General features: G+C 35.3%; 59 protein-coding genes, 4 riboswitches and 2 other annotated features (1 of these 65 running past the window's edge). Of the genes, 37 read left to right on the forward strand and 22 right to left on the reverse strand.

Annotated features, from left to right (window positions below; all coding sequences use genetic code 11):
* Window positions 1-201: 201 nt before the first annotated feature.
* A complete protein-coding gene (locus DF281_RS04565; protein WP_109349068.1) occupies window positions 202-492 on the forward strand; it encodes a hypothetical protein in 291 nt (96 codons plus the stop codon).
* A 53-nt stretch (window positions 493-545) separates the two neighbouring features.
* On the opposite strand, the gene DF281_RS04570 is transcribed toward DF281_RS04565, so the two are convergent.
* The 6 genes from DF281_RS04570 to thiM all read right to left on the reverse strand — a co-directional run bounded on the left by DF281_RS04570 (window position 546) and on the right by thiM (window position 4,952).
* Window positions 546-1,223, reverse strand: coding sequence for an LrgB family protein (locus tag DF281_RS04570; protein ID WP_109349069.1), 678 nt, complete (start codon window positions 1,221-1,223; stop codon window positions 546-548).
* A complete protein-coding gene (locus DF281_RS04575) occupies window positions 1,204-1,587 on the reverse strand; it encodes a CidA/LrgA family protein (RefSeq protein WP_109349070.1) in 384 nt (127 codons plus the stop codon). Before DF281_RS04575 ends, DF281_RS04570 begins: the two co-directional genes overlap by 20 nt.
* Before the next feature lie 81 nt (window positions 1,588-1,668).
* Window positions 1,669-2,556: a LysR family transcriptional regulator gene (locus DF281_RS04580; protein WP_109349071.1), complete on the reverse strand. Its 888-nt coding sequence runs from the start codon at window positions 2,554-2,556 to the stop codon at window positions 1,669-1,671.
* A 194-nt stretch (window positions 2,557-2,750) separates the two neighbouring features.
* Window positions 2,751-3,386: a thiamine phosphate synthase gene (gene thiE, locus DF281_RS04585; protein ID WP_109349072.1), complete on the reverse strand. Its 636-nt coding sequence runs from the start codon at window positions 3,384-3,386 to the stop codon at window positions 2,751-2,753.
* A complete protein-coding gene (gene thiD, locus DF281_RS04590; protein ID WP_109349152.1) occupies window positions 3,379-4,197 on the reverse strand; it encodes a bifunctional hydroxymethylpyrimidine kinase/phosphomethylpyrimidine kinase in 819 nt (272 codons plus the stop codon). The genes thiE and thiD overlap by 8 nt, the downstream gene beginning before the upstream one ends.
* Window positions 4,197-4,952: a hydroxyethylthiazole kinase gene (thiM, locus tag DF281_RS04595; RefSeq protein WP_109349073.1), complete on the reverse strand. Its 756-nt coding sequence runs from the start codon at window positions 4,950-4,952 to the stop codon at window positions 4,197-4,199. Before thiM ends, thiD begins: the two co-directional genes overlap by 1 nt.
* A gap of 61 nt (window positions 4,953-5,013) precedes the next feature.
* Window positions 5,014-5,113, reverse strand: a riboswitch (TPP riboswitch).
* 50 nt (window positions 5,114-5,163) lie between these two features.
* Window positions 5,164-5,263, reverse strand: a riboswitch (TPP riboswitch).
* Window positions 5,264-5,365: 102 nt separating this feature from the next.
* On the opposite strand from thiM, the gene DF281_RS04600 reads away from it, so the two are divergent.
* Window positions 5,366-5,827 carry a hypothetical protein gene (locus tag DF281_RS04600; protein WP_109349074.1) on the forward strand — a complete coding sequence of 154 codons (462 nt, stop codon included), beginning with the start codon at window positions 5,366-5,368 and terminating at the stop codon, window positions 5,825-5,827.
* Window positions 5,828-6,015: 188 nt separating this feature from the next.
* Here the strand turns inward: DF281_RS04600 and DF281_RS04605 are convergent, their stop codons facing one another.
* Window positions 6,016-6,567 carry a PadR family transcriptional regulator gene (locus DF281_RS04605; RefSeq protein WP_109349075.1) on the reverse strand — a complete coding sequence of 184 codons (552 nt, stop codon included), beginning with the start codon at window positions 6,565-6,567 and terminating at the stop codon, window positions 6,016-6,018.
* Between the two features lie 228 nt (window positions 6,568-6,795).
* Between DF281_RS04605 and DF281_RS04610 the strand changes: the two genes are divergently transcribed.
* The 13 genes from DF281_RS04610 to DF281_RS04670 all read left to right on the forward strand — a co-directional run bounded on the left by DF281_RS04610 (window position 6,796) and on the right by DF281_RS04670 (window position 20,463).
* Window positions 6,796-7,920, forward strand: a complete 1,125-nt coding sequence (locus tag DF281_RS04610) for a sensor histidine kinase (RefSeq protein ID WP_109349076.1) — start codon at window positions 6,796-6,798, stop codon at window positions 7,918-7,920.
* A 163-nt stretch (window positions 7,921-8,083) separates the two neighbouring features.
* A complete protein-coding gene (locus DF281_RS04615) occupies window positions 8,084-8,593 on the forward strand; it encodes an RNA polymerase sigma factor (RefSeq protein WP_370447838.1) in 510 nt (169 codons plus the stop codon).
* Window positions 8,593-9,465: an anti-sigma-V factor RsiV gene (gene rsiV / locus DF281_RS04620; protein WP_109349077.1), complete on the forward strand. Its 873-nt coding sequence runs from the start codon at window positions 8,593-8,595 to the stop codon at window positions 9,463-9,465. The genes DF281_RS04615 and rsiV overlap by 1 nt, the downstream gene beginning before the upstream one ends.
* Window positions 9,466-9,590: 125 nt before the next feature.
* The gene (locus tag DF281_RS04625; protein WP_109349078.1) at window positions 9,591-10,172 is read left to right on the forward strand and encodes a TetR/AcrR family transcriptional regulator; all 582 of its coding nucleotides are present in this window, start codon (window positions 9,591-9,593) and stop codon (window positions 10,170-10,172) included.
* A 69-nt stretch (window positions 10,173-10,241) separates the two neighbouring features.
* Window positions 10,242-11,651, forward strand: a complete 1,410-nt coding sequence (locus tag DF281_RS04630; RefSeq protein ID WP_240605510.1) for a DHA2 family efflux MFS transporter permease subunit — start codon at window positions 10,242-10,244, stop codon at window positions 11,649-11,651.
* Between the two features lie 56 nt (window positions 11,652-11,707).
* The gene (locus tag DF281_RS04635; protein ID WP_109349079.1) at window positions 11,708-12,178 is read left to right on the forward strand and encodes a hypothetical protein; all 471 of its coding nucleotides are present in this window, start codon (window positions 11,708-11,710) and stop codon (window positions 12,176-12,178) included.
* Between the two features lie 189 nt (window positions 12,179-12,367).
* Complete coding sequence (locus DF281_RS04640) at window positions 12,368-13,990, forward strand: ABC-F family ATP-binding cassette domain-containing protein (protein WP_109349080.1); 1,623 nt, start codon at window positions 12,368-12,370, stop codon at window positions 13,988-13,990.
* A 91-nt stretch (window positions 13,991-14,081) separates the two neighbouring features.
* The gene (locus DF281_RS04645) at window positions 14,082-14,723 is read left to right on the forward strand and encodes an alpha/beta hydrolase (protein ID WP_109349081.1); all 642 of its coding nucleotides are present in this window, start codon (window positions 14,082-14,084) and stop codon (window positions 14,721-14,723) included.
* A gap of 143 nt (window positions 14,724-14,866) precedes the next feature.
* Window positions 14,867-15,079, forward strand: a binding site (T-box leader).
* Between the two features lie 63 nt (window positions 15,080-15,142).
* Window positions 15,143-16,924, forward strand: a complete 1,782-nt coding sequence (gene trpC, locus DF281_RS14885; RefSeq protein WP_109349082.1) for an indole-3-glycerol phosphate synthase TrpC — start codon at window positions 15,143-15,145, stop codon at window positions 16,922-16,924.
* The gene (locus tag DF281_RS04655; RefSeq protein WP_109349083.1) at window positions 16,911-17,546 is read left to right on the forward strand and encodes a phosphoribosylanthranilate isomerase; all 636 of its coding nucleotides are present in this window, start codon (window positions 16,911-16,913) and stop codon (window positions 17,544-17,546) included. The genes trpC and DF281_RS04655 overlap by 14 nt, the downstream gene beginning before the upstream one ends.
* Window positions 17,530-18,723: a tryptophan synthase subunit beta gene (gene trpB / locus DF281_RS04660; RefSeq protein WP_109349084.1), complete on the forward strand. Its 1,194-nt coding sequence runs from the start codon at window positions 17,530-17,532 to the stop codon at window positions 18,721-18,723. The genes DF281_RS04655 and trpB overlap by 17 nt, the downstream gene beginning before the upstream one ends.
* Entirely contained in the window at window positions 18,716-19,492 is a 777-nt protein-coding gene (gene trpA, locus DF281_RS04665) for a tryptophan synthase subunit alpha (RefSeq protein WP_109349085.1), read from the forward strand. Before trpB ends, trpA begins: the two co-directional genes overlap by 8 nt.
* Before the next feature lie 38 nt (window positions 19,493-19,530).
* A complete protein-coding gene (locus DF281_RS04670) occupies window positions 19,531-20,463 on the forward strand; it encodes a DUF4003 family protein (protein ID WP_166636076.1) in 933 nt (310 codons plus the stop codon).
* Between the two features lie 56 nt (window positions 20,464-20,519).
* On the opposite strand, the gene DF281_RS04675 is transcribed toward DF281_RS04670, so the two are convergent.
* The 6 genes from DF281_RS04675 to DF281_RS14700 all read right to left on the reverse strand — a co-directional run bounded on the left by DF281_RS04675 (window position 20,520) and on the right by DF281_RS14700 (window position 26,497).
* The gene (locus DF281_RS04675; RefSeq protein WP_109349155.1) at window positions 20,520-22,064 is read right to left on the reverse strand and encodes a solute symporter family protein; all 1,545 of its coding nucleotides are present in this window, start codon (window positions 22,062-22,064) and stop codon (window positions 20,520-20,522) included.
* 8 nt (window positions 22,065-22,072) lie between these two features.
* Window positions 22,073-22,453 carry a DUF485 domain-containing protein gene (locus DF281_RS04680; RefSeq protein ID WP_109349087.1) on the reverse strand — a complete coding sequence of 127 codons (381 nt, stop codon included), beginning with the start codon at window positions 22,451-22,453 and terminating at the stop codon, window positions 22,073-22,075.
* A 590-nt stretch (window positions 22,454-23,043) separates the two neighbouring features.
* On the reverse strand, window positions 23,044-24,168 hold the full coding sequence (locus DF281_RS04685) for a tyrosine-type recombinase/integrase (protein ID WP_109349088.1): 1,125 nt from the start codon (window positions 24,166-24,168) through the stop codon (window positions 23,044-23,046).
* 388 nt (window positions 24,169-24,556) lie between these two features.
* The gene (locus DF281_RS04690; RefSeq protein WP_109349089.1) at window positions 24,557-24,871 is read right to left on the reverse strand and encodes a DUF3139 domain-containing protein; all 315 of its coding nucleotides are present in this window, start codon (window positions 24,869-24,871) and stop codon (window positions 24,557-24,559) included.
* Between the two features lie 15 nt (window positions 24,872-24,886).
* Window positions 24,887-25,669, reverse strand: coding sequence for a protein rep (locus tag DF281_RS04695; protein ID WP_240605513.1), 783 nt, complete (start codon window positions 25,667-25,669; stop codon window positions 24,887-24,889).
* A gap of 690 nt (window positions 25,670-26,359) precedes the next feature.
* The gene (locus tag DF281_RS14700; protein ID WP_166636075.1) at window positions 26,360-26,497 is read right to left on the reverse strand and encodes a hypothetical protein; all 138 of its coding nucleotides are present in this window, start codon (window positions 26,495-26,497) and stop codon (window positions 26,360-26,362) included.
* Between the two features lie 139 nt (window positions 26,498-26,636).
* Here DF281_RS14700 and DF281_RS04700 point away from each other — a divergent pair, with 139 nt between their 5' ends.
* From DF281_RS04700 to DF281_RS04710, 3 genes are all read left to right on the forward strand, one after another.
* Window positions 26,637-27,020: a hypothetical protein gene (locus tag DF281_RS04700; RefSeq protein ID WP_109349090.1), complete on the forward strand. Its 384-nt coding sequence runs from the start codon at window positions 26,637-26,639 to the stop codon at window positions 27,018-27,020.
* Window positions 27,021-27,384: 364 nt separating this feature from the next.
* Window positions 27,385-29,088: a sensor domain-containing protein gene (locus DF281_RS04705; RefSeq protein ID WP_109349091.1), complete on the forward strand. Its 1,704-nt coding sequence runs from the start codon at window positions 27,385-27,387 to the stop codon at window positions 29,086-29,088.
* A gap of 206 nt (window positions 29,089-29,294) precedes the next feature.
* Window positions 29,295-30,143 (forward strand): MurR/RpiR family transcriptional regulator, encoded by an 849-nt coding sequence (locus DF281_RS04710; RefSeq protein WP_166636074.1) that lies wholly within the window; start codon window positions 29,295-29,297, stop codon window positions 30,141-30,143.
* 105 nt (window positions 30,144-30,248) lie between these two features.
* Here the strand turns inward: DF281_RS04710 and DF281_RS04715 are convergent, their stop codons facing one another.
* Window positions 30,249-31,286 carry a PTS sugar transporter subunit IIC gene (locus DF281_RS04715; protein ID WP_109349093.1) on the reverse strand — a complete coding sequence of 346 codons (1,038 nt, stop codon included), beginning with the start codon at window positions 31,284-31,286 and terminating at the stop codon, window positions 30,249-30,251.
* A gap of 242 nt (window positions 31,287-31,528) precedes the next feature.
* On the opposite strand from DF281_RS04715, the gene DF281_RS04720 reads away from it, so the two are divergent.
* The 13 genes from DF281_RS04720 (at window position 31,529) to DF281_RS04780 (ending at window position 46,243) form a co-directional block, all read left to right on the forward strand.
* A complete protein-coding gene (locus DF281_RS04720; protein WP_109349094.1) occupies window positions 31,529-32,356 on the forward strand; it encodes an MBL fold metallo-hydrolase in 828 nt (275 codons plus the stop codon).
* 550 nt (window positions 32,357-32,906) lie between these two features.
* Window positions 32,907-33,665, forward strand: a complete 759-nt coding sequence (locus tag DF281_RS04725) for a tyrosine-protein phosphatase (protein WP_109349095.1) — start codon at window positions 32,907-32,909, stop codon at window positions 33,663-33,665.
* The gene (locus DF281_RS04730) at window positions 33,666-34,619 is read left to right on the forward strand and encodes an NAD(P)H-dependent flavin oxidoreductase (protein ID WP_109349096.1); all 954 of its coding nucleotides are present in this window, start codon (window positions 33,666-33,668) and stop codon (window positions 34,617-34,619) included.
* A gap of 60 nt (window positions 34,620-34,679) precedes the next feature.
* A riboswitch (SAM riboswitch) is annotated at window positions 34,680-34,779 on the forward strand.
* A 284-nt stretch (window positions 34,780-35,063) separates the two neighbouring features.
* On the forward strand, window positions 35,064-35,225 hold the full coding sequence (locus DF281_RS04735; RefSeq protein WP_109349097.1) for a transcriptional regulator: 162 nt from the start codon (window positions 35,064-35,066) through the stop codon (window positions 35,223-35,225).
* Window positions 35,226-35,349: 124 nt separating this feature from the next.
* Window positions 35,350-35,534, forward strand: a riboswitch (cobalamin riboswitch).
* 115 nt (window positions 35,535-35,649) lie between these two features.
* Window positions 35,650-37,170 carry an Ig-like domain-containing protein gene (locus tag DF281_RS04740; RefSeq protein WP_109349098.1) on the forward strand — a complete coding sequence of 507 codons (1,521 nt, stop codon included), beginning with the start codon at window positions 35,650-35,652 and terminating at the stop codon, window positions 37,168-37,170.
* Between the two features lie 82 nt (window positions 37,171-37,252).
* Complete coding sequence (locus tag DF281_RS04745) at window positions 37,253-38,176, forward strand: DUF4430 domain-containing protein (protein WP_166636073.1); 924 nt, start codon at window positions 37,253-37,255, stop codon at window positions 38,174-38,176.
* A 4-nt stretch (window positions 38,177-38,180) separates the two neighbouring features.
* Window positions 38,181-39,062: an energy-coupling factor transporter transmembrane component T gene (locus DF281_RS04750; protein ID WP_109349100.1), complete on the forward strand. Its 882-nt coding sequence runs from the start codon at window positions 38,181-38,183 to the stop codon at window positions 39,060-39,062.
* Window positions 39,035-40,690 (forward strand): ABC transporter ATP-binding protein, encoded by a 1,656-nt coding sequence (locus DF281_RS04755; RefSeq protein ID WP_109349101.1) that lies wholly within the window; start codon window positions 39,035-39,037, stop codon window positions 40,688-40,690. Before DF281_RS04750 ends, DF281_RS04755 begins: the two co-directional genes overlap by 28 nt.
* Complete coding sequence (locus DF281_RS04760) at window positions 40,687-41,385, forward strand: ECF transporter S component (RefSeq protein ID WP_240605511.1); 699 nt, start codon at window positions 40,687-40,689, stop codon at window positions 41,383-41,385. The genes DF281_RS04755 and DF281_RS04760 overlap by 4 nt, the downstream gene beginning before the upstream one ends.
* Window positions 41,386-41,532: 147 nt before the next feature.
* Window positions 41,533-43,161: a S8 family serine peptidase gene (locus tag DF281_RS04765; RefSeq protein WP_109349103.1), complete on the forward strand. Its 1,629-nt coding sequence runs from the start codon at window positions 41,533-41,535 to the stop codon at window positions 43,159-43,161.
* Between the two features lie 64 nt (window positions 43,162-43,225).
* Complete coding sequence (locus DF281_RS04770) at window positions 43,226-43,978, forward strand: hypothetical protein (RefSeq protein WP_109349104.1); 753 nt, start codon at window positions 43,226-43,228, stop codon at window positions 43,976-43,978.
* 29 nt (window positions 43,979-44,007) lie between these two features.
* Window positions 44,008-44,214 (forward strand) — a binding site (T-box leader).
* Window positions 44,215-44,285: 71 nt separating this feature from the next.
* A complete protein-coding gene (gene trpE / locus DF281_RS04775) occupies window positions 44,286-45,674 on the forward strand; it encodes an anthranilate synthase component I (RefSeq protein ID WP_109349105.1) in 1,389 nt (462 codons plus the stop codon).
* Entirely contained in the window at window positions 45,671-46,243 is a 573-nt protein-coding gene (locus tag DF281_RS04780) for an anthranilate synthase component II (RefSeq protein ID WP_109349106.1), read from the forward strand. The genes trpE and DF281_RS04780 overlap by 4 nt, the downstream gene beginning before the upstream one ends.
* 42 nt (window positions 46,244-46,285) lie before the next feature.
* On the opposite strand, the gene DF281_RS04785 is transcribed toward DF281_RS04780, so the two are convergent.
* The gene (locus tag DF281_RS04785) at window positions 46,286-46,888 is read right to left on the reverse strand and encodes a hypothetical protein (protein ID WP_109349107.1); all 603 of its coding nucleotides are present in this window, start codon (window positions 46,886-46,888) and stop codon (window positions 46,286-46,288) included.
* Between the two features lie 316 nt (window positions 46,889-47,204).
* Here DF281_RS04785 and DF281_RS14705 point away from each other — a divergent pair, with 316 nt between their 5' ends.
* The 3 genes from DF281_RS14705 (at window position 47,205) to DF281_RS04795 (ending at window position 49,028) form a co-directional block, all read left to right on the forward strand.
* A complete protein-coding gene (locus tag DF281_RS14705) occupies window positions 47,205-47,378 on the forward strand; it encodes a hypothetical protein (protein WP_166636072.1) in 174 nt (57 codons plus the stop codon).
* Window positions 47,379-47,451: 73 nt separating this feature from the next.
* Window positions 47,452-47,748, forward strand: coding sequence for an ArsR/SmtB family transcription factor (locus tag DF281_RS04790; RefSeq protein ID WP_109349108.1), 297 nt, complete (start codon window positions 47,452-47,454; stop codon window positions 47,746-47,748).
* Window positions 47,739-49,028 (forward strand): arsenic transporter, encoded by a 1,290-nt coding sequence (locus DF281_RS04795; RefSeq protein WP_109349109.1) that lies wholly within the window; start codon window positions 47,739-47,741, stop codon window positions 49,026-49,028. Before DF281_RS04790 ends, DF281_RS04795 begins: the two co-directional genes overlap by 10 nt.
* Before the next feature lie 159 nt (window positions 49,029-49,187).
* Here DF281_RS04795 and DF281_RS04800 read toward each other — a convergent pair whose 3' ends face one another.
* The 7 genes from DF281_RS04800 to DF281_RS04830 form a co-directional block, all read right to left on the reverse strand.
* Window positions 49,188-49,688, reverse strand: a complete 501-nt coding sequence (locus DF281_RS04800) for a GNAT family N-acetyltransferase (RefSeq protein ID WP_109349110.1) — start codon at window positions 49,686-49,688, stop codon at window positions 49,188-49,190.
* A 117-nt stretch (window positions 49,689-49,805) separates the two neighbouring features.
* A complete protein-coding gene (locus DF281_RS04805) occupies window positions 49,806-50,633 on the reverse strand; it encodes a hypothetical protein (protein WP_109349111.1) in 828 nt (275 codons plus the stop codon).
* The gene (locus tag DF281_RS04810) at window positions 50,626-51,144 is read right to left on the reverse strand and encodes a sigma-70 family RNA polymerase sigma factor (RefSeq protein ID WP_109349112.1); all 519 of its coding nucleotides are present in this window, start codon (window positions 51,142-51,144) and stop codon (window positions 50,626-50,628) included. Before DF281_RS04810 ends, DF281_RS04805 begins: the two co-directional genes overlap by 8 nt.
* Window positions 51,145-51,246: 102 nt before the next feature.
* A complete protein-coding gene (locus DF281_RS04815) occupies window positions 51,247-51,819 on the reverse strand; it encodes a GNAT family N-acetyltransferase (RefSeq protein ID WP_166636071.1) in 573 nt (190 codons plus the stop codon).
* 117 nt (window positions 51,820-51,936) lie between these two features.
* Window positions 51,937-52,227, reverse strand: a complete 291-nt coding sequence (locus DF281_RS04820) for a hypothetical protein (RefSeq protein WP_109349114.1) — start codon at window positions 52,225-52,227, stop codon at window positions 51,937-51,939.
* A 65-nt stretch (window positions 52,228-52,292) separates the two neighbouring features.
* Window positions 52,293-52,973, reverse strand: coding sequence for a response regulator (locus tag DF281_RS04825; protein ID WP_109349115.1), 681 nt, complete (start codon window positions 52,971-52,973; stop codon window positions 52,293-52,295).
* A 12-nt stretch (window positions 52,974-52,985) separates the two neighbouring features.
* A complete protein-coding gene (locus tag DF281_RS04830) occupies window positions 52,986-54,554 on the reverse strand; it encodes an ATP-binding protein (protein WP_240605514.1) in 1,569 nt (522 codons plus the stop codon).
* Between the two features lie 124 nt (window positions 54,555-54,678).
* On the opposite strand from DF281_RS04830, the gene DF281_RS04835 reads away from it, so the two are divergent.
* The 3 genes from DF281_RS04835 to DF281_RS04845 form a co-directional block, all read left to right on the forward strand.
* The gene (locus DF281_RS04835) at window positions 54,679-55,728 is read left to right on the forward strand and encodes a DctP family TRAP transporter solute-binding subunit (RefSeq protein WP_240605515.1); all 1,050 of its coding nucleotides are present in this window, start codon (window positions 54,679-54,681) and stop codon (window positions 55,726-55,728) included.
* Between the two features lie 256 nt (window positions 55,729-55,984).
* The gene (locus DF281_RS04840; RefSeq protein WP_109349118.1) at window positions 55,985-57,262 is read left to right on the forward strand and encodes a dicarboxylate/amino acid:cation symporter; all 1,278 of its coding nucleotides are present in this window, start codon (window positions 55,985-55,987) and stop codon (window positions 57,260-57,262) included.
* Between the two features lie 109 nt (window positions 57,263-57,371).
* Window positions 57,372-57,671, forward strand: partial view of a GIY-YIG nuclease family protein gene (locus DF281_RS04845; protein WP_109349119.1) — the beginning only. 552 nt of this gene lie beyond the right edge of the window; the window shows 300 of its 852 coding nt (coding positions 1-300); it begins with the start codon at window positions 57,372-57,374; its stop codon lies off the right edge, out of view.

Raw genomic sequence — 57,671 nt, forward strand, 5'->3', positions numbered from 1 at the left:
TTTATTCTATAGGGAAACTCACTTGTTTTCTATTTTTTTGAATAAAAATAACGTTCATGAAGTTTCCGCACCGATCTGATTAGAGATCGGTGCTTTTTTCTTCACCAACGTTATTTATTGTAGAACCATTATTTCGTATAATCGCCATCTATTTGGCGATTATTTTTTTTGTGCATGATATGATAGTTCAGAGGTGGAATAATGGAATATATTAAAGTCATCGCTTTATTTCTATTCATTTTTTTCTTGATCTTACAAATATGGATGGGCCAAAGAGCAAAAGTAATTGCCTATTTCTTTTTTATCATTTCAGCAGCAATGTATGTGATGAATTTCAAATGGGAACTTTGGCAACAATTCGCAGCAATTATTGGTATTCTAGCGATTGTACTCGGTTCATTGTACTTTGAAATGAAAGTGAAAAATAATGAAGCAACAACTGAAAAACCAGAGAATCAAAAAACATTTTCAGATCGTAATAAACGAAAATAGTATACAAAAAGAGAAGTGATTGCAGCGATGCAAACACTTCTCTTTTTTCATGATTATAACATCATGAGTTCAGACACAATAATACTAACGAGGGCCGCTAAAATCATAGCGAGAGATGAAAAAGTACCTTCTAGTTCACCGAATGTAAATGCAGTAGAAGTACCACAGCCATGCGCGCCCATGCCAAGCATTAATCCGCGAGCTGAAGGGGAGTTTATATGACAGTATTTAATGATATAAGGGCCAACAACACTACCTGCTAAACCAGTAATGATGACAAAAACAGCTGTCATATTAGGTTCGCCACCAATCATTGTTGAAATATCCATAGCAATTGGCGTTGTCACAGAGCGAGGTACAATACTATAAATTGTTTCACTACTCATCCCAAATAGTAATGCTAGCAAATAGGATGAACCAAATGCGATAATGACACCGAATACTAAGCTAAATACGATTGTTGCGGCATATTTTTTGATTAAATGAAAATTTTTATAAATGGGTACTGCGAACGCTACTGTTGCAGGACCTAATAAGTTTGTTAAATATTTCGCTCCATCATTGTAAGTCGCATAATCAACGTTAAAAAGATAAATAATTAAAATAATTGCGAGTGGACTAATAATTAAGGGTGAAAAAATCATGATTGGAATTTTTTTAGAGAGTCGCTTACTTAAGAAATAGATGAAAACAGTTGCGAACAAACACAGACTAGCAGTTAGAACGTGCATTTTGATCAACCTGCTTTCTTTTTTCAAATAATTGAGCGACAGTGCCTGTACATGCCATGACGATAATAGTGCTTAAGAAAATGATGAGAACTAGTTTTATACCTGTAAAACCAAGTATTTCTCGATAATTAATGACGCCAACTGCTGCTGGAATGAAAAATAATAGTAATTCAGCAGTTAAAAAACCAGCTCCAGCTTCAACCCATTCAACCTTGATCAATTTAAAATAGAGTGAAAAAAAGAGTAGGAAAAGTGCAATAATACTACCTGGAATTTTTAAATGCAGGGCGTATGTGATCCATTCACCGATTAGTAAATAGCCATAAATAATAATGATTTGGATAATAATCCGAAATGCTTTCAAATCGTAACCTTCTTCTTTAATAGAATAATCTAATGCTACACCAAAAATGGTTATTCGTAAAATACATATATTTTATAATTTCTATTCCATTTTAGAATCATAAGCATTTAAGAATTCAATAAACTTCTTCGTCGCGTGAGAAACATAACGCTCTTTTTTAACTATAAAGGAGATTTCCCAAGGAATTACAGGATAAACTGGGATCGTCTTTATTTTTTCTTGATTTGCTTTTGCAGCAATTGATTGCGGGAATAGCGCCACTCCTAAGTTATGCTCAACCATTTGACTAATGAAATCCCATTGTGAGCTAATAAATGCGATATCAGGATTAAATCCAGCTTTTTCACATTCTTCAATGATGCGATCATGAATCGTAAAATCATCACTAAATAGAAGCATCTTTTCCTCTTTTAAATCAATCATCGATATATTTTCACGTGCAGCAAGTTCATGGTCCTTATGTACAATCAGATGAACTTGTTCGGTCGTGAATGGAATGAGATCATAATCTTCTTCATGTGCTGGAAGCATGACAAAACCGCCGTCCAAATCACCTTCATACACTTTTTGTTTTACTAAATTTGCGCCAACCTCATCTAGAGTAATTGTAATTTCAGGGTAAAGTTTTTGGAATTCCTTCATTAAAATTGGGAAAAATAAAATACCAATTAGGGGAGGCATACCTAATTTAATTTTACCTTTTTTTAAATCCTCTAAATCTTCTAGAACTAAATGCACTTCGTCAACCATTTGAATAATCTTCAATGCGCGGTCGTAGACAACTTGACCAGCATCCGTTAATACACTCTTTCGTTGAGAACGGTCGATGAGTGTTGTATTTAACTCCGTTTCCAATAGCTTCACCACTTTACTAAGTGTTGGTTGTGTAACGTGGAGTGCTTTTGCGGCTTTTGTGAAACTTTGTTGCCTTGCTACTTCTGTAAAATATATTAATTGCCTAACGTCCATTTCGTACCTCCTAATTAAATCGAACAATTTACTGTTGTCATTGTATCACTTTAACTACAATAAAAGGGAGTAGTATTCTGACAACTTAATGGAATATGACTATGAAAAAATGGCATAAGCGCATGTTTTATCGAAAAAAACGTTTATGAATTTTCAGCCTACAATCGGCGTAGTCATTCATAAACGTGATTTACTTAAATATTTTTGACAGCATTTACAAAGCTTTGAGTAGCAGCTGTTGCATCTTCAGCACTAGCAATTGCAGAAATGATTGATAAACCATCCGCTCCGGCTTGTAATACTTCTGCCGTATGCTCAGCTTGTAATCCACCAATGGCAACAATCGGCATTGCAGGAAAGCGCTGTGAAGCTTCTTTGATCATCTTCGTACCAGAAGGGGGAATTGCATCCGCCTTAGAGCTTGTCGCGTAAACAGGTCCAATACCGACATAATCAACACCTGCTTGAATTGCATTTTGCATTTCCTCCAAATTGTGTACAGATACACCTAAAATCTTCCCTTTGAATTGAGGTCTTATGACTGTTGCATTAAGGTCGCTTTGCCCAACATGTACACCGTCTGCATCTAGTTGTACGGCTAAATCAAAATCATCATTTACAATGAAAGGAACTTTGTATTTTTGACAAAGTGATTGGCATTGTTTAGCAAACTCGACATAAGCATCGCCAGTTAATGCATTTTCACCTTTTTCTCTTAATTGAAATAATGTAATTCCGCCAATTAAAGCTTCTTCTAATACTTCAAGAGGGGGGCGTGATACGTTGTTGCTGCCCATAATAAAGTAAGTTGATAATAGTGTTTTATCCATTGGAAACCATCTCCTTATTCACATGATCATTATAGGCAAAGTGATTTGTCGGGCCGTGGCCATGACCTAAGTTCAAACCATGAGAAATCGCCGCATGAATGTATTTCTTCGCTTCAGAAATGGCGTCTTCAATAGAAAATCCTCTGGCGATAAAAGCTGTAATTGCCGCAGAGAACGTACAGCCAGTGCCATGTGTGTCCTTCGTTGGAAGTCGCTTCGCCGTAAAGTTCAAAGTTGTACCATCTTGGAAGTACACGCGATCAATCGCTTCAGATTCGTCAGATAAATGTCCGCCTTTTAGAATGACTACTTGTGGTCCGAATGAGAGTAGTTTTTGAGCTGCTAATTGTAAATCATCTTCCGATTTGATGGCTATTCCTGAAATCGCTTCTGCTTCAGGAATATTTGGCGTAATGATTGTGGCAATCGGGAATAAATCTTGGATCATCGCATCAATGGCATCTGATTGAAGTAATGTTGCGCCACCTTTGGCAATCATGACTGGATCGATGATTAGAGGAATCTTTGTATCCTTTAGTCGATTCGAAACTTCACGAATAATAGTTGAAGAAAATAACATGCCCGTTTTAATTGCTTTTACATCGAAATCTTCTAAAATAGCATTTATTTGTTTAACAATGAAAGAAGCTTCAACAGGAAATACGTCTTGTACACCTAAAGTATTTTGTGCTGTCAATGCCGTAATTGATGAAGTACCAAAAGTTTTTAATTCTTGAAATGTTTTTAAATCCGCTTGAATGCCAGCGCCACCGCCGGAATCAGAGCCTGCTATTGTCATCGTTACTGAAATCATGATAAAACCTCATTTGCTTTATATTTTAGTTGATTTAATAAATCGGCTTGAAAATCCCCGATTCCTTCACAATTGTTTGCCGCAATTGTCGCGATATTTTTATATTCTTCATGTAGGTGAACGAGTGAATGAAAAACATCCTTACTACTTGCGCAAGCGGCTGTGCAAAGCGCACCTAATAAACAACCCGCACCTGTAATTTCCGTCAATTTCTTAGTACCACCAGGAATTTCAGAAAGCAAGTAACCATTCGTTATATAGTCTGTTTCACCGCTAACACAAACGATTGTGTTGTACTTTAATGCGACATCCATAGCCGTTTTGGGTACAGAAAAATCAATGACACCTGCATCAATGCCATGTGAAACACAATCAATTTGTGCAAGGGATGCAAGTTCACTCGCGTTACATCGAATCGCAGTAAACTGTACTTTTTGAAGTAGGGCATGAATAAATTCCTGTCTAAAAGTTGAAACTCCAATGCCTACAGGATCAAGAACGACCGGCTTATTTAAACTATTTGCTAATTGACCTGCAAAAATCATCGAATGACAGAGCGAATCGCGAATCGTACCAATATTCAATAACAGTGCATCTGTAATCTTTGAAACGTCTGCCATTTCTTCAAAATGCTCTGCCATGATCGGTGAAGCACCAACCGCTAGCAGGCCATTCGCTTGAAAATTCGCAACAACATAATTCGTCATACAATGAATAATTGGCTTTTGATTACGAATTTCTTTCAGTACCATATGTAATTCCTCCCAAATAAGAGAGAACAATAAAAGGATCACCGTATGGAAAGTATATCCGGGTGATCCCTAATACGCTCCCTACGTTAGTCTTAACTAAACAGGTTCAAAGGGTCAGGTTTTAACCTTCTCAACTCAAAAGAGTCCCCCCGCAATGATTATTAAATTAAAAAAACCGTTTCCAATCGTATTAAATATACGAAGAAACAGCTTGTGAAATCACGCTGCTCCCTACGCCAGTATAAACTGACAGGTTCAAAGGGTCAGGTTTTAACCTTCTCAACTCCAAAAGAGTCCCCCTGCAAATAAGTCTGAAGTGAGCATAGCATATTTATTAAAATTTGAACACCTTTTGCTTAATTTCCCTGTAGATTTTACGTTTGATTTTGTATAATGAAGTTGGAGGGGTTATTTTGAAAAATTTATCTTGGTACATATCACTAGCAATTACTTTTGCTGGTTTTACAATTATTAGTCGTTTCTTCACTTTAGAAATAGGGGATTCAGTTGGCAATATAAATCCTGCGTTTATTCCAATTGTATTATTAATTCCGTTTCTACTCTTAAGTTTATTCATTACATTCACTGTTGGATCAACTTATTTTACAAATGCTTCACCCGGCAAACTAGTTGCTGGAATTTTAGTTGCTTTACTAATTTTTGTATTAGCTGGAGGGACTGAATATCAGTTTATAACTGGGGAAATCGAACAATTCGGTGGGATTTGGTCTGCTGAAAACTCGAAAATCTATGGTTTAGGATTTTTAAATGGATTCACAAATGATTGGTATTTTAATGAATCCGTATTTTTAATTTTACATACGACAGCCTTTTTAGTAGGAAGTATGAAAAAGCAAAAAATAGAAGCAGAATAAACGAACGCTGTGACAACTGTTAGGGTGAATGAATTTTGATTTTCAATTTCATTCACCTTTTTTAATTCAGTTCAGATGTAAAGCAATCTTATTGTGTTTGATGGTAATCGGTTTTTGGTTATTCAAAAAACATCCAAAAAACGAAAGAGGAGAAGCCGTGTCAATTCACGATTTCTCCTCTTTTTGTATTATTGATCTTTATTACTCATATATTCAACTAGCGAATCACGAATATCTTCTAACCAACGAAGGTTTTCGTGTAATTGATGATCGGCGTGACGCACGATTAATTGAATATGCTCAACATGAAGTACGCTCGGATTATTACCAGCAGCTAATAAACTATCAATTCGTTTACTCTCTTTTTGGATTGCTTGATCAAGTAAAATAATGACACGATTTAAATCTACAAATTTTAAAAACAATATTGGAATATATAATGAATTCACATTTGATATATTAATATTATTGAAAGTTTTATAGATTAGCTCAACCATATATGCTTTACCGTCCTCAGTAATAGCAAATACAGTTTTTTCGGGTCTATTATCAGTTTGAACAACTTCCTTTTTTTCGATATATCCTTTTTTCTCTAATGAGTCAAAATGATAGTATAATTTACCATCACTCATTTTAAAACTAGGATCAACCCCTACAAATGATTTAAAAAGCTTTTTAATAAAGTAGGGATGGTAATTATTTTCTGATAGAACACCTAAAATAAATAATTGAATTAACATAATGAGACCCCCAAAGAACAGGTTCTACCAAGTTTTAACTTAAAAAAGTTAAGTAGACCATATTATATTACACGAAAACAAGTGCTAAAACTACATATAATGAATTATTTACTATATAAATTGATTATACTATGCATTCTCTGAAGTAATACAATAAAAAGTCATTTACAACTCGCTTGCAACTGCGTTTTGTTATAAAATAAACAGAAGAGATTGGAGCTGAAAAATTTGTCAAAATGGTATTCAATTATACCGAAACATCCATTCTATAGTATTTTAGGATGGATTCTCATATGTTTTGTCCCGTTCTATAGCATTTTTAGAACGCAGGATTACACAACACAAAGTATTGCAGTAGCTGTTCTCGTTACATATTTAATCTGTGTGTATATGGATTTTAAACTACCCGGAGGACTCGGGTATATGTGGCTATCTTTCGAGATGATCATTAACGCCGTCATGTCAGTTTTATATGGTTATTTTTACTTTGCAATTTTCACAGCCTTTTTAATAGGGAGAATTAAAAGTAAAGTAGGCTTTTATATTATGTATGGTCTGCACATTGCTGCAAGCGTTGGTTCAATAATTGGCGGATTCTTTATTGAAACGGATGTCTATATTCAACAAATTCCGTTTATGGTCATTATCGTTTTCGGCGTTATTTTAGCACCATTCTACCTATTTAGCCGAACTCAAAGTGACAAATTAGAAACGAAGCTTAAATCTGCTGAAAATCGCATTTACGAGTTAAGTATCGTGGAAGAACGCCAAAGGATTGCCCGTGATTTACATGATACACTCGGACAAAAACTTAGTATGATTGGTCTAAAACTAGATTTAGCGATTAGATTAGTTGATAAGGACACCGATCAGGCGAAGAAAGAATTAGGTGATATTCGACAAGCCGCAAGTATGGCTTTAAAAGAAGTGCGAGAAATGGTATCAGATATGAAGAAAGTGAAGATTGAGGATGAACTACTTCATGTCCAAGAAATTTTAGAAGTCGCAAACATTGATTTAAAACTAAAAGGTAGTTTAAAATTAGTCGAAGTACCATTGATTTTAGAAAATACACTTAGTATGTGTTTAAAAGAAGTAGTAAATAATATTGTCAAACATAGTGAAGCGAAGAAATGTATCATTAAAATTGAACAATCACCAAAAGAAATTACGATGATTATTTATGATGATGGCAAAGGATTCGACTATTCGACCAATCTACAAGGGAACGGCATAAAAGGAATCGAAGAACGCGTTCAATTCGTAAATGGCTCTGTAGATTTTTCTGACGCGAAAGGAACGACAGTGACGATTAAAGTGCCACTTGTCATCGTTTATAAAGAAAATGAATAAAATATTTTAATATAATATAATAGGAGGAATCGTGTAGTACCGCGATTCCTCCTCACTATTTACTTAGCAAATAGAGATAGTTTTTAAATTCACTAAAACTTTTTGAACTAATACGCGCGTCTATTCTATGTATACGCAATAACAACAGAAGGAGCCCTTTTGTATGACAAAAATATGGAGAAAAATGCAATACGATGAACAACTTGTACAATTTATTCAGCGCTACCAAAACGATTTCTATCGTTTAGCAAACAGTTACTGTAAAAACGAGCAGGATGCACTTGATATCGTTCAAGATAGTATTCAAAAAGCAATGCAATCATATGATCAATTAGAAGAAAAAGAGAAGCTTAAAAGTTGGTTTTACAAAATCGTCGTGCATACTTCACTGGATTTTTTAAGAAAACATAAACGTGTTCATGTTATGGAAGATGAAAAGCTAATGTCGGTGTATGACCATTATGAAGACCATTACGAAAACATAGATTTAGAAAAAGCATTGGATGATTTACCAACACAGTATCGACAAATCATTATCCTAAGATATTTTGAGGATTTAAAAATTGATGATATTGCCTTTATTTTAGAGGAAAATGCCAATACGATTAAAACTAGGTTATACAAAGGTTTAAAGCTATTAAAAGCTGATTTACAAACCGAGGAGGAAAAATAATGAATTTTAAATTAAAAAGAGAACGAATGAAATATAAAAATCAACCAATTCCGAATGACTTGAGGAAGATGGTAGATGAACAACTAGGTTTGAAGAAACGCAAATCAAGAATGCCTTTAATCGCATCAAGTATCGTTGCTGCAGCGGTTCTTATGTTTATGGTAGCAATTAATACAAATACTGCAATGGCTAAAACGATGGCGGATTTACCTGTAATAGGTCATGTATTTAAAGCATTAACTTTCAATATAACAGACGAAAATATGGAAGCGAGCATTACAACGCCGAAAGTTACTAAAATGGAGTCTAAAAAGCTTGAAAGTGAACTAAATAAACAATATGAAGCGGATTCAAAAGCGCTTTATAAAGGCTTTGAAAAACGTATGAATGAGCAATCTGCAAAAGGCCATTATAGTGTACATGCTGATTATAAAGTATTACAAGATAATAAAGATTTATTAGTAATCGAGCGTTCAATTTTAGAGACGGAAGCATCAGGCTACCAACGTTATAAATATGATGTTGTAGATCCGAAAGCGAAAAAACTAATTAAATTACCAATGTTATTCAAAGATCAAAACTATGTATCTGTCATTTCAAAAGAAATCAAAAAACAAATGCTACAAGAAATGAAAGCAACTAAAAACAAAAAAATGTACTTCGTTCTAGGTGCTAATTTACCAGATGAAAAAATCGGTACTCACTTCAAGAAAATTGCGCCAAAACAACAGTTCTACATTAACAAGAAAAACCAACTAGTGATTTCTTTCAACGAATATGAAGTAGCTCCAGGTTACATGGGCGCTGTGAAATTCACAATTCCAACAAAAGTAATCAAAAAAGAACTAGTATCTAATAAATACGTTAAATAATACACATCTCGCTAGTCTATATACAAAAAGAAAAATTAGCTTCTAAAGAAAAAGAGATTGACTTTTTCATATGAAAAACGCTAAAGTAGTGACTAGACCGATTACTATAATTAAGGAGTTTTGGTATGAGTTCTAAAAATCAATCTCGCGAAAAAATCTTAGAAGCCGCCACTCAACTATTTCATTTACAAGGCTATCATGCAACAGGATTAAGCCAAATATTGAAAGTAAGTGGTGCGCCAAAAGGTTCATTATACTATCATTTCCCAGAGGGCAAGGAACAACTTGCACTTGAAGCCATCGAACGATTTGGTAGTATCGTTTCTGCAGAAATTCGCAAACATTTGAATGAAGTCGATGATCCAATCGAAGCTTATGAGAAGCATATATTGCATATTTCTCGTAAATTCGAAGATGTCTCAACTTTACCGAATAATTCGGAAACATTGCCGATCGGATTACTTGCTGCAGAAACAGCTCTAGTTAACGAAAACCTAAGAATTAAATGCGAAGGAGTATTTAATGATTGGGATTCCATCCATAAAGAAAAAATTATGGCCAGCGGGTTTTCTGACGAACAGGCACAATCCATTAGTATTACAATTAACGCGTTAATTGAAGGTGGCATTACGCTTTGTTTAACGACAAAATCTAATAAACCACTATTAGAAATCATCAAAATGATCCCCTTGTTATTTACTAAATAACAAAGGGATCATTTCCCGGCAAAATTTTATATAGACCGGTCTAATAAATCAAAAGAAGAAGGTTTTAATTTGAATCCAAATCAAGTTGTACAAGTTAGAAAACCTAAATTAATGGCGCTAGTACTTATGATTGGTGCATTTATCGGTTTATTTTCAGAAACTGCATTAAATATGGCGCTTACAAATATTATGGAACAATTCTCAATTTCAGCAGCACAAGTACAGTGGTTAACAACTGGCTATTTATTAACGCTAGGCGTATTTGTGCCAATATCAGCATTTCTTATTAAGTGGTTTTCGACCAAAAAACTCGTTTCCGCTGCATTAATATTCTCGATCTTAGGTTCATTAATCGGAGCATTAGCACCTAATTTTGAAATTCTACTAATTGCTCGTATTATTCAAGCATTAGGTACAGGGTTACTATTACCATTACTTATGAACGTCGTACTTCTTATTTTCCCAATCAATAAACGTGGGGTTGTTATGGGATTAATGGGCTTAGTTATTACAACTGCTCCTGCAGTAGGCCCAACAGTTGCAGGGATCATCGTAGACTTGCTCGACTGGTCTTATATTTTCTGGTTAAGTCTTGCACTTTACCTACTATTATTCATTTTCGGCTTAAAACTGATTGAAAACGTAAGTACATTAACAAAACCGAAAATCGATATTTTTTCTATTTTCCTTTCGACAATTGGATTCGGTACTTTAATATTCAGCTTATCTAGTTTAGCGGAAAATGCTTTTGCTACACAGATTGTACTGATTCCATTAATCGTTGGTATATTGGCGATCCTTCTATTCACGATTAGACAATTAAAAATGCCACAACCAATGCTTAACCTTACTGTTTTCAAATACCCGATGTTCACGCTCGGAACATTGCATTTATTTATTGGTATGCTTTTAATCCTTTCAACAGCGATTCTATTGCCAATGTATTTAAAATCTTCATTACTGTACAGTGCAGCAATCGCCGGATTAATTATGCTACCGGGTAGTGCATTAAACGCTGTTTTTGGACCAGTCGTTGGTAAATTATTTGATAAGCTTGGACCAACCCGACTATTACCGATTGGATTCACATTAACAACAATCGGTAGCGTACTCTTTATTTTGACGGTCAAAGAAGATGCATCATTCGCAAGTATCATGCTTTCGAATATGGTCTTTTTCTCTGGTATTGCATTTATCATCATGCCAGCTCAAACAAATGGGATGAATCAACTACCAAGAGAATTATATGCGGATGGTTCAGCAATCGCCAATACTTTACAACAAATTGCCGGGGCAGCTGGTACTGCAGTTGCGATTACTTTATTAATGAAAGGCGAGTCAAACTTCCTGGAGAATAATTTACATGCATCTATTGAACAATCTGTAGCAGCAGGAACAAACTTTGCATTTTACTTCACATTAATCATTTCGGTTATTGGTCTAATTTCATCATTCTTCGTAAAAAAAGTAAAAGTGTAGTGGATCATTTTGCTCCTATGTTACAATAATATCAATATGAACTTAGGAGTATTGCCATGAAAAAAAGATGGACTATATTTGCCCTTATTTTAATCGCAGTAGGGGTCTATGCGTATACAAGTTATACTCAAAATAGTAAAGAAGAGAAAGAAATTGAACAAGTTTTAAATGAAATCAATCAAGTCAATGAAATTGTCATCTCGAACAAAGATCATACAGTTAAACTGAATGGAAAAGATGCTGCTCCTTTTATTGAAAAGAAACCACTCGTCAATATTGCAAAATATGAGCGTAAATACGGCTCTTATTTTGAAAAAGAACCTACTTTTACCATTCAATATAAAATGAACGGTAAAGCTTTATATACAGTTGAATTATTTCAATCGAAAAAAAGCGTTACGAGTTTAGATATTAATCCTTATTTAATAAATGAGCATCTTCTCGTTAAATGGCAAGGGAATCATATACTATTCTCTCAACATGAAAAGATTGAATCTCTAATTGAGTTCTTTCATACGAAAGAGTAATCATTGATTTATGTCATGAATTGTAGTATAATATTTCACATTGAATATTTTTGGAAAAGTAGCCTGCTTATATAGTATTCATGAATTTCTTTAAAATTGAATGAATCAACGGCAGTTATTTACGTTTACATCAAAGGCCCGAAGTTATTCGGCGCCTTTTTTTATTTGACTATAGAAAGAAGAGAAGAAATGTTATTACAAGCAAAAGACGTTAGTAAAAGTTATGGAACGAATAAGATTTTATCAAATATTGACCTGAAAATTGAAGAAGGCGAAAGAATTGGCCTAGTAGGCGTGAATGGCGCCGGAAAATCAACGCTACTAAAAATTATCGCGGGTGAAATCCAACATACGGAGGGAGAATTATATATTAACCGTGATACGAAGATTGGCTACCTACGCCAAAACAGTGGTCTTGTATTAACGAATACGATTGAAGAAGAAATGCGTACAGCTTTCGAAGAGCATATGATTGTTGAAAAACAATTACGTGAACTAGAACTTCAAATGGGTGACGAAGCCGTACTTGCGGATCCCGAGTTATTCGAAAAAGTATTAAACCGCTACACAGAAAAATCAGAATGGTTCGCACAACATGATGGTTACAATATCGATGTGAAAATTGATAGTATTTTACAAGGTATGGGCTTCGGCGATACTTCAAGAGATACAGTCATTGAAAAAATGAGTGGCGGTCAAAAAACGCGTTTAGCTTTAGCTAAAATTCTGTTACAACAACCAAACCTACTTATATTAGATGAACCAACGAACCATCTGGATTTCACAACGCTGACATGGTTAGAAAACTATTTACAGTCTTATCCTGGTGCAATTTTAGTCGTATCACATGACCGCTATTTCTTAGATGCACTCGTAAAAGTTGTCTATGAGATCGAGCGTACAAGAGCGATTCGTTACACAGGGAACTATAGTAAATTTGTTGAGTTAAAAGCTGAAAATCGCGAGCTACAAATGAAGAAATATATTGCACAGCAAACACTAATTGCTGAAATGGAAGACTATGTACGTAGAAATATCGCACGTGCTACTTCTTCTAAAAGTGCAAAAAACAAACAGCATCAGTTAGAGAAATTAGAATTGATTGAAAAACCAGATGAAGATTTAGCACGTTCTAATATGGCATTCACTGCTATACGCGGTTCACATAAGGAAGTATTAAAAGTACGTGATCTTGCTGTGAAAATTAAAGTAGAAGATGAAGAAAAAACATTGCTTCAACAAATTAAATTCGATGTCTTCCGTGGCGATAAAATTGCTTTAATTGGAGCGAATGGTATTGGGAAATCTACTTTAGTTAAAACACTTCTTGGAGAATATGAAAAAGCAGCAGGCGAAATCACTTGGGGTAAACAAGTTGAAATCGGTTACTATGACCAAGAACAACAAAAAATGGATCATACGAAAACAATTCTAGATGAAGTTTGGGGACATTTCCCGAAAGTTGAAGAAGCAAAAGTCCGTGCAGTATTAGGGAACTTCCTTTTCACAGGTGATGATGTTTTCAAAATCATTGGTTCTTTAAGCGGTGGAGAAAAAGCGCGTGTAGCCCTTTCTAAACTAATGTTAAAAGGCGCAAACGTTCTTGTAATGGATGAACCGACGAACCACTTAGACTTATATAGTAAAGATATTTTAGAAGATGCGATTGCCAATTTCGAAGGCACACTAATTTTCATCTCACATGACCGCTACTTCTTAAACAAACTATCTAAACAAGTATTAGAATTAACGCCGACTGGTGCGAATATGCATATCGGCAATTTTGAAGATTACTTACACAGAACGAAGTAATTCTCTATATTAGGAAAGTATTGAATACTTCTTCCAATACGAAGAATATGCTATCATATAGATAATTCGTTTCGAAAGGAAGTTTGTGTTTATGAAATCACCATTTACATTTGATTATTCAGCACCTAAAAATCCTGAACAAGGAAAACTATACCCAGCAGTATTTTTACTTCACGGTATGGGCAGTAACGAGAAGGATCTACCAGGTTTATTAACAGACATTCAAGATGACTGTCATATTTTTAGTTTACAAGGTCCTATTTTACAAGCGCCAGGTTACGCATTTTTCACAGTAGAAGAATTCGGCAAACCGCATCGTAATGTATTTGACCAAATCATTCTTCACATTAAAGACTTTATAGAAGAAGCAATTCACGAATACCCGATTGATGCGACGAAGACATTCCTATTAGGCTTTAGCCAAGGAGCTGTACTTACGCAAACACTTTCACTTGTTCTTGGTACAGAGAAACTTGCTGGGGCAGTTGTTCTTAGCGGTTATTTACCAGGCCATGTAAAAGAGGAGTATAGTAAGCGTTCTGTTGAGCAATTTCCAATGCTTATTACACATGGTAAAATGGACTACGTTCTTCCTTATCAATGGGGAGAAGATAGTAAAGACTTCTTTAAAGAAGAAAAAGCTAATGTTACTTTCATGGCGTTTGAAGATGGCCACGGCGTGACACCTGAAGTACAGCGTGAGATCATCCAATTTTTCAAAACAAATTTCTAAATTGCAAAAGGACTACTTGATAAAAGTAGTTCTTTTTTTATTGACAGAAACTATTCTTTAGCTTAATATTGAAAACAATACTTTTGAACGTTACGAGCAGAAGGCACTGAGAGCAGTGTCAGTCTCGATTTAAAAGCAGAGCTGAGAAATTGTTGAGTAAGAGGAGTAGTATAGTATGAGTAGTGCAGAGAGGTAACGGTTGGTGAGAGTTACTCTACGATTCTATATGAATGGCCTTATGAGAGCATTTACGAAATGATAGTAGTAAATGACGGTTAATCCACGTTATCGGATTCCGAGATAGTTTAGATTTTCTAAACTAACTGAGGTGGTACCGCGAATATTTCGTCCTCATGAAGATTATTTCTTCATGGGGATTTTTTTATTCAAAAAACGAGCAGAGCAGAGGAGAGATTCGGATGAGAAAATATATTGAACGAGTTATGAAGTCGAAAAACTTAACCGCTATTGAGATGAAGGAAGCAAGTGAATTGATGTTTCATGAACAAACAGATGCGGAAGATATTAAGTCCTTTTTAATAGCATTACATGAAAAAGGTGAAACAGCTGTCGAAATGGCTTCATTGATCCAAGTGTTACAAGCTGACCTAAATTTGAAATCAAATGGAGCGCATTATTTTGATAATTGTGGTACAGGTGGAGATGGCTCGAATAGCTTTAATATTAGTACGACCGCTTCATTCACCCTTGCGGCGGCAGGGATTAAAGTGGCTAAAAATGGCAATCGGAAAGTTACTAGTTCGTCTGGTAGTACAGATTTATTAGAAGAGCTTCAAATTCCGACTACTATACCGCAAGCACGATTTGAAGATGAACTTCATGAAAAAGGCTTAGTCTTCATATTCGCACCGGCAATCTATCCAAAATTAAAACAGATGAGTGCGATTCGTAAAAGCATTCCAACGCCGACAATCTTTAACTTAATTGGTCCTTTGAGCAACCCGCTTCAATTAACATATCAATTGACTGGTATTAATAATCCAGCGTTATTACATGAATACGCAAAAGCATTACATCTGTTGGGGCGTGAGCGAGCAGTTGTCTTATCTGGTGAAGGGGGCATGGATGAAGCTTCACTACATGGTACGACGCAATGTATTTTATTAGATCACGGTGAACTGATTCCTTTTTCGATTACCGCTAATGAAGTTGGGTTACGTGAAAGTTCACTCGCAGATATAACAGGAGGAACACCCGCTGAAAATGCGGAAATATTCCATAGCATTATGGACGGAATTGACAGTCCTTATCAAGATGCCGTTGTATTTAATGCTGGAATTGCTTTGTTTATTGCTAATGAAGTAGAAACGATTCAGCAAGGTGTTAAAAAAGCACGGGAAATCATTCAATCAGGAAAAGCGAAAGAAATGTACGAAAAAATGAAAATGACGGTTTTGCAAAAAATCATTGAAACGAAAAAAACGGAAGTAGCCGAACTATTAAAACTCGAAAAACCGATGGATCAACAGTTGCCAATTTATTCATTAGCAGATCAATTATCGAATAGTGAGCAATTAAGAATTATTGCTGAATTCAAGCGAGCTTCACCTTCTAAAGGAATGATTAACGATCAACTGTCACCTATTGACACCGCTTTACAATATGAAACAGCAGGAGCGGCAGCCATTTCTGTTTTAACGGATCGTACTTACTTTAAAGGAAGTTTCCAAGACCTATATCAAGTAGCGACGCATGTGAAAGTTCCCGTACTTTGCAAAGATTTCATTATTGATGAGGTGCAAATTGATTACGCTCGTATTCACGGTGCTTCAGTCATTTTACTAATCGTAGCAGCACTTTCGAAAGAACGTATTTCGGAACTCTATCAATATGCTAAATACAAAGGAATGGAAGTATTAGTTGAAGTGCATGACGAGCGTGAATTACAAATCGCTACATCACTCGGAGCAAAAATAATTGGCATCAATAATCGAAATTTGCATACTTTTGAAGTAGATTTGAACCATTCAAAAACATTAATGAAAAATGCAAAAGTAGATTCAGATGTATTTTTCATAAGTGAAAGTGGCATTCAGAATACAGAAGATGCTCAAACTGTATCCGATGCGGGTGCAACGGCTATTCTAGTCGGTGAAACATTGATGACCGCAGAGAATATTCATAAAGTCTTCAATGAACTTTCAGTTGAAAAGAGGGAAGTAACATATGACAAAAGTTAAAATTTGCGGATTACAAACAATTGAACATATTCAATCAGCAGTTGAAAACGGTGTTGATTATATCGGATTCATGTTTGCGCCAAGTACGAGAAGAATCACAGTTGAAGAAGCGATTATTCTTAATGATAAAATCCCGCACAATGTCAAAACAGTCGGCGTATTTGTAAATGAAGCAATTGATATAATGAAAACAATCGCAGCAACTTTGAATTTGGACTATATCCAACTACATGGAGATGAAGGGCAAGATGTAATTGATGCACTAGCCCCTACACCTGTCATTAAAGCTATCACTTTAAAAACAAATTACGATTTATTAAAAATTCAATCATTACAACCAGCATTCTTTTTATTCGATGCTCCAGGACTGAAATACCGTGGTGGAAGTGGCCAAAGTTTCGATTGGACATTATTAGAAAACTTTAATCAATGTAAAGCCCCTTATTTTATAGCAGGCGGACTTCATTCAGAAAATGTCCTACAAGCAATTAAACAAACAAAGCCATATGCAGTGGATGTATCAAGCGGCGTAGAATTGGATGGCATTAAAAATATCGGAAAAATCAAACAATTTTTAACAACTACAAAGAGCGGAGAGATGCAATATGACAACAACTACTAAAGGGAAGTTCGGAAAATATGGTGGTCAGTTCGTACCGGAAACATTAATGACCGCATTGAAGGAACTTGAAGAAGCTTATGATCAAGCAAAAGAAGATCCAACTTTTATCAATGAATTACAATACTATTTAAAAGACTATGTAGGACGAGAAAATCCACTATTTTATGCAGAGCAGTTAACAAAAAAACTAAATGGACCAAAAATCTATTTAAAACGTGAAGATTTAAACCATACTGGCGCACATAAAATCAATAACGCACTTGGCCAAGTATTATTAGCGAAACGAATGGGCAAAAAGAAAGTAGTCGCAGAAACGGGCGCTGGTCAACATGGTGTCGCTACAGCTACAGTATGCGCATTATTCGATTTGGAATGTGTCGTATTTATGGGACGTGAAGATGTGAAACGCCAAGAGTTGAATGTTTTCCGAATGGAATTATTAGGCGCAACAGTTGTTCCAGTCGATTCAGGTTCAGCTACTTTGAAAGATGCTTGTAATGAAGCACTCCGCTACTGGGTCGCAAATGTGGAGGATACGCACTATATTCTAGGTTCGGCATTAGGTCCTCATCCATTCCCGACAATTGTTCGTGATTTACAACGCGTAATTGGTGATGAAACGCGTAGACAAATTTTGGACAAGGAAAATCGATTACCTGATGCAGTAGTAGCTTGTGTAGGTGGAGGTAGTAATGCAATCGGTATGTTTACACCTTTTATCGAAGATTCTGAAGTAAAAATGTATGGTGTAGAAGCAGCAGGAAAAGGAATTCAATCAGGGGAACATGCTGCTGCACTTGCCGAATTAAAAGAAGGTGTACTTCACGGCTGCTATATGTACTTAATGCAAGATGATCATGGCATGGTACAAGAAGCGGTATCGATTTCTGCAGGGTTAGATTATCCAGGTGTTGGACCAGAGCATTGCCATTTGAAAGATTTAGGTAGAGTACAATATAGTTCCGCTACGGATGAAGAAGCAATCGAAGGGTTCAAGCTACTTTCAAGAACTGAAGGAATCATTCCAGCACTAGAAAGTTCTCATGCAATTGCTTATGCGGCAAAACTTGCAAAAGAAATGTCAGAAGACGAGATCATGGTCATCTGTCTATCAGGTAGAGGCGATAAAGATGTCGCACAAGTGAAGGAATTGTTAGGAGGGAATGTTCATGCGTAAATCATTACAACAAACTATTGAAAATAGAACTCTTTCAGAAAAAGCAATTATTCCATATATTATGGCAGGGGATGGTGGTTTTGATCGAACATTAACGGCCATTAAATTATTACAAGAGAGCGGAGCAACTGCATTAGAATTAGGGATTCCATTTTCAGATCCAGTTGCAGATGGGCCAATCATTGAAGCGGCAGGCATTAGAGCTTTACGAAGCGGGGTAAATATAACGAATACACTTTCGTTTTTACAAGCAAATAAAGATGCAATCAAAATCCCGATTATTATTATGACGTATTTGAATCCGATTTTTAATATGGGGGTAGCGTCATTTGTGAAACAAGCAATTGCCGCAAATGTAAAAGGATTAATCATTCCGGATATGCCGATCGAAGAAAAAGAACTGATTTCAGCACATTTAGAAAATACGGATTTAGCATTGATTCAATTAGTATCTTTAACGAGTTCAGAAAGTCGAATTGCGCAAATTGCGGATCAATCAGAAGGCTTTTTATATGCTGTGACATTAAACGGAACGACAGGTAGTACAGCAACAGGAGATGAACAACTACAAAATCACTTAAGAAAAGTAAAATCGCTATCAAAAATCCCCGTCTTAGCTGGATTTGGCATTCATGATCGTCATACCGCAGAGATAATTAGCCAGAATATTGACGGCGTAATTGTCGGAAGTGCATTTGTGCAAGCGCTGCATGAAGGCAATGAGGAATTTATTCACACTTTTTTCAAAAATAAGGTGAAACTATTTTAAGCTAATCTCGTATATTAATGAACGGGAGGCGAAATTACATGAACCATCACGATTTATTAGATCAATATTTTGCTAGATTAAAAAAGGAATTATCTTCAAAATTCACAAAAGATCATCGAATGTTAATTGCATCAACGTTTTTATCACTTGAAGAACAATTTAACGAAGATCAGTTCTTTGAACAATATGAAGTTGCTCATAAAAATAATAAATGGTATAGCGTTGATCGTATGTATCCAATCATTCCGATTACGTATGTTTTTTATTCATTAAATGGTGAAAGAACCTATGAAGAATTGAAGTCATTACGTGATTTAACGAAGCAATCTAAATTCAAACAAAGCCCTTATGCTCAATTACAATCTGTCTTAATTAATAAAAATAGTCCGAAAGAACATACGATGAACGCTGCTGAATTATATAACGACTTCCGCTCAAGACATATGTTTTTAACTGGTGGCGAAGATTATACAAATTCATTTTTGCTAACTAAAAATTCCACTAAATCAATCGAGAGTCTTGGAAAAGTTAGTAGATTATATTATGACGAGCTTTGTAAAAATGGTTTTTCAAAAGGCGATAATTTGCAAACAGCCTCTCAGTTTTTAACGTATTTATCAAATGATTATATTGAAATGATTCCACAGTATGTAGGGTCAATTCAAGAATCCTTTGCAAAACAAACGAAAATAAAATCAATGATGGCTCCGTTTTTCGCATTGCTAGCAATGATCGAAGTGAATGAGGAAGATATTACTTACATTTCAAGTGTTTATAATGAAATCATGGAATCTTTCAAAATGTCTTGGTATAAGGAATCTTCTTTTGCAGCAGCAGTCTTATTGGGGATCTTAGCGAAAGAACATCCAATGAAAAAAGAAGTGCTGGAGATTTATCGAGCGCATATACTTTGCTCGTTAATTCCGCAACAAATTATCCAAAGGCAAAGCAGTTCAAATGCAGCAACATAAAAAAAGAGTATGGGTCGTGTAATTCACACGATCCATACTCTTTTAAATTTTTGAGATTAGTGATCTACTGAACCTGAAGTAGCAACCCCTGTATTCGCTTTAACCTTAACTTCTGCGTATTTCTTCGCATCAGATTTAGCGCCAACTAATGAACCAATCCAACCTGCTAAGAAACCAAGTGGAACTGATACGATTGCTGGGTTAGTAAGAGGGAATAATGGTGTACCAGTGAAGATCGCAGTGCCTTCAGGACTCCAAATATTCGGACTTACAATTACTAATACTAAAGCAGAAATTAAACCTGTTAACATTGCAGCCATTGCACCAGTAGTGTTGAACTTTTTGTAGTAAATTGTGTAAATAATTACTGGTAAGTTTGCAGATGCAGCAATACAGAATGCAAGTGATACTAAGAATGCTACGTTAAGTGTTTGAGCACCTAATGCAAGTAAGATTGAGAATAGAGAAACGCCTAATGAAGCCCAACGAGCAGCTAACATTTGTTGTCTTTCAGTAGCCTTACCTTTTTTGATGATTTGACCATAAATATCATGTGCAAATGCAGATGCGCCAGAAAGTACTAAACCGGCTACTACTGCTAAGATTGTTGCGAATGCAACAGCACAGATGAACGACATTAGAATATCTCCACCAAGGACATCTGCTAGAAGTGGGGCAGCCATATTACCAGCTGGGTTAGCAGCGATAATTGCGTCAGCACCAACGAATGCAGCAGCACCAAAACCTAAGAAGATTGTTAGGATGTAGAATACGCCTACAATCCAAGTTGCAGTAACAACTGAGCTACGTGCAGTTTTTGCGTCTTTTACAGTGAAGAAACGCATTAAGATATGTGGTAAACCTGCAGTACCAAGTACAAGAGCAATCATCATCGACATTGTATCAATGCCGTTTGTATATTTAACCCCTGCGTTTAAGTATGCGTCACCATGTGGTTGGTGAGTTTTAACATATGAGAACATTTCCATGATGTTAAAGTTGAATTTCATCAGTACTAGTACAGAGATAATAACCGTACCAAGCATTAATAAAACTGCTTTAATGATTTGTACCCATGAAGTTGCACCCATACCGCCCCATAATACGTAGATTGTCATCATAACCCCTACGATAATAACAGCGAATTTGTAATCAATGCCTAGTAATAATTGAATTAATGCACCAGCACCAACTAATTGCGCGATCATGTAGAATAATACAATTACGATTGAACTTACAGCAGCAGTACCACGAATTTTCTTTTGGTTGAAACGTGCTGTAATCATATCCGCTAAAGTGTATTTTCCTAAGTTTCTTAAAGGCTCAGCAACGATGTAAAGTACTACTAAGTAAGCTACTAAGTAACCAAGAGAGTAGAAGAATCCATCAAAACCGAATAGTGCGATTGCACCGGCGATCCCTAAGAATGAAGCTGCAGATAAGTAGTCACCTGCGATTGCGATACCATTTTGCCAACCAGTTAAACCGCCACCAGCTGTGTAGAAATCTTGTGCTGAATTATTCTTTTTAGAAGCAAGGTATGTTACGAATAATGTGATCCCAACAATACCTACGAAAAACGCAATACCAATTCCGCTCATTCCGTCTGTCATTTGAATTCACCGTCCTTAACCTTCTCGATAATTTTGCCTGCATCCTTATCGAAAGTATTCGCTTTTTTAACATAGATTGTTACCAAAGTCCAAACCATGATGAATTGAGCGATTGCAAACACCCAAACCCATGTAATGTCACCAAATGCTTTTTGGTGAAGCACTTTTGTAAACGAAGTTAAGACTGGCAGTGTGAAATAAAATAGCAGGAAGAAAATTGAAACAGGTACGATAAATTTGTTCTTCTTCTTTACAAGTGCTTTGAACTCTGGGCTCTGCGAGATATTTACATACTCTTGTTCAGTAATTTCTGAATTATCAGTTTTTGGAGAATCGTTATTTTCCAAAACATCAGACCCTTGTAATTTTTGATCCATAGAAGTATGCCTCCTTTTTTTAGTTAATATGGTAGAGCGAGGAAACATTTCCTATCCCTGAGTTAATATTATTTGAAAGCGTTTTAAAAAGCAATACTTTTTATCTAAAAAATTAATTTTTTCTTTAATAGGTACTAAATTATCTACTTTAAACAAAAAATATCTTATGCATTTTGTTGATAAGTCGTGATATACCAATCGTTTAAGCGGTTTTTATCTATTTAATGTTATTTTTTTGCTCGCATTAGATAATTTGATTTATAAGTACTGTTTTTTAGATAATTAAAGATTTTTCGAGATATTATCTGTATGAATTACAAAATTACAGTTTTTTCGAATTATAGAAAATGGATCTTCGCTAAAAACTTCTCCTTCTCCTTTCTTTTTTAATTTCCATTTTACTTAAAAATACCCATTTTCATTTATTGTAAAACCCTTTTTTATCTTTTATGGAAAATAATTGCTTCCTCTTTTTGCAGGGGGGTAAAGACATAATTTCGTAATTTCATACACTGCATTTAGATTTTACGTAACTTCATTTCAATATTCTGAAAATAAAAATAAAAAGACTCTTTCGAAAATGAGTCTTTTTATTTTAAATGTGAACCAAGTACATCATCATTCCATCCGTTTACTGCATTGTTAGATCGTTCAATGATTTTCTGTAAATAAATCATTGTTGTATCGATTTTTTCATGCCCTAAAGAGCGCATAATATCATACACATCTACTTTATTTAAGTGGGAGATAATCGCATATGCATGGCGAAAACTATGCGTCGTCACATTGCTTTGTATATGAAGATGCGCTAATTTCTCGTGTATGACTTTTTTCAATGCCTGCGCTAAATAAGAGGGCGTATACTTTTTACCGTTTCTAGTCACAAATAACGGGGCATGATCTTCGCTATTATTGAGTGAACTCAAATAATAAGTTTGGCGGTATTTTAATATTTTATCCAAAACAATTCGTTTGATTGGCACATCGCGTCGTTTATTCCCTTTACCGACTACTTCGAAATAATATCCACCAATAATCGTGTCTTGTTTAATGCTACCCATTGTTAAATTGCATAATTCCTCATTTCGCAAACCGGTCGTAACCAGTGTCAGAACCATTGTATAGTAGCGGAAATCAACCTCTAATAAACCGTCTAAAATCCTTTGTACCTCAAATGGACCTAAATCCTTATTTGGTCGATCATCTTTGCGAACGCTCGCTATTTTGAGCCCGGCAGCTGCATTATGCGTCGTATATTTTGATTCGTAAAGGAAAGTGAAAAACGATTTAAGAATCGTCGTTTTACGCGATAAGGAAGCGGGGGAATAGGTATTGCCTTTTAATATGTACGGACTGCTGGTCGCAAGCCATTCTTGGTATTTCCTTAAATGTCTTCCTTCTATTTGTTTTAGGAGGGAATCACTAACATCCCCGTATAAATCAAGCTGCATTTCTTCATTATAATGGAGGATATTCATAATAAACTGTTTTAATTCTCGCATATATTCGATTTTCGTTCGTTCACTATTTTCCTTACTTCGATCTAAATGCTTCTGTTGATGTATATACCAAAAGATTAGATCAACATCTGAAAAACCAGAAAATCGATCAAAATTGGATTTTTCATTTGAATCCTGTTTATATTGCAACTCAAAATAATACTGCTCATTATTTTCAACAATTTCAAATTGATTCATAATTGTTAAGTCTTGCATGACAATTCATCCTTTTTCTCAATGTGATTAAATCCAACTAACTGGTGGTTTTATGTGAAATGGAAAATTAAGTTACTTCGTTTCAATTTTCTGATTATTAATGTATTTTAATAAAATAACACGTTTTATTTAAGTTATTATATCATGAAAACTAACATAAACAAATAGTCCCTTTGTTTATGTTTAGGGATTAAATGGGAATTTATAGCGGTTTTTACGGTTGAATTCAAAATAAAAAGAGCCGCCTTGAGCAAGGCAGCTCTTAAAATACATTCATGATTGAATAACAGCAAAGGTCATTGTTAAGTAGGTAGATACAGGCATATTGATGATTGTTCTAGAAAGTTGTTCACCATTTTCTAAATTAATTTCATTTATAGCCAACATTTTATTTATCAACAAAATATTCTTTACCATTTAATTCATAAGATTCTAAAATAACTTTATCTTTTTTAGAATTTTTATAATAATAATATTTTTTTGGATCATTTTTCACTTTAACATAAACCTGATAATTTTGATCACCACTCAAATTCGCAATAAATGGTTCTATCTCCTCTATATCTTCTTTATTTACCATTTTTTTATTAATCAAATGATCTAAAACTTCATTTTTTACATAATTTTTTTTAAAACTAATATAACCAAAAATACAACCAACTATAATTAATAAACTACAAAGAACAATCAAAAATTTCTTCAAATATAACGTCCCCTTTTATATAAAATAATTTTTCAAAATCCAATTCCATTGCGCCACAATTGAATACGCTATTTCTTCTTCATTCAACTTTTCATCATCCACTCGTATCAAATCGCCGTCTTCAACATCATCTAAATTCAATTGCTTATGTACTTTTTTTAACAAACCACCATATGCAATCATTCGCTTACGGTATAAACCTTCTTCCAAGTCTTTCACAACTTCTAAATCATTTACTAGATTACCAGTCAGATAGTCGGAATCTTTCACCGAATATTTTGCAGTTTCTTGCACCGCAACTTGAATTGCAGTGACTTCTCTTTTCTGGTTACGTTTTTTATTTTTGACAGCTTCAATGTGAACAACTGGAACATAATCTAACTTCATAGCTTTTTGCCAAAGACTTGTCCAATCTTCTTGCGACAAATAATTTTCAGCACCCTTAAAATATTTTGATTCAACACACAACAATACATGCATGTGCTGATTGTACGAACCGTCTTTTTTATTGACCGTAACTTCTGTGGATCGCATGAAGCCAATCATGTTCTGAGCTACTTTTTTATATTTCATTAAACGGTTAAAACCTTGTGCCATTACTTTTAAACTTTTATCTAGCGCTTTACCATCAAATACATTCTTGACCGTCAGTGTTAAGAAAAGCCATCTCGCTTTTGGTTTTTGGCGGATAACTTCTTCCACAATTTTGGTTGTTTGAATACTTCGTTTCATCGTTTTCCTCCAATTGCACATCGGACATAACGGTGACTTACAAAACCATGCTTTCGCTAATTTCATGCGCCCTTCATGCGTAATATCAAACTCTAATATTTCACCACGTACATTGTCATCCGATTCAGCTTTCACTTGATTGACCGCATAATACAGATAGCCTTTATAGTAGGTTAATGCTGGATTACCAGGCAAGCCAGATTTTGAGTATTCATCATCTAAATCTAATTTCTTTGAAGAAACAACATCCCCGTTTTTTAAATCAACGTGATGGATGTACGCGATTGCATCCGGATCAGCTGTCGTAATGTATGCGTCATCCCTTTCAATATGTATGGAATGTGTAATAGTAAGAGATTTTTTATTACTTGGTTTATTACGATGCCAATAAACTAGTTTTTTACCATCTTTTAATTCTCCAGCAATATCATAGATCACATAATCATTATTCGATTGAATTGAAAATGAATGACTCAAATTTTCATTGAAATTAATTGACTCAATTTTACCTGTTTTTAAATCTATTGAAGAGCGTTGGGCAGAGCGATTATTTACGACATATGCTTGATTGTTCGTTGACGTCATACTAATCGGTTCTGCTAAATCTTGTTTAGTACTTTGCGATAAAAACTTCCCTGATTCATCAATGACATAAAATGCTCCTGTATTAGCGTCTTTCAAACTTTTCAACTCCGAAAAGGCTAATACATATTTGCCGCTTTTCATGTTTAATGAATCCGTTGCTTTAGGCATGTTTTATATAAGCTGTACTTCTTTTTCTCCTAAAGTAGGGGAATAAGTCATATAAAGAATTAGACGTGGTAAAAAGTATGCTGCCGCTGCAACGACTACTATAATGCTCCCAATCATGTAAAACCATTTAAATTTTTTCATTTTAAACTCCTAATTTATAGAATATTAGCGTTATTACTTCCAATAATAACATATAAATATACGCTTATAGTATGGTTTATTATCGGATAGCATTAACCATACAGGAGAGAAAAAAACATCAATAATTTAGGAGGTTCATATGCCATTTTCAAGTATTTATTTTCTAGTCATCATTGGATTAGTATGGTTTGTATTGCTTATAAAGTTTCGAGAACATAAAGATTTCAAGGTTTCGTCGATTATTTTATCATTCTTTACTTTACTAGTATTGTTTATATTTATGTCGGATACGTTGGATTATTGGAATAAGAAGCAGGGGAATTTCCAGCGAATCTCCGGATCTTGTGAAGTATATTATGAGGAAGCGGTAGGGAGAGGGACGGACCCCTCCTTCAACGTCTTCATCGATGATGTCTTATATAGTTCAGCTGATATTAAAGCATTCGAAGCTAATAAAGAGGGCACTTACGAGTGTACCATTCAAGTTCTTCCTATTACAGAAACGCTCTATAACATTGAATAGTTTGTATGTGTACAGCCAATGACCAAAAATCTTTGGCTTTTATAATTTTATTATGTAAACTAATTAGGCATAAAGGTTTAACTAATAATAATATCCAAAAATTAGTAGAACATTATTGCACTTAATTTAAAATGTATATTTTGTATTTATTTGATAATTTATACATTCTTCATCTTGATTTGTAATATAATCTTAAAAATAAACTATTAATACTTTTTTTATAGTAATAACTGTATTACGATAGAAAATATCGTTTAGGGTAAAAAGGTATAGTGATTTTGACCTTTATTTTAAATAAATGAGTATTTATAATCACCTTTATGGTAAAATACTAGTATTAAGGGTATTGGAGGAGGGTGTATATATGGATATTTTGATGGATGCAACTTTAGAATTATTAGATAGTTCAAAATTAGATGAAATGCAGCATAAAGATATTATTTCCGCTATTGATCAATCAATTATAGTCGCTATTACAAATGCACAGGGACAGATAATATCCGTGAATAAACAATTTTGTGAGATTTCTAAATATTCAGTTACTGAATTAATTGGACAAAATCATAGAATTATCAACTCTGGATATCATTCAAAAATGTTTTTCAAGAAAATGTGGCAAACAATTAGCAGCGGCAAGATTTGGAATGGGGAGATTTGCAATCGCGCTAAGGATGGTAATCTATATTGGGTACAGACTGTAATCGTACCGTTTATAAATGAATTTGGAAAACCTTATCAATACATATCAATTCGAACGGATATTACGGAACAAAAAAACGCTCAAAGATTTGAGCATTTAGCTTATCATGATGAATTAACCGGTCTGAAAAATAGACGTAAACTTAGAATGACATATGACCAGATGATTAAATATAACTCAACTTCAGAAGATGCATTTTTATTAATATCAATAAATCGTTTTAAACGGATCAATGAGGGTTTTGGCCACCATGTGGGCGATTTATTCCTAGTAACTGTAGCAAAATTCCTTGACGATCTAGTCAGTATTAACGGCACTGTATTTCAATATTTAGGCGATCAATTTGCTGTCATTTGTAAAACGATTGACTATCATAAAATCGTTAATTTGATTCTTCAAAGGTTTAATGATATTTTTATTGTCGATAAATTTGAATTTTTCAGTTCGGTAAGTATCGGTGTTCATCCTTCGATTCGTACAATTGGGAATTTTGATGAAGTTATTCGTACAACCGATATTGCTTTGTCCCATGCGAAAGAGAAAAAAGGGAATTATTTCATTGAATATGATGAGAATATGAACTATCGACTTGAAGATCAAATCATTCTCGAAAAGAAATTAAGAGATGCGATCAAAAATCGAGCATTCGACTTATACTATCAACCTAAATACGACGTAAGAAGTAAGGAAATAAGAGAAGTTGAAGCATTGATCAGATGGTTTGATCCAGTTAGTGGTTGGATTCCACCATCAGAATTCATCGATTTTGCTGAACAACTTGGATTGATGTCAGTCATAGGGGAATATGTATTAGAAACAGCGTGTAAACAAGCTGTTTATTGGCAGAAAACACAGAATAAAAACATAAAAATATCAGTAAATATTTCGCCGTTACATTTAAAAGAGCGTAATTTCATCATGAATTTAAAGAAAATCATGGAGCGTACAGGTTGTCCTGCTGAACTTTTAGAAATTGAGATTACGGAGAATTCATTATTGCACAATACAGGTTTAATTGAGCGTACATTCGATCGATTAAAAAAAATTGGTATTTCTATTGCGCTTGATGATTTTGGAAAAGGTTTTTCATCATTAAGTTATTTAAAGAACTTTCCAATTGATACATTAAAAATAGATCAAACTTTCGTAATGGGCTTAAAAGAAGATACAAATGATGAAAATATGGTAAGAGCAATCATTGGTCTAGCGAAGATTTTCAATATGAAAGTCGTTGCTGAAGGTGTTGAAACATGTTCAGAAAAAATGATTATTGAAAGAGCTGATTGTGATTTTTTACAAGGTTACTTTTTCTCGAAACCTCTTCCATCACACAAAATCGAACACCTATTTAAAAAAGAGTTTTCATAATAAAAGTCTAAGAGAGTTCGGTTTCGTATACCGAACTCCTTTTTTGAATATAAATCACTATATATAATATTATTATGTAAACTAAATGAAACTGGGTTTATTTTGAAAAATGAAACTAAATACAGTTGTAAAAAATATTCAATACTGTTTACAGTGTATATATGGGGGATCTATACATTATTGAAAATTTTAAGGGGGGCGTTTACATGTTACAAAGTTTATTATTTCAAGTTCAATTTAAATTATCAGCTCTATCTGATGCTGAACAAGCCGTTGCGAAATATGTCTTAGCAAATGCTGAAGAAGTCATTCATTTATCAACGCAGCAGTTAGCAAAGAGGGCCGGGGTGAGCAATGCGACGATTACACGTTTTTGTAAATCAGTTGGGACTAAAGGATTTCCTGATTTCAAAATAATTATGTCATCAGAAATCGCTTCACCGCATTCGATTCAAGAAGAGTTAAAACCGGATGATTCTTTAAATCAAATAAAGCATCAATTATCATTAAGAATGACATCAGCTATTAAGGAAAGGGAATCACTTGTCCAAAATAATTCGATTGAATCCTGTACAAAACTTTTAAAAAATGCAGATGAGATCGTAGTTTATGGAATTGGCGCTTCACATATTATTGCGAAAGATTTAGCGCAGAAATTCATCCGAATTGGGAAGTCTGTTTTGGATACTCAAGATACGCATCTTGTATTATCTTCTCTTGCATCCAATCCGCGCAAGAAAGCAATGATTCTAATCTCTAATTCAGGTGAAAAGCTGGAGATTAATACGATTGCGAAAGTTTGTAATGAGTTTTCGATACCGATTATAAGCATCGTATCGGATGCTGAAAGCACATTAGCTACTAAGTCAACTGTCATACTACTACACAGTAAGATTGAGATGGTAGACACGCTTAGAAGCGCTTCAACAGCTTCTCTAATTGCGCAGCATTATTTAGTTGATTTACTTTACTACCATTACTTAGCGGATAACTATCACGATCATGTTGAGAAATTGAAGACTACTTATGCCGTCGTGAGAGAAAATCTCCATTAATTGATCAGGAACCTGAATTCATAGATTATTTTTATAATATTATTATGTAAACTAAGTAGAGTTAGAAAAGGTGAATCATGTTTTTCATACACGATTCACCTTTTTTTATTCATATGTGACTTTATAATCTTCTGGTTTAATCCATTTCATTTTTCTTTCAAATAATCTGATGAAGAAAAGATTCAATATGATTGGTAGTACGATGAACATCATGATTGAAATTAGTATACTTGAAGGACTCCAGTTTTCGATTGATAAATATTTAAGGGGACCAACGAATCCTGCTAGGCCAAATCCTGCAGAGTATGGATCACCAGTAATTTTGAAAATGCCGGCCAAAGCACCTAGTATGGCAGCGGTAATGATTGTAGGAGCTGCGATTTTTGGTTTCATAAAGAAGTTGCGCATTTGAATTTTAGCAGAAGCGATATGCGCCAATGATGTACCAAAATTATTGGCACGGTAGGATGCGATTGCCATGCCGACACCCGATGCACAAACGCCTAGATTAGCTGCACCCGCTCCAATACCTGAAATCATAATTACCGTCGCAACGCCAATTGTAGAAATTGGTGATAAAATTAATAAAGAAAAAATCATCGCAATTAACATACCCATAACGATTGGCTGTAGATCTGTTAAGAACATGATTCCTACACCTATGTAATTTGAGCCTGATCGTACAAATGGCAATGTGAACATTCCAATCAGACCTGGAATGAAAATTGATAGGGCAGGCATTAATAAAAGTGTATAATCTTTAAGCCTTGTACCAATCCATTGCACAAATATTACTGCGATTGCTGCTGTAATTCCTATATTTATAACAACACCGATTCCTGCCATCGTCATGCCTGTTTCTGTAAAACTGACAACGCCAGAACCTACCATTGTCGCTAATCCTACGCTCATCGTTTGAATTTGCGTTAATTTGAATTGAATTCCGACCAATACACCAATAATTACAGGCAGTAAACTCGTTGCTAAAATAGATATATTTAAAAACGTCTCGAGGACTGTTTTGATTTCTGGGAATATTTGAATCATTAATTTTAAAATTTCGCCAACTAAGGCATTTGGAATCAAACAAACGACTATTCCTAAACTCATACCTGTAAGAACTTTACTCATGAAATCTTTCAAAAAAATCATTTCCTTTCTGACTGAGAAACACTGTTATTAGTAGTACTAAGTGTATCTTTAACTTATTTTTCAGTCAATACAGAAAAATCTGATAATTGAAGTGGATTTAAGTATTACAGAGAATTCGCGAATTAAACAGCGTAATTTCGTATATTTGACGTTTTCGCCATAAAATGTAACCGCTTTACTACTTAAAAAAACCAGATAATGCTATACTTTATTTACTAAGGAGGTTTTATTCTATGTTAAAATTAGAAACAAAATATGAAAAAAACAGCACGGATTTAGTTGAAATGTTGGAAGGTCATGTATACATTAATGGTGCGCATTTAAGTGTTTTTACATATATCATTGATGGCGTTTTAATTGATACAAGCTCAGAAACATTGTTAGACGGTTTTACAAATTGGATTAAGAATTATAAAGTTGATCAAGTTTTCATTACACATAATCACGAGGATCATACGGGTGGAGCAGCTTGGATCGATAAAAACCTATGTATTCCGATCTATATTCATCCTATGTCTGTGGAAGTTTGCAAAGATTTGGAGCAAACGCCTACGTATAGACAAATCACTTGGGGAAGACGCGGTGCATTCAATGCTCAACCTTTTTCTAAGCAGATGACTTCTCAAAAGTACACTTGGGAAATTATCGAAACGCCCGGTCATACGAGAGATCATCTTTCATTTTACTGCGTGGAAGAAAAAATCTTATTCTCGGGTGATCTTTTCGTTTTAGCTCATACGAAAGCGATTTTATCGACTGAAAATATGCAAGATACACTCGCTTCATTAAGAAAAGTATTAACTTATGATTTTGAAGAAGTCTATTGCTGTCATGCTGGGTATTTGAAAAACGGGCGTGAAATGTTACAAGAAAAAATTCGCTATCTTGAACAATTACAAGAAGAAAGTAAAGTATTATATAATCAAAAGCTTCCGATTGCAGAAATAACGCAGAAATTATTTCCTAAAAAATATGCAATTGAGGATTTTTCAAATGGGGAATGGGCCTCAACTCACATTATTCGATCACTAATTAAAGATACTCCAACTAAATCCTCATAATTCGGGTATGAATAGGGCACTTTGATTCTTATTTTAGATGAGGCGATTTATTTAGAGGTATCGGTGGCATAGTAACTCGAAATAGGCAATCAGTTAAAAAAGAAGCATATAATAGTAGAAATTATTTATCTAATGCTTCCAAAAATGATTGGAAGGTCCAATACATTATTTATTACCGCAATGATTTAGATGTGAGAAAGTACCTCTAATTCAGTGAAGTACTGCTGGCATTGAGTGTACTGGCGTTGGTACTTTCATTATTTATTTGATTTTGGATGTAAAAGTGGATGTCATCGCGAATGATTAATCAATTCAAATGGTCATTTTTCACATACTCCTCCAAAATGGGGAACGAAACTGATACCGTTTTTAGAAAATGAGGTACAAATTTAGGCCTTAAAAGGAATACTCTCAAACTATATATTTTTCATCTATGATTCGATTTTGAATAAGTACGATACAAATGAATATTATTTACTTTTAGAATTTGGGATTACAAAGAAAATTCGTAAAGAGGTACAAGATTTTATCTAGACTAAGGGGGAATTGGATGAATCAATCAGCAGCTCAAATCGCTAATTTTAGAGATATGGGCGGTTTAGTAACGAATTCGGGAAATCGTGTAAAGGAACATTTACTTTTTAGAAGCGGTGAATTGAATCAATTAAATCAAAATGGGGTTCATTTTATACAAAACGAACTGAATATTCAATCGATTATTGATTTTCGTGATGAAGCAGAGACTAAGAGTGCGCCTACTCCATTGATCGATGGAGTCAAAAACTTTTTAGTTCCAGCGAATAAAATGGCCATTAATTTTGCTTCCATGAAAGAATTGATAGAAGATGATTTACTGAGTCAATTTTCAGAAGGTTCCTTAGAGCAATTTTACCGCGCATTACCTATTAAAAATGCCGCGTATAAGAAACTTGTTCAGCAATTTAAATCGAAGAACCACGTACCGCTATTACAGCATTGTACGGCAGGAAAGGATCGTACTGGTGTTGGTGCGATGATTTTGTATTTAATTTTAGATGTACCTTTCAATGCAATCGTTCAAGAATATTTATTGACGAACGATTATATGACGAATCATGTGCCTGCTTGGGTTGAGCGAGCAAAGCCTTATGTGCAGGATTCGAACTTACTTAATAAGTTCATTTTTGTTGATGAAGCCTACTTAAGTGCGGCCTATGACGAAATATTACAAGTATACAAAACCGTTGATCAGTATCTTTTAGAAGAATTTGAAATCGATGCTGCTATGCGACAAACTCTTCATCAGTTTTATACGGAAGAGGTGCTTTAATTGAAAACTCGTATTACGGAATTACTTCATATTGATTTACCAATTATCCAAGGTGGTTTAGCGTACCTAGCCTATTCAGAGTTGGCAGCTGCAGTTTCGAATGCGGGGGGACTTGGACAAGTAACAGCGTTAAGTTTACCTACTGCTGAAAAACTGCGGGAAGAGATTCACAAAACTAGAAAACTCACGACGAAACCTTTTGGCGTCAATTTCGCGATGGGGCTTCACGGCACTAATTTTGAGGACTTCATCCAAGTTGCCATCGATGAAAAAGTTGCTGTCGTAACGATTACAGGCGGAAATCCAACACCGATCTTACAAGCATTTCACGGTACAAGCATTAAAAAACTTGTCTTGGTCAGCTCTGTAAGACAGGCACAGAAAGCAGAAGAGCATGGCGCAGACGCGGTCATCGTTGTAGGCCAGGAAGGTGGTGGACATCTAGGAAGGGAAGACTTAGGGACAATCATTTTGACACCTAGAGTAGTCGACTCAGTTAAAATTCCAGTGATCGCCTCTGGTGGAATTGGAGATGGTAGAGGGATGGCCGCAGCATTGGCGCTTGGTGCTGATGGAATTGAGATGGGGACGCGATTTATAGCAACGAAGGAATGTATACATGCTTCAGCGCTTTATAAAGAAGCGATTCTTGCGAAAAATGAACAAGATACAGTTGTCATTAAACGTTCGATTGGTGGGCCAGCTCGTGTGTTACATAATGACTTTACAGATGAGATTCTTGAGATTGAAAAGGCAACATCTACTTACGAAGCATTGAAAAACTATATCGGTGGGAAAAATAATCGAGATTTCATCTATGATGGGAAAGAGCATGGATTTGGCTATGCAGGTCAGGTCATAGGTCTGATTGATTCAACCCCTACAATGAAGGATTTATTCAATGAAATGGAGCAGGTTTTCAAAGATCAAATTCTAAAGTTGTCAGAAATATAAAATAACTATTGCAATTCATATTGATTTAGTATATTATAAAGTTAATCAAATAATCGTAATCTCTTATCGAGAGAAGGCGAGGGACTGGCCCTTTGACCCTTCAGCAACAGACATTTTATGAACTGTGCTAATTCCTGTAGCGTAAGCTAAAAGATAAGAAGAGTGAATTTAAACTTTCAAACCTCTTCTTATTCAGGAGAGGTTTTTTGATTGGATCGACTTCCCATACGAAGTAAATGCTCATTTGCAGCGAGAACTGCCAACGCCCATTCGCACCGCTCATTTGCGACACTACTCATCTGTAGATTCCTTAGAACTTCAGTCATTTCTGAAGTTCTTTTTTATTTTCTTAAATAATCTGACAATTCCGTTGACATTATTTGAAATCTGTTATATATTAATAAAAATAAAAATAACTGTTATATAACAAAGGAGTAGATGACGATGGAACATTTTATGGAAGGTTATGAAAAATACTGCGAGGCATGCGAGAATTACGGACTAGAATCGATGAATTTCTATCTTTATGTCAAACAACTTACAGAGGAGCAATTATATGCTTTCAATGAACATAAAAAAGACTCGATCAACTTCGAAGCCATTTAAAAAACGAACCAATTTATTCAGTTTTATTCAGTTTATTTATTGAATAGATTGGTTTTTTCTTTTATTTCTGAAATCTTTATTTACTTTTTATAGTAATTATGAAATACTTTCAATAAAGATAATTGAATATTCATGAAGTAATAGTGCTAGTTCCTTTGAACTGGATAATAGGGAATTCGGTGTAAATCCGATGCAGCCCCGCTACTGTAACATGGGATGAAATGACAATGACACTGTAAGCGTTTACGGGAAGTCGTCAAAGTAAATCGATCATGGAGCCAGGAAACCTGCTATTATTTTTTGTTTCAATCTTCGAGGGGAAGATGTGAAGCGACGTCTATTGTTTATATTGTAGATTTTTCTATATATAACTAAATTGCGATCCTTCCACTTCTTTGCACATAAAAAATGGGGGGTTTTTTTAATGTTTAAAACAAAATGGGTTTTACCAGCAACATTATCATCAGCATTAGTTTTATCAATCTTACCAACTACAGGTATTCACGCTGAGGCAAAAACATCTGTAAAGGAAGTAGCTTACGAAAAAGACTTAGCAACTTCTTCAGCATACTTATATAAGCAAGCTTTAGTGCCAACTGCTTTCAGTAATGACACTGTGATGGCATTTGCTCGTTCAAATTATGGCGTAAACAAAAATTATTACACTACATATTACAATGAAGTTGTAAAATCTTTAAAAGCAGATGGCGTTGAGAAAATCGCAGCGGGAAGTTTATCTAAAACAATTCTTACGCTGAACGCAATCGGCAAAAACCCTGCTAAAATTGCAGGATTCAATCTTTATGACGAAGTAGCAAAAAAATTAACGGATGCGAAATCTAGTCCTTTAGTTTCGGATTATATTTACGCAATTATCGCTTTAGATAGTAATACACAATCATTTTCTGATGAAACGAAATATGCGGATGCAAATGTTAAATCACTTGTGAAAAAATTAATCGCAACTCAATTTGCGAACGGTGGCTATTCTTGGGCACAAGGTTCTGAACAAGGAATTAGTGCAGATATGACTGCAATGGCTTTAATCGCATTATCAAATCACAGTAAAGACGCTTCAGTTAAGAAATCAATTGATCGCGGATTAAAATATATGAGTGGCCAATTAACACCTGAAGCTGGTTATGCTCCTTGGGGTGGCAATAGTGCAGATTCACAAGCACAAGTTATTTTAGCTTTACTAGCAAATAACATTAATCCTAAAACAAAAACTGCTTTCATCAAAAAAGAAAATTGGGCAATCTCAAATATCTTATTGAACTACAACAAAAAATTAGGTGCATTCACTATGAAGCCAGGCGATGCTGATGCGAACCTATTCACTACGAATAGCGGTGTAACTGGTTTAGTAGCTTATGATCGCTATGTGAAAAAAGAAGATTCATTCTACGATCTTCACAATGCATCATCTAAAAAACTGAAAATCGATGCTACTGCACCTAAATCAGTTAAACAAACGAAGTTAACGAATACTTCTAAAGCAATTAGCGGTACGACTGAACCATTCGCAACAGTTAAGTTATATGTTTCGAATAAAGCAGTTGCAACAATCGAAACTTCAGCGGATGGTAAATTCACACATGCATTGAAGAAATCACTTAAAGCAAACACTTCAGTGAAAGTCTATGTAACTGATTTAGCTGGCAATAAGAGTAAAGCAATCTCTTATAAAGTGGTAGATGTTCTAACACCAGCTACACCTAAAGTAACTAAAGTTGTGACGGGTGCTAAAAAAGTAACTGGTACTACAACTAAAGGCGCTACTGTATATGCGAAAATCGGGTCAAAAACATATAAAACAGTCGCAAGTGCGAAAACAGGGAAATTCTCAATTACTGTACCTGCATTAAAAGCTAAAACATCTGTAAAAGTTTCAGCGAAAAAAGGCAAGTACACAAGTAAATCAGTAACAGTTAAAACTAAATAATTCAGTCAATAACTGAAAAGGGTTGGGTCAATTTTTTCTTAATTGGCTCAACCCTATTACTGTATTCATGGGGAGGAATACTATGTGGAAGATGAAAGCAATAGTAACAACTTTATTACTTTCAACGTTTTTAACTGCTTGTAACATTCAGACTGTTCAACAATATGAAGATGAACGGGACGAAAAATCTGCGAAAGTTGTAGAAGCTGAACCAAAATCCGAAAAAAAAGAATCTGAAAAAGCAACCGCTTCTAAAGAGAAGCCAGATGAAAAGAAACCAACAGTTAAAAATGAAATAAACAAGACAACAACGACAGAAAAACCTGTTGCAACTCAACCGGAAAGTGTAGAAAAGGAAACGGTGGCGCAAAAAGAGCCAGTAAAAGAAGCGATTCCTTCAAAAAATGAAACACAGAAGCCGAATAATATACAAAAACCCGTAAAACAAGAAAAACCAGTTGAAAAGCCTGTCAAACCATCGAAACCTGTTCAAACAAAACCAAACAAAGAACCGGCTAAACCAAATCATTCGAATAATACGAAGCCACCCGTTTCAAAACCAAAACCAGTTCCACCGAAGCCGGTTGAAAAACCTGCTAAGAAAGAATATGCGATGGTATCAATCGGCATGAAAGTATTACTGAAACCAGAAAACTATGAAAAGTTGCCGAAAGCACTTCAAAATCCTAAGTACGTACCTGAAAATGGTGTAATCGTGAGTGGCGCCAAGGTTGAAATTGAAAAAGGCGATACTGCGTGGGATGCGATTTCTCAATTACGTGCGAAATATGGCATTCATATGGATTATGTAAACAATCCACTTTACGGTATTTATATTAAAGGGATTAATCATGTCTATGAATTTGATGCAGGTGAAATGAGTGGCTGGTTGTATACAGTAAATGGCGTGAAAGCTCCTGTAGGGGTAGGAACTTACAAGTTAAAAGATGGTGATTCGATTAGTTTGCAGTATACAACTAATGGCGGCACCGATTTAGGTTGGTGATCATATGAAATCTTTACATCAATATCACCCAATTGTGATTTTCTTTTATTTTTTCGTTGTTATTGGTTTAACGATGTTTTACATGCATCCTGTCCTTCTAGGCATTAGTTTTTTAGGAGCTGTCTTATTAAGCCTTTTCATACAGCGGAAGAAATTTCTATCCTCGTTGAAATGGTTACTACCATTCATGTTCATTGCGGCGATCATTAACCCGCTTATTACACATAACGGGGAGATTATCCTACTTTATGTGAACTATCAACCGATTACGTTAGAAGCAATTGTCTACGGTTTCTCGATGTCAGTCATGCTACTAAGTGTCGTATTTTGGTTCGGTTCATTTAATGAAATTATGACATCCGATAAATTCCTATATTTATTTGGACGAATTTCTCCAGCTGTCGCACTATTGATTTCACTTACGATGCGATTAATACCTTTGTTCTTTTTACAAATCAAAAAGATTACAAATGCGCAGCGTACAATCGGCATGGATCCGACTACCGGTTCACTTTGGCATCGAATTAAATCAGCCGCTACAATTATTTCAATCCTCATCTCCTGGGCGCTTGAAAATGCGATTGAAACGGCCGATTCGATGAAAGCACGAGGCTATGGGTTGAAAAACCGCTCAACTTTCTCCTTGTTTAAATTTGACCGTGCAGATGGCATTGTAACAACAGTGATTACTTGTCTTTTCTTCGTCGCGTTAATTAGTAGCTATTTCGGATGGAACTACTTTGCATACTATCCAACTTTCTCAACAATTGAATTAAATATGACGACTTGGATTGTCTTCATTTCTTATTTTGCATTAATCATGCTACCTATTGTCATCGAATTATTGGAGGTGCTCAAATGGCGATCATTGAAATTGAACAACTAGAATTTACGTATCCAGAAGGCCTAAAACCAATACTTCAAGAAATCGATCTTCAAATCGAGAAAGGTGAATTCGTCGTATTATGCGGGACTTCTGGTTGTGGTAAAAGTACATTATTAAAACATTTAAAGCGAGAATTAACGCCACATGGGCAAAAAAGCGGTTCAATCCGTTTTAATGGCATTGAATTAGAGCAATTATCCCAAAGAGAAGCGGCTTCAGAGATCGGATTCGTCTTACAAAATCCTGAAAATCAAATTGTGACCGATAAAGTTTGGCATGAATTAAGTTTCGGCTTAGAAAACTTAGGTCTTGATACAATGTCGATTAGACGACGAGTAGCTGAAATGGCTAGTTTCTTTGGTATTCAAAATTGGTTCCGCAAAAATACTACTGATTTATCAGGTGGGCAAAAACAACTGTTAAATCTTGCGAGTATTATGGTTATGCAGCCGAAAGTCTTGATTTTAGATGAACCGACATCGCAACTAGATCCAATCGCAGCGAGCGAGTTTATAGCGACACTTTCAAAACTGAATAAAGAATTAGGTTTAACAATTATATTAGTAGAGCATCGTTTGGAAGAAGTGTATCCTCTTGCTGACCGTGTCATCATCATGGACAATGGGAAAATAATTTCAAATGGTACGCCAGTCGAAGCGGCAGTTAATTTACGACAATTAGATGCGGAACATCCGATGCTACTCGGATTACCGACACCGATCCGTGTGCATCATTACTTTAAACTCGATCAGCAAGTCCCTTTGACAATCCGTGATGGTAGCCAATGGTTGTCACATCATTTCAAAGAGGATTCGAAAGCGATTCTACCGACTGTTGCATCGACCAACGAAGTAGTGTTGAGCGTAAAAGATTTATGGTTTCGATATAATAAAACGGATGAAGATGTCGTACGTGGTTTAGAGTTCGAATTGGAAAAGGGCGATTTCTTAACGATTTTAGGTGGCAATGGTACGGGTAAATCGACAACTTTACAACTCATTTCAGGCTTAATGACACCACATAGAGGCAAAGTTACCGTTTTTGGCAAGACTTTAAAGAACTATAAAAATAGTGATTTATACAATGGTGTCATCGCCATGTTGCCACAGGATCCAACGACTTTATTAGTGGAGAAAACCGTGCAGTTAGAATTCTCAACATTAACTTCAGACCAAACTCTAATTGATTCAATCGTACATTTACTGCAAATAGAACATTTATTGGCACAACATCCGTATGATTTAAGTGGTGGCGAGCAGCAAAAAGTCGCGCTTGGGAAAGTGTTATTAAAACAACCTCGTTTGCTCATATTAGATGAACCTACGAAAGGTTTAGATGCACAGTCAAAACAAATTCTTGCGTCGATCTTGACGCAACTTAGAGAAAAGGGTACGACAATATTAATGGTGACGCATGATGTCGAGTTTTCTGCGGAACATGCATCTAAATGTGCCATGTTTTTTGATGGCCAAATCGTATCGATCGATTCACCACGGGAGTTTTACTGCGGTAATCACTTTTACACGACAGCAGCGAATCGCATGTGCCGTCATCTGTTTAATGATGTCATTACGACGAATCAATTAATTGAGCGATGCGCCGTTCAAAAACGGGAGGTAGTCATTTGAAAACGCGTAAAATCATTTCTTTACTACTCCTTTTCGTTGCGATTCCAGCAGTACTATTAATAGGCATTGTCTTATTCAATGATGGTAAGTACCAAATCATCTCAATGATTGTTGTGATTCTCGCATGTATCCCATTCTTTCTTTCATTTGAGAAGCGTAGGCCAGATGCGCGAGAAATTCTAGTCATCGCTGTTATGTCTGCCATTTCAGTTGCTGGTCGTGCTGCATTTGCTTGGGTTCCCGCATTTAAGCCAGTAACCGCTTTTACCGCTATTACTGGGTTCAAACTAGGGCCAGAAGCAGGATTCTTAACTGGGGCTGTTTCCGCGATTGCATCGAATATTTTATTTGGGCAAGGGCCGTGGACACCATTCCAAATGTTCACTTGGGGTATACTCGGCTATATAGCAGGGTTACTCGGCAAAACAAAATGGATGGATACGAAAATCGGCTTAATTTTATACGGTATTTTTGCAGGGGTATTATTTTCATTCATCATGGATATTTGGACTGTCATGTCTTATGATGGTGCGTTCAGCTGGGCGAGATATATTGCGGCAGCAGGCACTGCACTACCATTCACGATTACGTATGCACTTTCAAATGTCGTTTTCTTATTATTACTTACGAAACCTATTGGTGATAAGCTTGAACGAATCAAAAAGAAATACGGCATTATGCAACCAAATTCATAACTTTCTAGCTAAACGACTCAAAATGAATCGTTTAGCTTTTTTAATAGGTATTATAAAATAGTGAATCACCTAATTTTTTCTATTGTATAGTCGTATTATCCTTGTATATAATATGATTACTTGAATAAAATAAGGTGGGTGGCTTCATTGAAAAAATTAACTATTCCTTTCTTACTATCTCTCTCATTATTTTTACTCAATTCGACCAATACTTATGCCAAGGAATCCATTATTTCATTTCCTAAAAATGCAGTACCAAAGATTGAACAGATTCTTGAGGATACGCCTTATCAGTTGTACGAAAATGTCCAAGTGATTACCGCAGATCTATCAAATACTCAAATTCAACAATTACATAAAATGAAATCTGTTGTTGTTGAAAAAGATGAACATCTCATAACAGAAGGGAAAGAGTCACAAGTTTTCTCATTGCCAAATATACTTTGGAATTTCCAATCTATAAAATTGGATCATGCTCGAAAATTAAATCTCACGGGTGCTACTAGTAAAATCGCCGTCATCGACACGGGCATTAATGAAAATCAATATTTAAAAGTGCGTAACCATGTTGTTTTTTCGAAAGATGATCCTCAAACAGCGATTAACGAAGGCGATCAAAAAGACCGCGGACATTCCGGCAAAGGACATGGCACAGCTGTAACCTCAATTATTGCGACAAAACCATTTCTTGCTCTTTCAAAAGGTGGAATTGCGCCAAATGCTGTAATCGATTCATTAAAATACGCGGACGGTACGAAAAAAGGGAAGTCGGGTGATATTGTAAAAGCTGTGGATTGGGCGATTGAGCAAAAAGTTGACTTGATTAACTTGTCTTCTGGCCTTCAAAAAGACTTAACTTCGATTCATCAATCAATGATTAAAGCGAGAGAAGCGGGCATCATCGTCGTTGCTTCCGCTGGAAATGATGGTCAAGATCATCCGCTTCGTTATCCGGCAAGTTATAAGGAAGTCATCTCTGTAGGTTCTATTAATCAATACGCGGATATTAGCAGCTTCTCAAACAGTCGTGATGCCGTTGATTTCTTAGCGCCTGGTGAAGCGATCAATGCTTTTACTAGTAATGGTTCCGTTCAAAAGATGTATGGTACTTCATTCGCTGCGCCGCATATTACTGGAATGCTTGCTTTATTAGCTGAAAGATATCCTTATATGCCAGATGCTCAATTGATTGAAAAATTAAAATCTTTACGAAATGCTCATTTAGTCCCTGAATTAAATTTGAAACCTGTGAAGATGATTGATCCGCCAACATCTTTCGTATACCAATCTATTACGGATCACGATATGACTTTACAAGTGGATCTTCCGAAAAAAACGGAAGCGATCGTGTCTATTAATGGGGTGGAAGCTACTAGAAGTTCAAAATCAATCATCAAACTAAAAAAATTAAAATCCAATACAATTTATGCCATAGGTGTCCGCTTCACAGATACAGATGGGGAATGGTCTGATGAGGTTGTAAAAGGCGCGAATACTCTACTGGACAAATCACCTCCTGATGTCCCATATGACACAACTAGCATTGTCTTAAAAAGCAATCAAGTTTCGTTAAAGTGGAAATTGAAAAAACCTCAAGATTTTTCTCACTTCTTAATTTATGAAAATAAGAAGCGAATTGGACAGACGAAAAATAATCATTTTACTACGGTGAAAGCAATTGCGAAAAAGAAACATTTTACGTATACAATTGTAGCGGTTGATGAAGATGGCAATCGTTCGAAAAAAGCTTATAGTAAAGTCATTCGATACCGCTAACTGAATAGCTTTATTACCTCCGATTCTCTAAAAAATGCTAAAATAGAGAAAAGGAGGTTTCTTTATGAAAGAAAAAACATTTCAAGATGCAGTCGGTTTTAGTGTACAAGATACGCTCGCTTTATTTTGGTTGTATGAAACCTCAACAGAAGCGAAGTATTCAATGGAAATTTATGAACGTTTTATCGAATCATTCCCTGGTCGAAAAGTCGGCTATGAATATGTGGCGCGAGTCGCGAAAAGGATTGAGGGGGAAAATTTACTTACTTCTCATTTAGAAGGTCGGAAAGTGTATTATCAAGCAACCGATTTAGGGAAACAGCGTTTAGAGCGCTACAGAACATTGTATTTTCAAAGATTCCACGAGATTGTTCTCGTGTTAGATCGATTTTATTTCGAACTGACTCGCAATGGAAGTAAACCACCTAAACCAGAGCATTCACTGCCAGAGGAGTTTAGAGGTTACTTTTCTAAGTTGATTTCAGTAAAAGATATCGTGCGTTATATGGCTTTTAGACTTTCTCAAACGCGCTCAACATTTTCAATGACGGATGTTGGCAATCAGATTGAATACTTATTTGGATGGAGTCCTTCAAATAGTTACTTATATACGGTCGCTTGGGAACTCGAAGAAAAGGGATATTTGGTTGGTACATGGCCCGATGAAAAACGTACGAAGCGTGATTTACGTGGCACTGATGCAGGAAATGAGTTTTTCGAAGTGATTGCGCGAGATTTAACGGATCAAATTCGTACAAATAGGCGTTTTATACATTATATGTTAGATTTCTTCAAAACTTCAGAAAAAACAATTTGAATGTTCAGTTAGTTTATGCGTATAATAGGCTCAACACGTTGACTAGGAGTAGTAAAAAATCAAATTCTTTTCAAGAGAGCTAATGGTGGTGCGAATTAGTATAGATTGATTTTTGAATGGACCTACGAGTGATGCCTTGAATGATTCAGTAGAGACATCCGGCGGCAGCCGTTACCTGCGAGCGATGGCATAGGCCATAACTGAGGTGGTACCGCGGATTTCGATTCGTCCTCCATGGAGATTAATTTCTCTATGGGGGATTTTTTCATTGAAGGAAGATTGAGCAGAGCTGAGAGGAGTTTTACAAATGACAGTTGAGCAGAGTAATTTTATTCAAATTGAGATGGAAGCAGATATGCATACGCCAATCTCAATATTCCAGGCGCTTGAGGGAGAAGAAAAGGTTTTATTCGAATCCTCTTCAAATCATGCGCAACAAGGGCGCTTTTCATTTATTGCGAGAAACCCTTGCGGAAGTTTTATCGCAGAGAAGGAGAAGTCGACTTTTACACATAAAGGTCAGGTTCAGTCGATTCGGGACAAAAACCCTTTGCGACATTTAAGAGAGATTATGCCAAAAGTGAATAACGCACTTCCTTTTTCATTTTATGGCGGGGCAGTAGGATATTTTGGTTATGAGACTGCTTTTTATAATGAAAAGTTAATCGATGATCTGGATGATTCGATTCAAATGCCTGATCTTCATTTATTATTTTTTGATTCGTTTATTATTTATGATCATTTTAAAAATAGCATAATCGTTGCGACAGTGGATTTATTCGATGAGCAACTTGAACAAGAGATTCTACAAAAGCGTCTTGAAGTACTACAAAATGCATTAGGCAAAGCGATTCATCCAATACCTTCAAAGGATGTTTCTTTAAAATTTTCACCAACTTGGGCTGCTAATGAATTTTGTGAAGCGGTTGAACGTTGTAAGGAGCATATAATTGCAGGGGATATTTTTCAAATTGTGCTGTCGCAGCGGTTTTCGGCACATTATGACGATCATCCACTTCATGTGTATCGTAAATTACGTGTAGCAAATCCATCTCCGTATATGTATTATTTACAATTTCATGAATATACGGTGCTTGGAACGTCTCCAGAAAGCCTTGTGAAGGTTTCTAAGCGTAAAATTATATCTAATCCAATTGCTGGCACTAGACCTCGTCAAACGGACGCTGAGGCGGATTTACGTATGGAAGAGGAATTACTTGCTGATGAAAAGGAATTAGCCGAACATCGTATGTTAGTAGACCTTGCTCGAAATGATATCGGCAAACTGTGTAAAACAAATTCTATTTCGATTGATCGCTATATGGCCATTGAGCGTTATAAGTATGTGATGCACATTGTGTCAGAGGTGTCTGGAGAACTTGAAGACGGTATTGATGCATTAGATGTGATTTCGAGTTGTTTGCCAGCAGGAACCGTGTCTGGTGCGCCTAAAATTCGTGCGATGCAATTGATTCATCACTTTGAGCCGGTTAAACGTGGCGTATATGCTGGGGCAATTGGCTATCTTTCAAAATCTGGTGACTTAGATTTAGCATTGGCCATTCGGACGATGGTCATTAAAGATCAAACTGCGCATGTTCAAGCGGGAGCGGGTGTTGTGCTTCATTCGGTTGCGCAAAAAGAGTTTGAGGAAACGATGCATAAGGCACGTGCTTTGCTGGAGGTGATTCAATGATTTTACTAATCGATAATTATGATTCCTTTACGTATAATCTTGTGCAGCAGCTTCAATCGCTTGGAGCGGTCGTCAAAGTTGTGCGAAATGATGCCGTAACAATTGATGAAATTCGAAAATTGAATCCAAATGCGATTGTTCTATCTCCTGGACCAGGTACGCCAGATGAAGCGGGTATTTGTTTAGAGGTTGTGAAGCAATTATATGCTGATTATCCGATTCTCGGCATTTGCCTTGGCCATCAAGCGATTGCACAAGCATTTGGAGCAAAAATAGTACAAGCAAAGGAAATTATTCATGGGAGCTGTTCGACTTTGAACCACGACTCTGAGGGATTATTTAATGAATGCTCTCCAGCGACGGAAGTGATGCGCTACCATTCATTAACAGTGGATTTAGAAAGTATGGAAGGGACGCCATTACAAGTTCATGCTGAAGTTTCAGATGGAACAATTATGGCGATTAAACACCGTGATTTTGCGATTTTCGGCTTACAATTCCATCCTGAATCTTTTGCGACTAGTGAAGGTAATCAAATGATTCGAAATTTCTTAAATTATTTAGATTGAAATAGTAGAGAACTCTCATTTTTTGCAGAGTTCTCTTTTTGATTAAGGGAAATAAAGTTGACCAACATCTAAATTATCGATTTGTTTCCATTTGATCCATTCAAGTGCAAGCTCTCGACCAATATAAATATAAAATTCGGCTTCTTCCTCTCGAATGTCGTCCAATGAACGATTGAATACACCCATTAATGACTGAAGTGATTTGTAATCGCCCTTAAGGTCGGCTTCATATAGTTGTTTAAAAGCAAGTAGCTGCGGTTCTTTACTCATCATTTCTTCATCAAAATCAGCGATCGCATGCGCTAAATGTCGTAAGGTGTTTGTGTCATAATAGAGCATTAATGCTCCTTTAACAGGTAGGCTTTTTTTGATTTTACTTGGTAGTCGATCATATAAAGGTTTTGATTCTTCTGTTAATCCGTAATGTTCCACCTTAGCAACTTCAATATGCAAGGCTGAAAGGTAAGCAGCAAATGCGTATCGATGTTCACCGAGTAAATATGACAACTGACCATATTGTCGATAATAGTTTGAGTTGAATGGTTCTACTTGTATTGCTTCGGTAAATTTTAAGCGAGCTTTCGAATAACTTCCTTGATTTCTTAATGAAATGCCATCTTGCACCAACTTGTTTACATTAATCATATTAAAACCTCCAAGTCATTTTGCTAAATTTATTATACAGAATTTTCTACAAATAAGTAAATAGAACATTTGTTCTTCGTTGGTAAAAAGGGCATATTTAATAAATAAGTGATTTTTTTCTATGATATTTCAAATTCAAGCAGTTTTTTTATCCTATTCCCCATTTTTCAAATGCACATTTCACAAGGGAATGTATCAGATACTTCTAGAACTAGTTAAAACTTGTCAATTTGGATCGGTTGTATATATAATGAATGTAATTCCAATTATTAGGTTATTTACATAAGGAATTAGAATTTTGCTGGAGGTTATTGAAGTGTCGTGGATTATTGGGAGCTTTTCATTAATTATTGCTTTAGTAGTAATCTTCACCATTTTACAAGTCATTAATCGGATCCAAAAAAGTCGTTCAATCCAACATAGAAAACACTCAAACATCGAAGCACGCTTTACTAAAAGTAATCGTTCTTCTAAAGGTGGCGCGTATTAAAGACATTCTTACTTGAATGTCTTTTTTATTTTGTTTATTATATAAGTGAACACTTATATAAGGGGTTGAATTCATGGATTTATTACTACTCGAACAACAGTTAAAGGTGTTAGGCGATTTAAATCGATTGAAAATCATTGCCATGCTTAAAAATGGTGAATTATGCGTATGTGAATTTACGGATGTTTTACAGATTTCACAACCAGCAGTTAGCCAACATCTAAAAAAGCTGAAAGAATCGAACATCATTCAAGAACGAAAAGAAGGGACATGGAAATACTTTCGGATCAATGAAAACTTAGCGCCAATTCCAGCGAAAATTATCGATGAAATTGAATTTTTATCTAGTAAGGGGACTTCATGTTGTTAATTTCTACAATTATATTTGCTTTAACGATCCTTTTTGTCATCTGGCAACCGAGAGGATTAAACATTGCATGGACTTCGACAATTGGTGCATTGCTCGCATTATTATTTGATGTCGTTGACTTTAACGATGTGAAATCAGTCGTCGATCTCACTTGGAATGCTACGCTAGCATTTGTCGCGATTATTATTATTTCGTTAATTTTAGATGAAATCGGTCTATTTGAATGGGCTGCCATACATATGGCGCGTTTTGCGAAGGGTAGTGGCATTCGATTGCTTATTTTAATTAGTTTACTCGGTGCAATCGTTGCTGCATTATTCGCAAATGACGGTGCTGCTCTTATTTTGACACCGATTGTTCTTGCGATGGTTCGCCATTTGAATTTCTCGGAGAAAATGATTTTTCCTTTTATAATTGCAAGTGGATTTATCGCGGATACAACGTCGTTACCACTTGTCATCAGTAATCTCGTTAACATCGTATCAGCAGATTTCTTCCAAATTGGCTTTATGGAATATGCATTACACATGTTTTTACCGAATATTTTCTCGATTATTGCTACGATTTTAGTATTACTAATTTACTTTAGAAAATCTATTCCACGGAGTTATGATCTAACATTACTGAAAGAACCAAAAGAAGCGATAAAAGAACCTCGTTTATTTAAAATCTCATGGATTATGATGGTTGTTTTATTATTTGGTTATATTTTGAGTGAACCATTTGGCATTCCTGTGTCGTTTATTATCGGTTCCATTGCAATTGTATTCTTCTTTATTGCAAAAACAGGGGAATCTGTTGATACAACTGCGATAATTAAAAATGCTCCTTGGAATATCGTTATTTTTTCAATTGGCATGTATATTGTGGTCTATGGCTTCGGAAATGCTGGTTTTACGCATATTCTTGCGCAATTCATTGAATGGACAGCGCAGCATGGATTATTTGCCGTAACAATCATTATGGGCTTTTTAGCAGCGATTTTATCATCGATCATGAATAATTTACCGACAGTGATGATCAATGCGTTAGCAATTGCTGAAACGCACACAACGGGCGTGACAAAAGATGCGCTCATTTATGCGAATGTAATTGGTTCAGATTTAGGACCGAAAATTACACCGATCGGTTCATTAGCAACTTTAGTATGGTTATATGTATTATCAAAAAAAGGAATCAAAATCTCATGGGGAACGTACTTTAAAACAGGGATTATCTTAACGATCCCAATCTTGTTTATTACGTTAATCGGGTTGTATATAACATTGAGGATTTTATAAGAAAGAGAAGGAATTTCGTTTGCTGCGAATTTCCTTTTCTCTTTTTAGTTTACATAATATAAATTATAGGAAGTTATATTTCATAATTAAGAATACTTGTGATATTGAGATATTTGAGAGAAAAATAAGCAGAATACAAAAATTCCGCTTATTAATAGTTTATGAGATTTTTTTGCCTAAAATCACTAAATCGCATTTTTTTCCGTCTAGTTCAGCAACTGCTGGCAAATGACCCCAAGATTCAAATCCAAAATGTTTGAATAAACGAATACTTGGCTCATTTTGAGCAAAAATAAATCCTAATAATGTTTCGATTTTATATTTCGGACACATTTCTAATGCATATTGGATCGCTTTTGTACCTAATCCATGACCTCTAAAATTAGCATCCAAATAAATACTTACTTCAACAGTCGCTTCATACGCTACACGTCCATAGAAATCTTGAAAACTGATCCAACCACAAATCTCATTATTTAATTCCATTACCCATAATGGTCTTTTTTCAGGATTATGTGCTTCAAACCATGGTAATCTTTGCGCTACAGATACTTCCTCTAAATCGGCTGTAACCATTCGACTAGCAATTGTTGAATTATAAATCTCAACAACTTTAGGTAAATCTTCTATATTTGCAATTCTAAACTGTAATTCTCCCATGACTATTCCCCTGTCCTTGTTATATAGCGTTAATTACCGTTTAACCGCTCCATTGCGACATTTAATCTTTAAAACCGAATAATTAGCTATAAAAACACTTCGAAGTGTTAAAACGGCTTATTTAAGCATTTTCCAAAAGGCTTTAAATTCCTTTTGACTCACCTTATAATAATAATCACTATTTGGATAATGAATCAATCCATTTTTGAAAAGTATGAATTGATTAACTGTTCCATCTTTCATATAAAGCGTGAATTCTTTGAAAGATCCTTCTTTCCGATATTCTTCATAAGTTGTATCACCTATAGTTCTTTCAATTGCTGCTGCATGCTCAAGTTCATTAACAAAATCAGTCACCGCTTCATTCAGCGATACAGTATGATATGCATCACGCGCATAATCCCAATCAGAATAATTACGATACGCTACTTTATTAACATTGTTTTTTAGTTTTAAAGCATGTATAAACGCAATCGGTTCCTTAGCATTTTCAAAAATCAATGTTTGACCATCTTGAGACTCTAGCAATAGACGATATTCTTTATTATATCCTTTCATCGTATAAACTGTATCGCCCGCTCCTGTAGAAGTGAAATTATCTTCGTCTACAGTCCCAAACTCATCAATGCCACCTTTTGTTTTTCCTAAATACGCATCTTTCAATTTATTCAGCGTCGTTGAACTAGTTGGTGAATCGCTCATAACATAACGATTTCCTTCATAGTAAAAAGTTGCAATCATATCAGATTTTAGTGAAGAATCACTTGGATCAGTCGTTTGAATACTTTTTAGAGCATAACCACAAATAATCATTAATACAAAAGCCGCTGCGACAAAAAGAAAAGGTTTTTTATTTCTTCGTTTAACTTTATGCATTCTAACACCTGCTTCTATCTTTTGATCAAGCTTCTTCGGGATTTCAATCTCTTTTAAATGATTATTCATCAGTAGAACCCCTTTCTATCATAGATTGACGCAAAGTTTTAAGCGCCCTGTATACAGTTGTTTTCGCAGTTCCAAGTGGAATGTCTAAAAGGTTGGCGATTTCTTGAAATGTATATTGTTCATAATAACGAAGTAGTATGACAGTCTTTTCTTCTACAGAAAGTATTTTTAGTAAATCTTCAAGCGTCATTTTCATAATATGATCCGCTTCAAACTCAAATTCAGCTTCAGGAATCTCTTCGAAAAATGAAAGATGTTGCGATTTCTTTAATAAATCAACCGAACAATTAATCGTAATCCTCGTTAACCATGTTTTTAAATAAGCCGTTTCGTTTAATTGATGAATGGACTTAAAGGACCTATACGCAACTTCTTGCATAATATCTAATGCATCCGCTTCATTTTTTACATATACGAATGCAATCCGATACAAATCTTCTTTATAATGCTCGAGGATTTTTAGAAAAGCATCCGCATTTCCTTTCCTTGCTTTTCTAATATATTTTTCCATAGCTTCCCCTCCCTTTCTATTCATTAGACTACGATTTACTTCATTTGGCTTTCCATATAAAAAATCTAATGAAGTTTTATGATCTCCAATAGATTTATTACTTTATAGTTTATCTTGTAAATTCATTTTGACATGTGGCCAATCTTCTTTAATAATTGAAAAAACAACCGAATTTCGAACAAATCCATCTGCACGAATCATATGTTTTCGGAGAATACCCTCTTGAACTGCTCCAATTCGTTTAATGGCATTACATGAACGTTCATTTCGTTCATCCGCAACAATTTGAACGCGATTTACACCCCAATTTTCAAAACAATAATTTAATAACAAATATTTACAATTTGTATTAATAGATGAACGCCAAACGGTCGGTGTTAACCATGTATAGCCAATTTCAACCGATTTATTCGCTTCATCGATATTATAAAATCGAGTTGAACCAATTAATTCATTGGTAATCGTATCTATGATTGCAAATGTATATTGATTTCCTGCTTCCATTTTTTTATGTATATCTTCTATATATGCTTTTGCATCTGATCGACTTTCTATTTTACTACTCATATATTGCCAAATCTCTGCATAATGTCCCGCTTCAAATACCGCTTCAACATCTTCTTTTTTTATAGCGCGTAATGTTACGACTTCATTTTTCAGCTCAATAGATTTCATGTTGTTTTCGCCCCTTTTCAAAATAATCATAGCAATACACACCTTATTTTTCCATAAAAAAATCGACTACTTTTGTAATCGATTTGTGGTATATGTAGAGGACTTAGTAATAATCTACTAAATCCATTTTTGAAACATAGAGGCAATTCGATTTTTCAAAGGAATTGGTTGCGCTGAATCGGGTACAGGTTGTGAAGTATCCGCTACGCTATTAAGCATTTCGGGCATTGGAGGTAATGTTGGATTTTTTACTTTTACATGATGCTCTGCCTGAAGTTTTTGAGGTGAATGTTCAAGACTATTCAAAAGTAAATCGATCTTCTTTTCCTCAAACTTCATACTGGAATTCAATATTAACAAGGGAACGCCTAAAAATCCGATGATTGATACGATGAGTACAATTAGCAAACATGCACCTTCTCTCTAGTTCATTCTAGTAGAGATATTCCCCTATAAAAGTAAAATAAAACCGTTTACTTTTTGAGTAAACGGTATTTATTCACTGGTCTGCCTACACCACCGTATTGAATATCAATTTCAACTTGATTTTGTTTTTCTAAATAATCTAAGTATCTTCTCGCTGTTACCCGAGCCATTCCAACACCACTTGCTACTTCAACTGCTGTCACAAGTTCATCTTGGTCGCCAATCCATCTAATAATTTTATCAAGTGTCGCACCATTTAGTCCTTTAGGTAATGCATCACGATAATGTCCTTGCACACGCGTTGGATGAATGAGTGCGTCAAGTTCATTTTGATTGAATTCTTCATGTTTCTTAAAAACCGACTTATATTGCAAATAACGATCAATCGTTTGTTTCATTCGTTCAAAAGTGAAAGGCTTCATAATATAATCATATGCGCCCAACTGCAATATTTTCTCGATTGTTTTCATATCATTTGCTGCTGTTACTGTAATAACATCAATTGAAAGTCCCGCTTCTCGAATTTGACGTAATGTTTCAACACCATCTTGCTTCGGCATAAATAAATCCATTAATACCAAATCCGGTTGAAGTTTATGAATTTGTTCCATACCTTCTATACCGTTACTCGCTACACCGACAATGGAGATGCCATCAATTTGTTGTAGAAACTGCGTGTTCACTTGTCTTACCATTGGATCATCTTCAATTAGTAATACTTCTATCATTTTAATACCCCTTTATCCCATTTCAAAAGTAACTGCAATTGATGTCCCTTCATCAACTGCACTATGGATTTCTATCTGTCCATTCGCTTTATGAATGATGCCATTTATTAAATATAGACCAATTCCGTGATTATCTGAATCCTTCGTTGTAAAACCTGATTCAAAAATACGGTCAATTTGTTCGTTGGTCATACCGATCCCATTATCCTCAACAAGAATGCTTAATACTTCGTCATTTTGATCAATACTAATAAAGATTTCCTTATGGTCAATTGAAGATAATTGCAAAGCATCAAAAGCATTTTCGACTAAATTGCCTAATATAACAACAAAATCATGGAAATCAATTGTTTCCGGTAATTTGCTTAATTGACTTTCTTCATCAACCTCTACCATTATATCAAGCTCTTTCCCTCGATTAATCTTACTTAGGAGTAAACCGGCGATATTTTGGTTTTGAATGCGATTATTTAAAAAGTCGGTCATTTCTTCTTGTTCATTTTGGACATCAACTACATAGTCCAAAGCTTCTTTATGATTTCCTAACTGTAATAGACCCGCGATTGTATGCATTTTGTTTTTATGTTCATGATTTTGAATACGAAGTGCTTGTACGAACTCTTTCACACCCGTTAATTCTTCCGCCAATTTCTTCACTTCTGTGCGATCTTGGAAAATGGCGATTGCTCCAACTGTTTCGCCTTCAACAACAATCGGTACGCGGTTACTAAGAATCGTATGCTTATTAATATACAATTCCTTATTATAAATCGGTTGATTATAATCTAAAATTTCAGGAAGTCTTGTATCTGGTAGTAAATCATAAATCTTCTTGCCGAGTAAATCATCTGATTCTACACCTAAAATCTGTTTTGCTTTAGGATTAAAGATCGTCACAACAAAGTCATTGTCGATTGCGATAATCCCTTCATGCATCGCATTGAAAGTTTCGATTCTTTCCGTATAAATTTTTGCGATTTCATGTGGTTCGTAATCGAGCATTTGTTTTTTTAATTTCTTACTTAAAATTAAAGCGCCCCATAATCCAAATATGATGGATAAAATGGTCGCAAATAGAATTTCCCATTTCATATCAAAAAGTACTTGTCCAATCGTCGGCAATAAGTAGCCAACCGTGACGATGCCGACTTGTTTATGATTTTGATCCATTACTGGTACAAAAGCTCTCACCATAACGCCAAGTTCGCCTTTTGCTTTCGACGTATAATAATGTTCCGAATAGGCCGCTTCCTCGTCAGGTGTTGTAGATACAGTCCCTAACTTACTATGGAGCGGATGTGAAAGGCGGACATGATCCATTGTCATGACAACAATATAGTTCGCTGCATTCACCGTTTGTAGTTGATCAACGACCGGATTAATGATTTCTGCTTTATCGAGATCTGATAATTGCTTTTTACTAATCGTTTTTTCAATTTCAGGAAGTGTCGCAACCGTTCGAGCTACTAACATTGATTGTTTTTTTAATTCCGCTTCTTTTGAATTAATAATACTACCTAAAATGAAAATACCTGCTACAAAAAGCGAGAAGATGATAATGAAGAAAGTTAATGCAATCATCCCTCTATTTAACGTAATCTTCCTTGTGAACAATTGCATATCCCTCCTTTTTCTTTTACCATTGTAGCATTGACAGTATAATTAGAAAGACATTAATTCAAGAATGAGGTGATTTTACTTGCGTATGTACATAACAACAGCAATTGCCATTATTGTTGGTTTAGCGATTTATATCGGTTTTCAACAAGGACTCTTTCAAAATGAAAAAATCCCGTACGATACGGAGCAAGAAGGGTTGAGTGAGCAAATCACGATTCACTTTTCCCATGTTGTTGCTGAAGATACGCCTAAAGGACAGGCCGCAATGAAGTTTGCGCAACTAGTTGCTGAACGGTCGCATAATAAAATACGTGTAGAGATTTCACCGAATGCCCTACTATACAATGATGAAACCGAGTTAGCAGCTGTTAAGGACAATAAAGTTCAAATGATTGCGCCGAGTTTCTCAAAAATGACGAAGGAAGTTCCGGCTTGGGAAGTTTTAGATCTACCGTATTTATTCCATACTACGGATGAGGTTCAAAAAGTATTCACTGGTGAAATGGCGGATGACCTATTAGCCGAGTTAAATAATAAGCAAATCAAAGCATTAGGTTTTTGGCAAAATGGTTTTAAACAAATGTTAAGTGAGCAGAAGCAAATCATTCAAGTGAACGACTTCCACGGCTTGAAAGTGCGCGCGATGCCGAGTGATGTTTTGACTAAGCAATTCCAAAGCGTTCAAGCAATCCCGATCAATTCTTCATTCGATGAATTGTTTACAGATATGAATAATAAGAAAATGGATGCGATGGAAAATACGATTTCGAATATTTACTCGAAGCGGTTTTATGATCGTGAGAAGTATTTAACGCTTTCGGACCACGGTATTTTAGCTTATTCCGTCATTATCAATCAATCATTCTGGCAATCACTCTCGACTGCTGATCAGCACATTATTCAAGAAGCGTTAGCTGAAACAACGAAATGGAACTTTAAAAATGCTCAAAAAATGAATTCGCTCGATCTTGAGAAGCTTGAATCGAATGACCTTCCGATCTATCACCTTTCCAATAAGGAGAAAGAACGTTGGGCTAAAGCTTTCCAACCAGTATACAAATATATTGAGTCAACACCTGCTCAATCGTATTTGACGAAGATTCAGACTGTATTACAACAAAAAAATATACAGTGAATGAAGTAATATTTATGTCTTTTCAGATGATATTTACTATTACTAATTCAACATTACGTTCTAAAAGAAAGGTCGGACATCATCGTTTGACCTTTCTTTTTTATTGTTATATCAACGTTTGTAAAGCTTTTCATAAAAAAGACCAAAATAACCAAAAAGAACTTTATCACCGTATTATTCCTTTGTACTAATACAGCATATATTATATGTATGAAAGCGATAACATACTACATATTAATACAAAGGGGCTAAAATTATGAAAAAGAAAAAGCTTTATAAAAATCTTACGTTCCAAGTAGTAATGGGGATTATACTTGGGATTATCGTCGGAGCAATGTTTCCGAGTTTCGGTAAAGATTTAAAAATTCTAGCAGATATTTTCATCAAATTAATCAAAATGTTAATTGCACCAATTATCTTCTTAACAGTTGTCATCGGCATTGGTAATATGGGTGACATGAAAAAAGTTGGTAAAATTGGTGGTAAAGCATTAATTTACTTTGAAATCGTTTCTACGATCGCATTAGCAATCGGCTTTATCGTCGTACACATAATCCAACCTGGTAAAAATACAGGTATTGATATTTCAAAAATTGATACTACTTCCGTACAAGGCTTTACGGATACAGCAGCATCACAAGAAACAGGATTCGTTCCATTCATTATGAATATCATTCCAGAACATTTCGTCGGAGCAATTGCAAATGGCGAATTACTACCAATCTTAGTCTGTGCAACATTATTCGGTTTAGCATCAGCATCAATCGGTGAAGCGGCTCAACCAGTTATGAAAGTTATGACTTCCGCTTCTGAAATCTTCTTCAAAGTAATTGGTATGGTGATGATTATTTCTCCATTAGCAGCATTCGGTGCAATGGCTTACACAATCGGTTCATTCGGATTCGGTTCACTGAAAAGTTTAGCGTTACTAATGGCATGTATTTACATTACGATGGCTTTATTCGTCTTCATCATACTTGGTGGAATTATGAAATACTTCGGCTTTAATATTTTCAAATTCCTTGCTTACATTAAAGAAGAATTATTACTCGTATTAGGTACTTCATCTTCAGAAACAGCATTACCAGGTATTATGAAGAAATTAGAGAAATTCGGTTGTTCGAAACAGGTTGTTGGTTTAGTCATTCCAACGGGCTACTCATTCAACTTAGATGGTACAGCAATCTACCTTTCTATGGCAGCTATGTTTATCGCGCAAGTATATAATGTAGATTTATCAATTTGGCAGCAAATCACTTTACTATTAATTTTAATGGTTACTTCTAAAGGCGCAGCAGGTGTTACTGGTTCAGGATTCGTTACTTTAGCAGCAACTCTAGCAGCTTTCCCAATGATTCCAGTAGCGGGTATTGCCCTACTGATCGGTGTTGACCGCTTCATGTCAGAAGCACGTGCAATCACAAACATCATTGGTAACTCTGTCGCAACAGTTGTCGTATCTAAGTTAGAAAATGAATATGATGCTGACAAACATGAAGAACTTGTTGAAGAAATCGCACATAAGCATTCTTAACTAATCATGTAAGACCTACGATTTTTCGTAGGTCTTTTTTTATGCGTTCGTTTAGCGAAGCTTGATTAAAGGTATTAAGTGATAAGAAATCTTACAAGGAGTTGTGATCATGCAAAGTCATTCATTATTCTTATCTGATTTATTTCCTCGGGCAGGTCTTATTGCGACAAAAGTTAAACTCGTTCGTTATTCCTTATTACAACCTGGACCAAGTGAAGCTTTTAGTTTGAATCAACTCTTTGAATACTCACAATTACAAAAGCCGAAATTCTTCGAAAACATCGACTATGTGCTTGTTTTTGTTGGCGCAAAAGGTAATACGGCAAAATTTATTGGCTGTTATTCAACAACGGGCATTGAATTGCCGTTAAAAGAAGATTTACTTCCTAAAACCTTTCCTAAATCACTA

The organism is Kurthia zopfii (assembly GCF_003143955.1).
GTDB lineage: Bacteria > Bacillota > Bacilli > Bacillales_A > Planococcaceae > Kurthia > Kurthia zopfii.

What these genes read in the sequence shown, in the direction of transcription:
- DF281_RS04720 (WP_109349094.1), top strand. Translation starts at nt 31,529, where the DNA reads ATGTTAAAATTAGAAACAAAATATGAAAAAAACAGCACGGATTTAGTT.
- trpE (WP_109349105.1), top strand. Translation starts at nt 44,286, where the DNA reads ATGACAGTTGAGCAGAGTAATTTTATTCAAATTGAGATGGAAGCAGAT.
- DF281_RS04805 (WP_109349111.1), bottom strand. Translation starts at nt 50,633, where the DNA reads ATGAATAATCATTTAAAAGAGATTGAAATCCCGAAGAAGCTTGATCAA.
- DF281_RS04710 (WP_166636074.1), top strand. Translation starts at nt 29,295, where the DNA reads ATGTTACAAAGTTTATTATTTCAAGTTCAATTTAAATTATCAGCTCTA.
- DF281_RS14700 (WP_166636075.1), bottom strand. Translation starts at nt 26,497, where the DNA reads ATGAAAAAATTTAAATGGTTTTACATGATTGGGAGCATTATAGTAGTC.
- DF281_RS04695 (WP_240605513.1), bottom strand. Translation starts at nt 25,669, where the DNA reads ATGAAATTAGCGAAAGCATGGTTTTGTAAGTCACCGTTATGTCCGATG.
- DF281_RS04570 (WP_109349069.1), bottom strand. Translation starts at nt 1,223, where the DNA reads ATGCACGTTCTAACTGCTAGTCTGTGTTTGTTCGCAACTGTTTTCATC.
- DF281_RS04680 (WP_109349087.1), bottom strand. Translation starts at nt 22,453, where the DNA reads ATGGATCAAAAATTACAAGGGTCTGATGTTTTGGAAAATAACGATTCT.
- DF281_RS04770 (WP_109349104.1), top strand. Translation starts at nt 43,226, where the DNA reads ATGAAAGAAAAAACATTTCAAGATGCAGTCGGTTTTAGTGTACAAGAT.
- DF281_RS04725 (WP_109349095.1), top strand. Translation starts at nt 32,907, where the DNA reads ATGAATCAATCAGCAGCTCAAATCGCTAATTTTAGAGATATGGGCGGT.
- DF281_RS04655 (WP_109349083.1), top strand. Translation starts at nt 16,911, where the DNA reads ATGACAAAAGTTAAAATTTGCGGATTACAAACAATTGAACATATTCAA.
- DF281_RS04735 (WP_109349097.1), top strand. Translation starts at nt 35,064, where the DNA reads ATGGAACATTTTATGGAAGGTTATGAAAAATACTGCGAGGCATGCGAG.
- DF281_RS04785 (WP_109349107.1), bottom strand. Translation starts at nt 46,888, where the DNA reads ATGATTAATGTAAACAAGTTGGTGCAAGATGGCATTTCATTAAGAAAT.
- DF281_RS04740 (WP_109349098.1), top strand. Translation starts at nt 35,650, where the DNA reads ATGTTTAAAACAAAATGGGTTTTACCAGCAACATTATCATCAGCATTA.
- DF281_RS04625 (WP_109349078.1), top strand. Translation starts at nt 9,591, where the DNA reads ATGAGTTCTAAAAATCAATCTCGCGAAAAAATCTTAGAAGCCGCCACT.
- DF281_RS04565 (WP_109349068.1), top strand. Translation starts at nt 202, where the DNA reads ATGGAATATATTAAAGTCATCGCTTTATTTCTATTCATTTTTTTCTTG.
- DF281_RS04795 (WP_109349109.1), top strand. Translation starts at nt 47,739, where the DNA reads ATGTTGTTAATTTCTACAATTATATTTGCTTTAACGATCCTTTTTGTC.
- DF281_RS04780 (WP_109349106.1), top strand. Translation starts at nt 45,671, where the DNA reads ATGATTTTACTAATCGATAATTATGATTCCTTTACGTATAATCTTGTG.
- DF281_RS04635 (WP_109349079.1), top strand. Translation starts at nt 11,708, where the DNA reads ATGAAAAAAAGATGGACTATATTTGCCCTTATTTTAATCGCAGTAGGG.
- DF281_RS04800 (WP_109349110.1), bottom strand. Translation starts at nt 49,688, where the DNA reads ATGGGAGAATTACAGTTTAGAATTGCAAATATAGAAGATTTACCTAAA.
- DF281_RS04810 (WP_109349112.1), bottom strand. Translation starts at nt 51,144, where the DNA reads ATGGAAAAATATATTAGAAAAGCAAGGAAAGGAAATGCGGATGCTTTT.
- trpC (WP_109349082.1), top strand. Translation starts at nt 15,143, where the DNA reads ATGAGAAAATATATTGAACGAGTTATGAAGTCGAAAAACTTAACCGCT.
- DF281_RS04645 (WP_109349081.1), top strand. Translation starts at nt 14,082, where the DNA reads ATGAAATCACCATTTACATTTGATTATTCAGCACCTAAAAATCCTGAA.
- rsiV (WP_109349077.1), top strand. Translation starts at nt 8,593, where the DNA reads ATGAATTTTAAATTAAAAAGAGAACGAATGAAATATAAAAATCAACCA.
- DF281_RS04840 (WP_109349118.1), top strand. Translation starts at nt 55,985, where the DNA reads ATGAAAAAGAAAAAGCTTTATAAAAATCTTACGTTCCAAGTAGTAATG.
- trpB (WP_109349084.1), top strand. Translation starts at nt 17,530, where the DNA reads ATGACAACAACTACTAAAGGGAAGTTCGGAAAATATGGTGGTCAGTTC.
- DF281_RS04670 (WP_166636076.1), top strand. Translation starts at nt 19,531, where the DNA reads ATGAACCATCACGATTTATTAGATCAATATTTTGCTAGATTAAAAAAG.
- DF281_RS04745 (WP_166636073.1), top strand. Translation starts at nt 37,253, where the DNA reads ATGTGGAAGATGAAAGCAATAGTAACAACTTTATTACTTTCAACGTTT.
- DF281_RS04700 (WP_109349090.1), top strand. Translation starts at nt 26,637, where the DNA reads ATGCCATTTTCAAGTATTTATTTTCTAGTCATCATTGGATTAGTATGG.
- DF281_RS04580 (WP_109349071.1), bottom strand. Translation starts at nt 2,556, where the DNA reads ATGGACGTTAGGCAATTAATATATTTTACAGAAGTAGCAAGGCAACAA.
- DF281_RS04790 (WP_109349108.1), top strand. Translation starts at nt 47,452, where the DNA reads ATGGATTTATTACTACTCGAACAACAGTTAAAGGTGTTAGGCGATTTA.
- DF281_RS04685 (WP_109349088.1), bottom strand. Translation starts at nt 24,168, where the DNA reads ATGCAAGACTTAACAATTATGAATCAATTTGAAATTGTTGAAAATAAT.
- DF281_RS04825 (WP_109349115.1), bottom strand. Translation starts at nt 52,973, where the DNA reads ATGATAGAAGTATTACTAATTGAAGATGATCCAATGGTAAGACAAGTG.
- DF281_RS04615 (WP_370447838.1), top strand. Translation starts at nt 8,084, where the DNA reads ATGACAAAAATATGGAGAAAAATGCAATACGATGAACAACTTGTACAA.
- DF281_RS04755 (WP_109349101.1), top strand. Translation starts at nt 39,035, where the DNA reads ATGGCGATCATTGAAATTGAACAACTAGAATTTACGTATCCAGAAGGC.
- DF281_RS04605 (WP_109349075.1), bottom strand. Translation starts at nt 6,567, where the DNA reads ATGTTAATTCAATTATTTATTTTAGGTGTTCTATCAGAAAATAATTAC.
- DF281_RS04830 (WP_240605514.1), bottom strand. Translation starts at nt 54,554, where the DNA reads ATGATTGCATTAACTTTCTTCATTATCATCTTCTCGCTTTTTGTAGCA.
- DF281_RS04835 (WP_240605515.1), top strand. Translation starts at nt 54,679, where the DNA reads ATGTACATAACAACAGCAATTGCCATTATTGTTGGTTTAGCGATTTAT.
- DF281_RS04815 (WP_166636071.1), bottom strand. Translation starts at nt 51,819, where the DNA reads ATGAAATCTATTGAGCTGAAAAATGAAGTCGTAACATTACGCGCTATA.
- DF281_RS04675 (WP_109349155.1), bottom strand. Translation starts at nt 22,064, where the DNA reads ATGAGCGGAATTGGTATTGCGTTTTTCGTAGGTATTGTTGGGATCACA.
- DF281_RS04750 (WP_109349100.1), top strand. Translation starts at nt 38,181, where the DNA reads ATGAAATCTTTACATCAATATCACCCAATTGTGATTTTCTTTTATTTT.
- DF281_RS04705 (WP_109349091.1), top strand. Translation starts at nt 27,385, where the DNA reads ATGGATATTTTGATGGATGCAACTTTAGAATTATTAGATAGTTCAAAA.
- thiM (WP_109349073.1), bottom strand. Translation starts at nt 4,952, where the DNA reads ATGGTACTGAAAGAAATTCGTAATCAAAAGCCAATTATTCATTGTATG.
- thiE (WP_109349072.1), bottom strand. Translation starts at nt 3,386, where the DNA reads ATGGATAAAACACTATTATCAACTTACTTTATTATGGGCAGCAACAAC.
- trpA (WP_109349085.1), top strand. Translation starts at nt 18,716, where the DNA reads ATGCGTAAATCATTACAACAAACTATTGAAAATAGAACTCTTTCAGAA.
- DF281_RS04640 (WP_109349080.1), top strand. Translation starts at nt 12,368, where the DNA reads ATGTTATTACAAGCAAAAGACGTTAGTAAAAGTTATGGAACGAATAAG.